Source organism: Mesorhizobium sp. M0437, assembly GCF_040321335.1.
Classification (GTDB): Bacteria; Pseudomonadota; Alphaproteobacteria; order Rhizobiales; family Rhizobiaceae; genus Mesorhizobium.
This window is the reverse complement of the sequence record NZ_JAMYRK010000054.1, coordinates 1-41,750: the sequence shown is the minus strand read 5'-3', so window position 1 is coordinate 41,750 and position 41,750 is coordinate 1. Positions and strand designations below refer to the sequence as shown.

The following is a 41,750-nucleotide window of genomic DNA, read 5'->3' as shown; positions in this document are numbered from 1 at the left end:
CCGCAGAAGCCTGGATATACGTCGCTCACATTCGCCTGCTCACCCGCAGGCTCGCAAGAAGTTGATATCAAAACACTCTTTTTGATTCAGGCTCTAACACCAGTCCGAGCACCTAAGGACTACCCGCAGGCGGGGATTCCCCGATCTCTTGCCTCTTGTCGGGAACAGGTTTCGACAGCAAACCCGTTCGACCAGATGGTAACTTGGTCACTTCCGCCTACCCCCTTGTAGCAGCTGCCGTCGACCGGCGAAGTCTTCTCTTTCAACCCAGTTGCCTGAGAGCGCCTGAAAGCCAACACCGAAGCGCAATGAAGCATGAGCTCCGTTATCATGTGATCATCAAGCTGATTGGAACTCAGAGCCTCCTTGATCCTGGAAATCTGGTCAGGGGGGCCTATGTCCTCTGCACCGACACTGACCAACGCTTGAAAATGTAGGCGTTCCTGACTCTTTGTCTTCTTGTCGTTTTTGGTACGCGACTTGGCTTTGTCAGCTTTCTGCGCTTCGGGAACTGTTTTCCTTGATTTTCCCATCGAACAACACCTTCACTGGAGGGGACTGACCAGGCCTCTGAGCCCGGTCTGAAGCTGAGTATTGAGATGCGTAGCCTCGGCCAAAGGCGTAAGGCCCGTTGGCCTTCCCTTGACCGATTTATCAAGCGGGCCGAACGTGAACACGAGTTCGTGGGTCCGGTCGCGATTTGTGCTGAAGAATGTTCCGGAGGGGTTCACACTCGCCCGAACGAGCTTCCAGGTCGGCGTGATCGAACCGGAAGTGACGATCTTGAAGGACACGGTTTGCGAAAGCACGTTTTTCTGTCCGGTGATCGGCACGCTGGATCCCGGGCTGTCAGCAACATTGAGTATCGTGGCGCCGATGCGACCTTCAAGAAGTGAGGACAGCTTCAAGTCACTGTCGACAAGGAGGGAGCCTTCCTTGTTTCCAAGGGGGTCGCGGCACCCTCTTTTAGAGGAGTCGACGGAGAAAAACTGGGGCCTGTACAAATCCGCCACAGTGAAAAAGACGTTCGTCTTTTGCAGACGGGTCGCTTCAGCGGAACCTGCTAGTCCAGCAGCCGCAGTGAATATCGATGAAGGGCCCGAAGGTGGGGTAAGAAGGACCGTCGGGTTCACCGATGTCTTTTCGACAACCGTGAGGTTGATGGCGACCTCAACGCCCCAGTTGTTGAGGAAATCGGTATAGGTCTGTTGTGTCTTTCGATATTTTGCGTCTCTTCTGTCATTCTCTATCACTTGCGTTACGGTGTAACTAAGCTCGCAGCCAACGCTTCTGATGATCGTGCTGATCATGTCGCTTTCTTTAAGCGTGTTTACGTTGGGCCATTCGCGAGTGCTCGGAACGTACGTTCCGCAGTCGGCAAGGGCAAGGCAGAAGACAGACGTCAGCACGCAGCGCCAGAAGCACATAGATACCACCCCCAATGCTCAGACTTAAAAATGTATAAGCTTTTCGGGAAGGGACATAATTGCCTCCTCGACTTACCCCCTATGCTCAGCCGTAGCCTTCTAATGATAAAATCTAAATGCCCGCTTCGGCGATAAAGAAGGTAGATGCGATTCCAATGAAATCCTTGTGCCTGAACGGCACTCGATGACGGAAAAGTTTATGAAGCCCCCTAGCCTCTTCTAGGCCATCATCACTCAAGTGTGTGATATTGGCAATATAGCTCCGCAGCGATTGTCGTTGCCGGAGTTATTTTTTCTAATTCTGGTCACAACTGTTGGCAGCGTCGCGGTTGGCCCCGAAGGCTCTGACTTTCGGATTCTTCGACTTCTGGTTGGCGCATCGGGGAAACGACGACGCCACTACTGTACCGACAAAAAACCGGCAAGATGCACATCGCGGCTTGGATAGCTTGTTTCGGCGCCTTCGAAGCGGTTCAGGAGGCGCGTTTGCCCCCGGCAGCGTTCTCATCCATGCAGCGATCGAGCAAGCCATTCTGGTGACGAGATTCCCGGGGTGAGTGCCGTCGCGTTTCGTTCTCCGTTTCCTTGCCCTACACCTAGTTTTAGTTTAACGGTCGCTGCCAAGTTCCCCACGTAAAGTAAAAGGAAGCGGGCCGACACCTCTTGGGGGCGGTGGGGAAGGAAGCTTATTGGGCCGTCGGCCTAGCGGGTTGGGGTCCGCCACCGTGAAAGATACCAGGGTTGGCTATTCCAAATAATTGCGCGATCGCGGGAGGTCTGGCTAAACCTTAGCTTTCCGCTTCGCTGGCCCCTTCTTAACCGATGCACCAGGTTTCCGACCTAATCCGATCGATTTCGCCAGTTCCGATCTCTGTGCGGCATAGTTTGGCGCAACCATCATAATCTCTGGCAAGTCCCCATTTGGACCGGTATTCGTCGGGTGTCATTCCAAGCAAGCCCAAGTGGCGCTTCATCGACTTGAATTGGCGACCGTTTTCCAGAGAAATAATGTAGTCGCGAAACACCGACCTTTTCGGATTGACCGCGGGTGTTTGAGCTGGCGCCTCGACGACCGCCGGCTTCCGAAGCGCCGAGAGGGCGGAATTCACAGAAGCAATGAGGTCAGGCAGTCCCGCAACCGGGACAGAGTTGTTCTGGGCAAAAGCGGCGACGATATCCGCAGTCAATTCAATCAATTCAGCATCACGCCGATCGGCTTCTTCAGTCAATGGTTCGAACTCCTTTGTTGCCTCGCCTTCGTATTGAGGAAAGTCCGACAGTGCAAGGAAATCAGCAGCCTAATCAGCTTTCCAAAGGCTGAAAGTCTGGACGGAGGAAGGACTTGCATCAGCTTTGTCGCCCCTTCCACAACTACTTTCCGTGAAAGTACATCTCTATCGTCCAGCTTGGGCGCCCTGCTCCAATCGCTATGTCCACGATGGATCTGAATCAGATTTTTCGCCTGGGCCCCCAGCCAGACTCTCACAGACGGAACTGTGCATGGCGGAAATGAGAGGCGAATCAATCGGATTGCAGGTGTCGGGATCGAGCCCATCCGCGCGTCCTTATATAGACTCGTCAGCAAGACGAAGCATGCGCAGCTGGCTCAAGCGATTGCTGTCCGTCCGAAAAATTCGGGCAATGATCTATCCTCTGCAATAACCGCGATACGAAGAGGTTGGGCCGCAGGGTCGAATGTCGCGCGCAGGAGCTTCCTCAGAAAACTGGTCTCGTCGTTGACGTCGCACTTCTGGACATCAACACCAGATATTGGTGTGAACATTGGGCACTCTGCGGCCCGCGCGATCCCCGGCGTCAGCAGCAAGAGTACGAAGAGGACAGCTGCCCGCAGTATCATGGTGCCTCGCCCATCTCTCCCTGATCTTTTAGCGAGCGTTCCCAGAAGAATCGCGCTTGATAAGCAGTTACAGCAAGCGTCGTTACACCGAGGAACGTCAAATCGTCCTTCCCGCTATCAGTTTAAGAATTGGAATCAGGGTTAGCGGGGCGCAGCAAAGCGGAGGCAGGAAACTCGCAACGGTAAATCTTGCGGTGCCACCGCCTTTAAAATAGACGCTCCCCAGATACCGCTCCTATGGTCCCAATCAGAACAGCTACCAGATTGATGACATCGCTGGTCGCAACGAAAGCTTCATTCGAGGGAAGCGCGAAGGGACTGACGAACGCGCCACCAGCGAGGTAACATATTTCCGAGAAATAAGATCACCGCTCCGACTGTGACGGCCTTTTGCAAGACCTTCATCGGTGAGAGCGTGAAAATCACAACCGCCAAAGCGACCGATGCGACAAAGACGACGAGCGAAATCATATTACTGCTCCTATCCACCTAAGGCCGCAGGTCCTCGAAAAGATAGAAGTTGGCCGCATCAATCTTAGGGCGACAAAAGCTGCTGTACCCTGGCTAAGGTTTGCGCAGGTTCCATGGCCGAGATGATTTCTGTCGGCTCGCCACTCGTGTGAAACGGCGTCATAAATTTGATCGGGGTTCCGTTGATTTCTGTTAACTGGCCGCTCCAAGCCAGTGAATAGAGCTTCTTCAGGTCGGCAGTGTCGTCTGCGGTCAACTTACTGTCCGCGCCGTAGTTCATGATGCTGAACTTCTTATGCGTCCCAAAAATGATGGAGGGCCAAGCGGTCTCACTGACCTGCGCGAAAAAATGCCTAAGTCCAAAAATGTGACCGATTTCGTGAACTAAGGTCTCAATCTGCTCTGTCGGGTCTTGTTCGAATATCTTGGGATAGATAGTCACGACGTGCCGCCCGCCGTCGGGGAAGAACGCGCTGGCCAGTACGCAACCGTTGACGTCGCAGTCGTCGCTGTGTTTCACCACAATCTCGAAATCCCAGGCGTCGTCTCGCTGCGCGAACTTGATTGGCACTGCATCGCCCCAAGCAAGAATGGCCTTCGCGAACAAATCCTCAACTTGAGCCTTGACTTTGGCGGGATCTGCAAACGATTGCACGGAGCTCTCACGGAACTTCCAGCGCAGCGTTGTTCCTTTTGCCCACAAAGGAATAAAGCCTTCTGAGGCGTCGACGACGATTTCTAACGGGGATTTGCCCTTTGGGGTCTTGTGCCCGCGTTCTTCGGTGTCGCAGCGGACACCCTCGCGGATGACGTGGACAAGGGGCTTGGTATTGCGCTCGGCGGCTTTATCGTCCCGGAGTTCCGGCGAAACGCTGGCTTTGGTGGACTTCGCGGGCGATAGTGTCTTTTCTTTTGTCCGTGCCATATGAAAGTTTCTCCCCATCCGTGATGAAACGCATTCGGCGATCTTGGTCTGCCGGGTTCCCGACTTGCAGCGCCCCGCTAAACCCTTTTACGCTGGGACATTCTTAAACCAGCTTGCCCGCGTCCCGGGCAAAGCCTGCCCGTGGTCTTCCATTGCTGAAGGCGCAGCGTCCGGTTCGGGGCCGTAAATAATCCTTAAGGCCGCTTGCATCGTCGGCACATCCAAGACCCGTCCCGAGTGACCAGGATGATTGTGCCCAGCGTGATGGGTTGGGGATGATGACGCACGCGCTCCCTCCCACGGCTCGTCGTTCTTCACCCAAGTCCCGTCGACCGCGAACCATTCCACACCGTCAAGGGTCATTGGCTTGACCACTCCAGGTCGTACAGCTTCGTGGGCGCGATACCAGTCGTTGATGCGGTCATCGACCCACCCGTGCAGCCGCCAAAAAATCGGATTAATATGCGATGAAAAAGTCTCGCCTAGATAGTCGTACTCGGGATCCAGCCATTTTTCATCGAAGTCCAGTGCGTCGCGGCCGTTGGGAAGCGGCAAACCGCGCTTGGCCACATCACCGGTAGGGTCGCGGGTCACCGAGGTCCACCGCATATGCATCCAATTGTGGATGGTGAACTCAATCCGTGAACCAAGCTCGCCGAGCGACAGGGAGGCGAGGTAGTCCGCGGAGGTATAAAGCGCCTCCCATGCCTGGAATCGGCCATAAAGCGTTGAGGTTTTCCTCAATTCGAACAGCCAATTCGTCGTGTCAGGGTCACCCGGCACGACCCACGCTGGCGGCAGGGAGTATCCGTCGAGATTGCCAATCTGCGACGCCTTCGTTTCGGGCGCAAACGACGAGGGGAACTGCTGCTGCGGCAGACGTCGCCAGGTCCCGACAGAGGGATCCATAGCTCGAACCTCCTTCACCATGCGCCGGTGCATGTAGAAAAAATCTTCGCCCGAACCGTTGGCAAGTCGATCGGCCGCCAGACTTGCTCGCTCTTTGGTTTTTGGGCCAGGCTGCCAACCGGTTGCGCGCAGAGCCTCCTTCTTGGGGTCGCTCAGGTTGTCCCATGTGTCGCGCGAGGCGTGCCAAAGCGCATGATGGTAGCGATGCTCTGCCGAGCTCATCATGTCGATGATGCTTTTCGCTAGGGGTATCGTTTTGCGTGGTTCAAGGAAATCCGACTTGACCGCGACAAAAGAGAACACTGAACCCGCCGGCGCTCCATTATGGGCCACGGTGCGCGTCACGGTCCCTACGATCGTTGGGCGACTGCGCGGCGCGTCCGGCCACTCGGGGGATAGGTAGCCCCGGTAGTCGTAGATCCAGCCGTCATACTCGGATTGAGGCTTGCCCTTGGCACGCCAGCTGATCACCGCAGGGTTGCCAGGTATAACGGTGCCTTCAACGAGTAAGTAGGGTTCGGTACCTACACAAAGATCTGGGCGCTCCCCCAATAAACCATAGATGTGCCCGTCCTCGCTAACTTCGAGGGATAGTTCGGCTTCCCAGACTGTCAGTTTGCCAAAATCGCCAACATTCCCCGGCACATTTAGAAAGCTACGGTACGTCCAGATGCCAGGGATATCTAGATTGATACCCATCGACGCCCCCCACCCCTTCATTTCCGCTTCCTTATATTAGCAATAAAGCTTGGCGAGTCGACTCCTATTTGTCGTAATGTCGAAGTTGGCGGGTGCACCTTGAACAATCAGCGCACTAGATTCAGTTAAGACCCCATATGAATTTGCGAATGAGCGTCATCGAGGGTTTTCTCTGATATCGACATGTATGATGAACGAGCTCAAAACGTCCGGGAGTAGCGCGAGAACAGCTGAAGCCGGCGTGTCTGCAAACGCTCAGGCGGGTGGAGGCCGTCTCGGATTCGGAAGCGGCTGTTGTGTTGCGGTCCTTGCCGACGACGACTGTCCATACCACCGTCTTCATGTTGTCATAGATGGCTTGGGTCTTGATTTTCATTGGGACTCGTTCTTTAGTTATGTTCGAGGGCTACGTTTTCTGCAGAATAAACTGCGTTCAGACCCTGCGTTTGGCGTGAGTATTGTGGCGGACCGCAAGGCTTACGGGGTCGAGCATTTATGCGCGATCGTATGCCAGGAGATGCTTAGCTGGATTGACGAGATGTCGGTCCACGAGATCGTCTAACGTTAATGTTTTTTTTCACGCAGGCGGCGATTACTGCGGCGCACCGCGGACCGCCTTCCCAAGAAACAGCCAAGCATTCGGACCTGATTTCACTGCGATGCCTATCGAAGAAGCGAATAAAACGCGTAGGCTTCAGCGTCATTCGGATCGTCCGCGGGGTCTACAACGGCTACAGAAGGTTTAAGTACGACTTGCAAGGAGTGAAGCCAGACTCGCAGTTCTTTCGGGACCGCCAGTGGGGCGACTTTGATATCTGCCTCCAAAAATTCTACCCCCTTACAACGGGAGTGGCCCTCGGGCGCAGATCTATATGGAAAATGTCAATGCATTCACCGAATATTGCGCAGCCGACCGGCGACTGACGCACACTTACGTTCCGGGATCATGGGTGGGGAAATGGCAAGGGCTGCAGCTACAAAGAGAACCTTCGACGCACTGCCTGACACGATTGACTTCCGAGATGCAATCTTTACGCCGACACTTATCCGTGTCGCACCCGAAAGTGATATCAGCGCCTATTATGGCCTTGGCATACCCGTCCTGGATCAGGGCCGAGAAGGCGCATGCACCGGCTTCGGTTTGGCGACGGTCGCAAACTATCTCCTGAGGGTCCGAGAAAGGAATCCGGCGGCCGACGAAGTAAGTGCCTGGATGCTTTACGCGATGGCCAAGCGTTATGATGAGTGGCCCGGGCAAAATTACGAGGGATCCAGTGCGAGGGGAGCCATGAAGGGATGGTTCAAGCACGGCCTTTGCGCTTATGCGCTCTGGAAGGAACGCGATCCCGATCCCACTGTTGAGGAAAAGCGGTCGGCGGACGCGCTTGCTCGTCCGCTCGGCGCTTATTTTCGCGTGAATCACAAAGACCTCGTCGGCATGCACGCGGCGATTAACGAAACCGGCATTTTGTATGCCACGGCGCGCGTTCACGACGGATGGCAGTCGGTCAAGCCGGAACAGGAGAATATTGAATATCGTCCCGGGCAGATTGGCGGGCACGCCTTTGCGATCGTAGGTTACAATCGCCGAGGCTTCTGGGTTCAAAACAGCTGGGGGGAAAAGTGGGGCGCAAAAGGGCTGGCAAACCTGTCCTACACGGACTGGCTCGCGAACGGCACAGACGTATGGGTCGCGTCACTCGGCGCACCCGTCGACCTGACCTCGTCGCTTGCTACCGCAAACATGAGAGCGGACGCTCCGCGCAGCTACCAAAGCCAGGTTTATGCAGACCTTCGTCCATACATCATCACGTCGAAGAACAATGGTGTCTTGGACGACAAGGGCACCTATGGCTTAACCCCTGCTGGGTTGAAAACTCTGATAACTGAGCGGATGCCGCGCGCCATGTCATCATGGCAAACTAGGCGTGTGCTGCTCTATGCTCACGGCGGTTTGGTCGGTCAGGACGCTGCGGTGCAAACGGTTTCAGGCAATCTCGCGCCGTTGCTTCAATCGCAGGTCTATCCTCTCTCATTCATCTGGCGCTCGGACGTTTGGACGACTTTGTCAAACATATTGAGGGACGCAATTGGGCGTCGGCGGGACGAAGGCCTCCTGGACAAAGCCAAAGATTTCATGCTCGACAGGCTAGACGACACTCTGGAGGTCGGCGCGCGAAACCTCGGAGGTAAAGCGCTGTGGGACGAGATGAAAGAAAACGCGCGGATGGCGACGGAAGAAAAACTTGGCTCGGCGAACTTGGTAACCGACCATCTCATCAAGCTCCACAAGGACGGTGAGATTGATGAGGTCCATCTCGTCGGACATAGCGCCGGATCGATATTTCATGCCCCGGTCGTTTCAAAATTCGCCAAGGCCAAAGTCCCCTTAAAAACTGTCAGTCTTTGGGCGCCTGCGTGCACAGTCGCGCTCTTCAATGAGACCTATTTGCCAGCGCTCAAGAAGGGAATGATCGAGAAATTCGATCTTTATACGCTTGACGACCCAACGGAGCAGGACGACGATTGCGCCGGCATCTATCATAAGTCGCTGCTTTATCTTGTCAGCAACGCGTTTGAAACAACACCTCACATCCCTGCTCTAAAGGACGGAGTTCCTATCCTCGGCATGGAAAGATTTGCCAAAGATGCGCTGGGGACGCTATTCGACGGAACAACCAAGCAGTGGAATTTAGCTCCGGGTCCAGCCTCTAAAGCAAGGCACCACGGCGATTTCGATAACGACGAAGCGACATTACTGTCAACGCTGCATCGAGTGCTCGATGGTTCCGTAACCAAGATAGCCAAGGATCTCGCGAAGCGTAGGCCGACTGGCTCCAACATACAGAAGCGAGAATTCAGGCAGTCCCTCGACCAAAAGCTCGGCCAGCCTTCCGCAGCGAAGTGAAACCCATGCTTCCTAAGTCCCGGTGGGCCAGTCCGTCTACGCTGATACGCCTGGATATGTTACGGAGTTCAGAGCTCACGGAGCTTACTCTCCACGAACCGCAACACTTGGTGGCCACCTGCCTGCGGCTTCCCGCTCGCTGTGATCGTCGACTATGGATCGGCAAGAAGCGGGGGGCCGCCTCGGCTTACATTGAGCTTTGCCGCTAGGCGGGTCTTTCAACCGCGAAAGAAATCCATCAGATTGGCCCGTGGTGAGCGCGCGGTCTCCGCGCCGGCAGCGCCAGAGATTACTTTCTGTAGTATGAGAGGGGTCAAGAGTCCAATTTGGAATGCCGTCAATGCCTGCGCTTGGCTTCCAAAATTCAACCAAGTAAAAGCACCCGAGACAAATATCATCAGCGCTGTGATAATCCAGTACGGTGCACTTTTTAGATACTCTGGAAACCGTGGATTTGTCTTTAGGCCATACCAATGAACAAGCTCGGCGACGAAGCCCCCAAAAAGGCCAACCAGGAAAACGCTCAGCGCAGTGGTCAACGCTACTCCGCCACTCATGTCCAATCCTCCAGTTCGACTGCCAACCAGTCCAGATATGTTTGTAGTATAGCTGCCGATCGCTTTTCCAGTCCCATCTACATGAGTTCGCGGTCTCGGCTGCGTTATTCTGTGGAGGGAGCCTTTTCCTTGGCCAATGCAATTGCCGTTCTCTCTTCCAGCGATCCGCCCACCGGTCTCCATGATGAGGATCTTACGCGCAAGTCGCTGGAGACCATGTTTCGAGACATAGGGTCCAGGGAGGGGCAGCAAGCATGCGAACTCATTCTGGTGCTCTCGGGTCATGGTGACCAGACTGGGGAAGAGACTTGGTTCTGTACCTATGACGCTCGTCCTGATGGGATTGACCTGGCGGGCAGCGATCTTGCCGATCTGGTCATGCTTGCCAGACCGGCCAAGGTATCGGCGGTACTTGACTTCTGCCATGCCGGCGGCGTCGCGCAAGATTTTCAGGCGTCCTTGTCAAAACAAATTGGCCACGAAAATGTCCTGATCCTTGCTGGCGCATCCACGCGGCAACTGGCCTACGAGCACCCTGCCCTTGGCAGGGGTTTGTTCACGATCGCGCTGCACGAGGCACTCGTCGACAAGAGACTGTTCGCGCTCGCCGGACTGCGCAAATCCACAATAGCAACGCCGTTTGGCGTATCGCTATCGAGTGACCTGTCGCGGCTTTTTGTGTTCGCAAGGGAGCGCACCGAACAGCTCGCCTATCTATTTGCGGGCGGTCGCATGCAGACGCCGGAGCTGCATGGCGCTGGCCATCTTGAGCTTTCCTGGTCTGATGCAACAATCGGTCCTCCTTCTGCACCGGAACCGCGACGAGCGCTGGCCGGCAGAATCAGACGTGTGTTTGGCTGGGGTGTAACGATCGCCGCTACAATCGGCCTGTTGCTTTACTTCCTGCAGTACCACATCGCTGTTCAGCCGAACGGCTGGATCGAGTTGCGGCCCGGCCCGGCCTGGATGTCCTCGTTGCTTCCCGTTGCGGTAGGATCGGGTGTCCAGTTGGCAGTCGCAGTCGACGATCTTGAGCCCGCTTCGCCTCGCTGGGACGAGGAGCGGATCAACGCCCGAACCGCCCTGATGCGCGGCGGCATAGGCGGGCTGGTCAATCACCCGGTAGGTGATCAAGAAAACTGGGAGTTTCGGCTGACATCCGAATTATCCAAGGAAGCTGCCCGCCGAATGGATTTCGTCTCGTCACGCATTGACATGACCAGTATCTGCGAGGCGACAAACATTCGGCGCGATCGAATCCGCGAATATCAGTTTGCACTCGAAGCTGCGTTGCTCGATCGGGCACGGTCCTGCCCCCCTACTTATTTTCTTTTGAATGGCCCCGAGATCGTCGACCTCTACGCCGTCGAAGACGTGCAGACGATCGCCGACTACGGGCTTTCGGGGCTTTCCGACCAGGCAATACGGACTTATTTGGCGGGCCTTGCCTTGGCCTATCGTGAGCTCGGGGATGAGGACACGAGGCGACGCTCACTGGAAGCGGCAGTATTGTTGATCTCCGTTCGCGCTGAACGCGGAGCGGTCAAATCGGCGGATTGGCTTGCCTTATTGCGATTCGTCGAGGAGATAGCACGAAGCCCCAAGCTTGCCGTCGCACCTAACACCGCAGTGTTTCCGCGTCTGGCCAAGTGCGGAATGAGTTGGTGTGAACTGTCGATGAAAATTGTCGAATATTTTGCCGCGGGCCCGGAAGCCTCCGGCATGGGCAGCGCGGAAGGCTTGATGATGTGGCTGATGGCGAAAGACTCTGAGAGACAGGCGGCGGAAGGGGACGCCACTCGTTCATGGTCGCTCCCGCCCCTCCTGTTGCTTGCTCGCCGCGGCGAACTCGACGAACGAGACCTCGACCTGATCATTCGGCGTTTTGGCTTGTTCGTCCTTAATGGCGAGATGTTCTATCCAGACGCCATCTGGTTGCCGAGATTTGCGCGCGTGGTTCCCCTCAGCAAAGAGTGGACCACTGCGCTGTGGAACTGTGCGCTTGACACAACAGGCAAAGACCCGCGCTGCCTCGCTCTCGATTCTGGTTTAGCTGCACGCGTGCTTGCCGCGCAGGGTCGCTTCCTCAGCACCGCGGCATTGGCCCGACTGGTCTCGCGACTCGACGATAGCATCAAGGATGAGCGCGATATCGCGGCGTATGCATCCGAAATGATCGACCTTGCATGCTGGGCGCCCATGCCCGATCGCTGGGTCTCAGGTCTGGAAAGAGGCGTCGCCTACGACGTACAGATAGCGCCGCCGCGCGCTGCCGATCCACTGACAGGCGTACAAATCATCGAAGTCACCGACGTCTCCGTAGCGCAGGCGCTGTCCGCGTCGCTGAAGAGCGATCACGGCAGCACGTCGGCGACAATCGACCTGCTCAAAAGGTACGCGTCCAACCACTTGTCCTATGCGGGCCTTGACATCGTCTATCGCGCGCTGGCGCACAAGCTGCGACAGATGGACGATCCAATCGGCCTTGACCTCGTGCGTTCGCTCCAGGACTCGAAATCGGATACACAGGCACGGGCAGTTCTCCTACGCGCCCTGTCGATCGCAACGAAGCTCGACGGGCTAAAAGACGCTCGTATCGTAGAGGGTCCCCGTTTCTGGCGTCTCGATGCGGTCCTGGCAGCGCGCAAGCAGCTTGGCGATTACCAGTTTGAACTGGATCATTTCTGCGAATAGTGGCCTGCTGCCGGTTTTTCGGACACGCTGTTAGTTCAGGGGGTCATTGATGCGTCGCCTATTTGTGCTTCTGAGCCTGTTGTTTTCGAGTCTGGCGGGCGCGGCTGCCGCGCGTGATATCAGCATTGCCACCTGGAATCTGGGTTGGCACATGGATCGCGCGACAGTCACGGACTGGATCGAAGCCTGCACCGCAACTTACGAGTTGGACCTGGCCACAAAAAGATACCGCCCATCGACACAGATCGGTGCGCGGTTCGGATGGGACATCAACGCATTCGATATAGAGGGTTGGGATGCCGCCCGCTTCCCTGTTTGCGATGTCTACGGAGCCAATAAGCAGGGATTCGGATTTGCCACCGTCCGCGTCACACTCGCCGCGTACGAGCAACGCCGCACCCAAATACAAAATTTCATCGCGAACAGCGTTCCGGCCGATATCATCGCCTTTCAGGAAGTAAGCGGCAAAGAAGCTGTTCTTGAGGTTTTGCCAAACGGCGCTGCCGATTGGCAGGTCTGCTCCTTCACGACCTTCAAGGTCCAACGTCTTGCCATCGCATGGAAGAGGTCTCTGGGCAGCCAGATCGCTTGCGCGACCGAAGACCCTCTGACGCTCAAAGATGTCAGGCCACCCAAGGATCAGCCCCGGCCAGGGCTGTCCTTGGCCATCGATATCGGCGGAACGCGTCTGCAAGTCCTCAATGTGCATCTGAAATCGAGCTGCGTCTCCCCCATCGGTGGAAACCCACTTGCTGGAGATGCGTCCGCTTGCCAGATCCTGCACGACCAGATCGTCCCCCTAGAGACCTGGATCGACCGAGAGACGGCGGTCACCGACAAGACCATCCTGCTGGGCGACTTCAATCGCAACCTCTGGCACGAGCTTGAGGACTCCCGAGCAGTGCGAAGTGATGGCAGCGACCCTACAACCCCACTCCCCGCGGGCGTGCGCGTGAGCTCCCTGTTTGAGGAAGTCATCGACGGCAAGCCTGCATCGAGCGCCTTCACGATGCTCAAGGAGCTGTGTCCTCTCAATGAGGTTGGGAAGCTTCTGTGCGGGATGGGTGAGACGCGGGCACTTGATACGCCAGAAGTCGATGTCTTGAGGTTTCACACCTATCTTGGGTGCCGAAATCCCATCGGGCTCGACCACATCTTGCTGGGACCGGGCCTTGTCCCTCGAGGTGATGCGACGCATACCTCGATTGGAAGACTCGGGGGGAGTCGTCATCCCAACAAAGACAATCCCGAGCCGCTGCTCGGCATCGCAGACCATTGCCCATTGATCGCAAGTTTTAGCTTTTAGGTCTGAGAGACTCGGCGCGTTCTTCGCTTGGCCGGTTTCATGGTCGCACAGATGAATAAGGACGTCTTATCCCCTGCGTTTAACGGGGCCCCAATCTTTGGAACCCTGCCGCGAAGGGGTGAGGAGATGGCGTTCGCCGACCCCTCGGTGTTGTATTGTTGCGTTTCACGAGTTCTACAGTAGTGTGCAACTGACTGATTTTCATGGGGCTGCGCTGGAATTCCAGGACGGTCGTCAGCGCAAGGCGGCAGTCGTGGGGGGATAGCGCATGCCGACCAACAACTGGATCCGGTTTCTTCGGAACTACGGGCCCATTCCGACCAACGACAATATGTACGACGAGACCATTCAGCGGGCTTTGGCTCGCTTGAAGATGCAGCCTATTGAGCTGCCCGCCCAGCATCTTGCGTGGCTGGTCGATAATTTCAGGTCGGACGAGTGCCAGTCCATCATCCTCACGGGCACCGCCGGCGACGGAAAGACCTATCACTGCCGACGCGTGTGGCTTGAGCTCGGAGGCACGATTGAGGACTGGAACGCCGGAGAGAAGATCCAGCGCCTCAGCTTGGGGTCTCGCCAACTCATCGTCGTCAAGGATCTGAGTGAGCTTCGCTCCGACGAGAGTAAGCCGCTGATTGAGCAGATGGCGTGGGATGTCGCAGACCCCAATTCCCCCAGGGTCTACCTGATGGCAGCCAATCATGGCCAGCTTCTCGAAAAAATGAAGACCGCCGGCAGCGACAAGACGACAAGCGCTCTGGTCGAGGTGGTCGAGAATCTCCTGGTCGTTGGCCGCAGTGGGAACTCTGCGATTAAGCTCGATTTGAGGGATCTCAGCCGGTCTGCCGCCGCCGTGATGATCGATCAGGTCATTGACGCGGTGACGCTGCACCCCGGTTGGAGCGGCTGCGGGGGTTGTCCGGCGCTAAATGGGGCAACCTGTCCGATCCGCGAGAACCGTGAACGGCTGGTCGGGACCCACGACAATCGTCTCTTCCGGCGACGGCTCGGCAATCTGGTCGAAGCTAGCGAACATAATGGTGGTCACTTTACCATCCGGCAGGTCCTATCCCTCGTCACGAACATCATTCTTGGCCATCCCGACGCACGCGACGGACTAATGGCGTGCACCGATGTCGCCGAATTGGCAGCCGCGGGAACGGCGGAGCGTGCCAGTCCCTACCGCAATGTATTCGGCGGGAATTTGAAACCAAGCCGCGCAGAAAGAACCGAACCCTTTCGCAAGCTCAACCTGTTCGGCATCGGCTCGGAAACGAGCAACAAAGTCGACAATATGCTGGTCTACGGTGCCGACGATCCGGCGTTGGTGGAAACCTACCGAGCCCTCGTGCAAACCGATCAGGTTTACGGCGAGACGCCAGCCTATAAACGGGCGCAACAGTCCTACCTCGAGGGCGACGATCCGAGCGCTGTCGCCCGGTTTCTCGGGCTCCTTCGCGGGCAGCGTCAGCGGTTGTTCTTTACCATCTCAGACGACCTGGCAGACACGTTGGACCTCTGGGACCTGACCGTCTTTCGGTACGCCGGGCTCTATCTCGAAACCAGTCGCGCGTTGGCCGAGAAACGAGCATTGCCGCGGCAGGTGATGCCCATGCTCGTGCGCGGGCTAAATCGGGTGTTCACCGGCATGCTGATCCAGAACCAGGACGAATTGGTACTTGCAAGTTCGGGAAGCCAATCGCAGTCGAGGACCAGTCCTCTGCTGGAGGAATTCGTGTCCGTCGCCCGCCGGGCTGGCGAGGAAGTGGCGTTGCTCGGTGACGGGGATGGAGGCATGAAGCTGGTGGTTCGGCTTGCGCGTGATGATCCGCCTGAAGTCACGCTGCAATTGTCGACGACCCGCTTTGAGTTCTTGGGCCGTGTGGCCGAGGGCGCATTGCCTACGAGTTTTTCGCTCGAGTGCCACGAGGACCTTCTTGCGTTTAAGGCACGGCTTCTGAGCGCCGTCGAACGGCGGCGGTTCCTTGACGGTGACGATCGCAGTGACGGGATCGTCCTCAAGTTCATCGACCTCAATTCTGATGGTCGTGCATCATCGCGTAGCGTGACGGTGAGGCTCTGATGATGGAGATCTTGAAACGCCCAATTTCCCATGAGGATCGCACTGGACCCGCGTTCTGGGTCGATGAAGCGATCTGGGGGCATCGCCTGCATGACGAACAGACGCCCTGGCTGATTCTGCTTGAATTCCTTGGCGTGCTCCGATCGGAGCACGTTGCCGGCCGCGCCTTGGCGGAAGAGGAGTTCAACGCACTGTCCTATCGTCCGCAGACGCAATTGCGACTGCGCAATCTGATCTTCAACAATCCCTATCTTCTGACCATCGGGGCCGAAAAGCTTTCCGACGATGCAGCCTGGACCAAATGGCTGGAGTTGATGGAACAGAACGCCGGCGGCCTTAAGAGCCGCGACTTCAGTTACCTCCGTGGCCGCTTCGACAGCTTCGACGACTTCGCCTCTGTGGTGGGGTTCTTGCAGTCGTCCGCCATCGAAGGCACCAGCAATAAACGCTGGAGTTCAAAGTTCGTCTTCCCCTTCGGTCCCAGCGCGCTTTACGAGGATGCCGCTGTGACGGCGTCCGGTGTTTCGACCGACAGACGTTTCTTCGCTCGAACCGGCGAAGTTCTCTACCTGATGCTTTGCCGGTCCAAGCGAGTCGCCGAGCTCAAAGAACGGCTGGTCGCAAAGCTCTTTGAGCAGCCAACCGTCTACGATCGGTTGGTCGCTGCGCTGCAAGGGGAGCCACAACTTGCCGAGCGTGATCGGCCGGGTTCATACTTGCCTTGCTCGACCCACCCGATCTTCGATCAGCTTGCCGAGGATTGGATAGCTATTTTGGATAGCCCGATTTCGGTGTTCGACGCTCTGCCGCACATCGTAACCATCACCGGGCTCAATCTTGTTCGGTACCAGCTTGACCGGGCGCGAGAACTACTGGACTCGGTGCCCATCACGATGATTTGCGAGATCGTATCGCCACGAAAGACCGTGATCCGTGACCTTGCGGCGGACTCCTTTCAGGCGAACAATGCGCTGCCGGGTCTTGCCATTGAGCATTACGTCCGCAGTGCCGAAAGTTCTCATGAGTGGCAGCTCGCCGTTACATCGGACGATGCCGTTCTCAGCGCGGCGGAGGTATTGGGACGCCAGTTCGACTGGCCGGATCCTGATTACCTACCGACCGGGATGAGCAATCCTGGCGACCTGATCGACGAGCTCGTCGGCAGAGCAAAGACCAGGCACGCGCAACATGTGGGCAAGGTTCATTCGACCTGGGCGCGGCAGATCGGGTTGAGCTCGCGTCGCTCAAGCCGCCGCGTGCGCTACGCACCGACCGACCGGCTGCTCAAGACGCTGGTTGTTTGCTGCGTGAGCGAGCGGATGGAATTCAAGGACTTCCTCGCCGCGCTGCACGACCGCTACGGTCTCGTGATCGGAGATCAACAGGCAGCGAGCATCATCGGCGCCGGAAAAGCCGATCAGGAAGACTTCTCCGACAATGCGCGGCGACTGGAGGAACGGCTGATTAGCCTCGGCCTGCTCAACCGGCTGTCGGACTCGGCCGCCTATGTGGAAAATCCGTTTCGCCGCGAGGTGCGAGCATGAACGCTCTCGATCTGATCGGCACGGCAGGGGCTGCGGCGCTGCAAGAGCGCCTGCAGGGTCTCGGGGCCGACAGCGGCACAGCTCGCTTCATGCTCGATCGCCTCACCGGGCCGCAGGTTTCCGCGATCGTCAGGCAGTTGGTTTCTGACGCTTCGATCCAGTCGCAAGTCAAGATCGCCGTGCCCCGCGCTCTCGTCGATGGCCAGGGCCTGCCCGATTCCGTGATCACCGACGAGAGGACCGTGGCGTGGCGGCATGCCGAATGCGACCGTCCCGCGCTCCTTATCGCGAATACCGACGACGATCAGGGCGCTTCATTGCACGATGTGGCGCTGATCGGCGCCAAGGAACTCAAGGAAGGACCCGCCTATTGGGTGCTTCCCGCATCCGATGGTCTTGGGCTGCCGGAAGAGCACGTCGAAGCATGGCACATAGCCCTCAAGGCCCTATCCAGTGTCGATGACTGGCCACTCGCACAACTCAGCAACTATGTTGCCATGACGCGAGACGCGATCGACAGCATGTCGCTGCCCGTGGCGGACGCACTTGGCTGGGCGCTACCTGCACTGCAATTGCCGCGCGACACAGGATATTTCCGCTCGCAGCGGCCAAAGGACCTGCAGCAGCAAAGCCGCTGGCGACGCCTTTACGACAAACTCATCACTGACCGTCGACCATTGCTTTCCAAGCAGCGGCCCAACCGCCAGCCGATCGAAGCCGACGAGCTGCGGGATCAGTTCGAGACGGTTCGAGACGAGATCGCCGCCGAGCTGCACCCGATGATCGAGGCATTCGTCGACTCGCCAGCCGGGTGGCGGGAGGCGACCGAAAAACTCGCTGAGCTCGAGTGGGAACAGGACAATATCCTTCTCATCTTCTCGGGCCTCAAGCTCAAGAAGTTGAAGCTTCCGGAAGAGACCGCTCAGTTTTTCGACTACGAGCGTCCCGATCGCCTCAACGATCCGGACAAGGCGTATCTCAGCGATCTCAAGGGTCGATCCCTCAAGGAATCGCGAGAGGACGACCGCGAGTTCTTCGAAGCTCATCGGGAGGATCTGGCGGCCAACAGGCAGTTGCGCGCCAAATGGGAGAAGTTCGTCTACGGACGCCCTATTGAGTGCAGGGATTTCCTCGATGGCTTGGTCCGCAGCATCGAGCGGCTTTTTGCTCAGCTCGGCACGCTCAAGATGCCTCGCCGGATCGAGATCCGGTCTTCACGCCGGACCAAGACGCAATGGCTGGACATGAATGCGGACGTAGCCCGCGCCTTCAGCCTCAAGTACAAGGCCCTTCGTCAGGTTCTCCCACAGGCGGTTAGCTGGGACACGCCGCACATTTTCGAGTTCGAGGTGCTGCTCGAAGCCGCAAGCAAGAGCCGGAAATTCCGCGAGAACGTCTCGACGTCGCGCGCCAACATTCAGATAAAGTTCGACCTCACTCTGACTGTGGGAAGCGGCCCGGGTGCGGAGAAAAACACGGTCCAGTTGATCTGGCGGGCCGAGCCAAACGCGATCGGCTTGGCGTTGCCCGATGACTTGGCCAGGCTCGAAAAGAATCCATTCGGCATTGCCGAAGTGTCACGCATGCTGGTCAGCAAGAAGGGAGCGATGCAGTCGGTGTCCCTCGCCGACGTAGGCACTTTGCAGCCCTCTTTTCGCCAGGATGCGGGATCGTTGGTTCCACGATCGACCAATGTTGAAGACTTAAGCAAGGCTCTGCCCAGGGCCATCAAGGCAGCCGTCGCGGGCAGTCGTATAACGCCCCCTGCCGGCGCAGACCTTGGAGAGAGGTGGACTGCCTTTGTCGTGGGCTACTCGGCTGCCATCGACGATTGGCGGACGAACGGCATGGGGGGAACACCCCAGCTCGAACAGGCCGATCTATACGCAAGGCTGCTGGATCAACTTCGTAGCTCGGCGCCAGGCGATCTAAATCGGCGGGACCTGTGGGAACCGATCCTCAGGATCGGCACGGTTCAGATTGCCGGATCGACGCCGGCTGCGATCGTAGCACCTTGGCACCCCATGCGGATGGCCGCGACGGCAGTCAAGATGCGCTCTCTCTGCGGATTGATTGACCACTTGCTTAAGGCAGAAGAGGTCAACTTCGGCGACCAGCGGCTCTTTTTTGCCGATCTCCGCTCCGAGCTCGCGCATCCCTACTACCCGGAGGCAGTACCGGGTTTCACGGGAGGCGAGGCGGTTCTTTTGACTGAGACGAGCACGCTCAACGACTACAGCTTCATGGAACGGCCGGTTCGCGATCCCTCGGAAGCCTCCACCGATGTGGATCCTGCCGAGGCTGCGCGTGAGATCCGCGGGCTGATCGGCCGTTATCTCGACCTGCAGCCGCACGAGCGCGCCAATCTGAGTATCATGCTCTACAACTGCGATGCTGCAGGCCTGCCATTGGCCACGGTCAACGCGTTGGGGTCAGTTCACGAAGACGAGGTCCACTGCAACGTCCTCGTCCGCCATCGAGACCGCTCGAAGCTCAACAAGGTCTATACCGATCTCCTCGATCAGTCGGGCAACGACCCCGACGCAATCGTCGTCAGTGAAACGTCGCTCAACTTCATGTCGAAGCTCAGAATCGGGGTGATGCTTGAGGGCAGCACGGGGCGCCGGGCGCCTGACGAGCGCAGCGTGGACGTGGCGTTCCTGCATGATGTCGTATCGCGTCAGGCCAAGGAGGCCTGGTTTTCCGTGCCTCGCAAAGATGACTCGGATCCTTCGATCGCCGACCACGTCCCGCCTCGCTGGTCGTATCGGCGGGTTGTTGGAGAAGAACAGCTCACCGCAACAAGTTATCTGGTTTCGCCTCGCCAACCTCGGGTCGGCTGGTCCTATCTCGACGCTCTGGCAGCCGTGATCCGCAAACAGTCGCATCGCGACAACGAGCATTATCTGCCCGCGCGTCAGATTTCGCTGCAGGACCATGGCCTTGAGGCCATGTTCAAGGATGTTCACGGCCTGGCCGAGTGGGTCGCCACTTATGACGACCTCCTCGACAAGCGGCAGCTCATGGCGCAGGGCATCAAGGTCATCCGATATCGGCGCGAACGGACGCACGGCCGCAACATGGTGGTGTCCTCGACCTCCGACCTGCGTGTCCTTCCGGTGCTTGTCCGTCGACGCCTCGATCAACTCAGCCTCGGGCTTAGCGACGAGCGTCTATCGGCGCTTGCCCAGAGGATGATCGCCGACGCGACGGCCATCTCCGGCGATGTCATACTGCGTGCGGCCAAGCGCGGCGTATCGGCTGGTGAATTAATAGGCCTGGTCCTCAGTCGTGCGCTTGTTGCTGAGGAGCTTCTGAAGCGTCCGGCATCGTGGTTCCTTCTCGACGATTACGCACAATGGCTGGGCCAGCGAGAGGAAGGGATTGCCGACATTCTTGCGCTCAGCGTCGACCCGGGGCCCGATGGGCACCCCAGGCTTCGCGCTGTGGTGACCGAAGCGAAGTATGTCGAGGCCAGTGGCCTGGCGGAAGCCAAACGTCATTCTAGCCAACAGTTACGACAAACGATGCGCCGGATCGAGGACGCGCTCTTCGGCGATCCAGGACGGCTTGACCGTGACCTATGGCTTTCGCGTCTTGCGGACATCCTGCTCGATGAGCCGTCGGCACTAACCGCAAGCTTTTCGCTTGAGGAGGTGAGGAACGGCATCCGCAACGGCACGGTGGAAATCGATCTAAAGGGCTATTCCCACATTTTTGTCTCGGGACCCGCAGACGCGGGTGGCTCCGCCGGCGATCAGGACGAAGTGACCGAGGTCCGGGGACTGCAGGAGATCTACACGCGCGAAGGTCTGCGGCAACTGATCAAGGCCTATGAGGCCTCTGACCGGTTGATGCCGATCAGAAGCGCCTTGGGAGATCGCAGGCCGTGGGAGACATCTGAGTTTCGCGCGCCAGCGCCACGCGTTCGGTGGACCACGAAGAGTGGCCCAGCCAGTGGTACCGGCCCCGAGCCGGACGCCTCGCCGCTGAGCCCTCCGCAAACGACACCCGCGCCCCTTCCGGCTGGGCCCAAGGGAAGTGCCGATACAGCGCCTCTTGCCGATGCCGATGAGGGTGGTCCTCATTCGGCTGCCCACGCCACTCCGCCTGATCGGGAGGAGGAGGTGGAAGGACCGATTCCCGGGGACATCGAGAGTTTTGCCGGGATGGTGACCCGACGGGCGGGGCAGGTGCAGTCTGCGGCTGACGAGGACGAACAATGGCTCGAGGCAACAGCCGGCCGGCTGCGTACGGCTCTTATGGGGTACAATCTACAGGCCAAGATCGCTGGGACGCGATTGACGCCAAACGCCGCCTTGGTGCGATTTGTCGGCAGCGATCGCCTGCGCGTTGAAGACATCGAGGCCAAGCAGTCGGCCCTTCTGACCACGCATGGCCTGAGAGTGATCTCGATCTCGCCACTGCCCGGCGAGATCGTAGTGGGCGTGGCAAGAGCAAAGCGGCAGATTGTCTCAATGTGGGATCTCTGGGAGCGCCGTGCCCTGAACCGCAACGCCGCCGGTCTCAACACGAGCTTCCTTCTCGGTCTGCGCGAGCTGGACGGAGAAATTCTCTATCTCAACTTGGGCGGCCCCTTTGCTGGCGTCTCACAACACGACCCGCACACGCTGATTGCCGGCGCGACTGGCAGCGGCAAATCGGTGCTGATCCAGGCGCTAATCCTCGACATCGCAGCGACCAATCCTAGTGCCTTGGTGCACATTCACCTGATTGATCCGAAAATGGGCGTCGACTACTCCGCTATCGAGCGGTTGCCCCATGTGAAGGGTGGGATCGTCGTTGACCAAGCGGCCGCGATCGAAATGATGGAGGGGCTCGTCGTCGAGATGGACCGGCGGTACGAGCTGTTCAGGCAAAGCGGGGCTCGCGACGTCCGATCGTTCAACATCAAGGCCGCGCCAGAAGCACGGCTGCCGATGAAGTTTCTCATCCACGACGAGTTCGCCGAATGGATGCTGACCGAGGATTACAAGGGTGCCGTCACCTCGATCGTTTCCAGGCTCGGAGTGAAGGCGCGAGCCGCCGGCATTCACCTCGTCTTTGCGGCACAACGGCCCGATGCCGGGGTCATGCCTGTTCAGCTGCGTGACAATCTGGGTAATCGGCTGATCCTCAAGGTCGCCAGCGTCGGAACGTCAGAGATCGCCCTCGGGATGAAGGGCGCCGAGAACCTGCTCGGCCTCGGGCACCTGGCCGCGCGGCTGAGCGGCGAGGCCTCGACCGTCTTTGCACAGGCACCATTCCTGTCCGATGAGGATATAGAAGACGTCGTGTCGGCGATCGCTGCTCAGGACGGCTGAGCTGGCAACACCGGAGGCGGGGCAGGACCGAACAGGAGAACGAGGGCATAAATGACACCGGCGCATGACATCGCCACCGCGACCCACAACAGAACTGAATGATCTTTACCGTTGAGGGCGGCCATTTCTTGTCCTTGTTCTTGAGCGAGACGGCGTAGTCGCCGCCGAGCTTGTTCAAATTGGGGTCAGAACAAGAGCAGCGCGAAATCGTACTCTACGGTCGAACCGAACATGAACGGTGTCTGATCTCGAATGCGGGGTCCAGTTGGGACAGAAAATGGACCCGTCGACCGGTATCGATTTCATCTAAACGCTCCCCGACTTCGGCTCGCTGGGATTCGATGCAGTCCAATAGTGCGCGACGCTACATCGGTTCGGTTCCCAAGAACCGGGCTTTCATCGCATTTAGTAGGTGCGTGGCCCGGCCGCGCGTCACGGGGGTGACTGTCTCCGCTGCCGCTGCGACGATTCAGACAAACGCGTCAATCGGCACCGTCGAAATGTGAACTGCTCGGGTAGTTCCGAGCACGGCCCGATGGTCTGCGGTCGACGCGAGCGTCACCTTCCTTACCGATCTGAATTCGGGCAACGCACCGTATTTCACGAACAGTTCAAGTTTGACATCCTGTTCGGGCCACATGTCAGTGGCGAGACCGGGTCCTTCCAAGGGCACGAAGAGCACGTTCGCTGTCCGAGCAGACCCCGGCAGCACCGCAAACTCTCCGAACGGGATGCCTGCGGAGCGATCTACCGTCTGCGAGATAGAACCTTCAGGCAAGACGACCGACGGAAGATACCGCATCTGCCTGCCTACCCCGTCAACCTTCACCCGGAACCATTCGACAACGACCACGGACAGCCCGCCGTTGACGACAGTAAGCGGGAGCACGAGATGGAACGCTCTTTCGTTCATATTGATGGGCCCCGCGAGGGTGACGGTGCTCCACAGGACCTCGCAGTTGGCCACCATCCGGTGCTCAATGGCCTGAGGGTAAGCGGCCAGTATCCAGTTGACGAGCAACCCGTCGAAAGTCTCGCGCTTGAGGGAGTCTCCCCTGATGGAACCATCGAGGATCTTAGATGAAACCGTGACGACGATCGCTTCCCTGATCGCGATCGGAGTAGGAGCGATAGTCTTGTCGGAAAGATACCGGTCCAATTTGGCAATAGCCTGGTCCATCAACGCCAATGTATCTATAGATGATGGAGGGGGAACTTCGACCCCATCAAACGGCACATCGTCAAGTGCCGCCTGTGCGAGGGGGCCAGAGAGCAGCAGTTGATACCTGTCAGCCGCCTGAGACTGCTTCAGTTCCCTACACCAGGTCACCACTGCCCCGCGGCCGATGATGTTCTTGGACGACTTCACTTGTTGGGCGAGCCGTCTTCCTTCCGGCAACTCCCACAAGATATCTACCTTATCGTTGGCAGAATCCGGCTCGACGGTGACCGCAGTCCAGTCGTTGCCGGGTTCGAGCGCATCAAGAAGACAAACTAGCGCCTGAATCGCGAAGCCACGAACTGCCTCACGCCCTCCCATCGGCCAGCTCCAGCTCGAAACTCATTCCGGAATTACTCCTCATCTGAAGCGTAGAAATCGCGGGCCACCCGACCCCAGTTCTCCCGCATCTCCTCCATGGCCGCGCTCGCCTTCGTGCTCGGCGACTCGTCTTCCATGCGGGCCCAGGCAGCAATCAGGGCCAGGACCTGCCGGGCGTATGGGTTGGGGGTGGCGTTTTCTTCGCGCAACTCCTCGAATAGCGCGGCGTGGGCCGGGTGCCGCGTATTTAGGGTCACGGTAATGAGTCCACCGACCAACGAAACATCGAACATGGAAGAGCCCGAGATGTCGGCGTGCTTGAACCTGAATTTCGAGGATTTGGTTACGTAGTCTACCGCGATTTCCCGAGCCTTTTTGGCATCGACCCCGTCGTTCGCGATGTCGGAACTGATCGCGTCCATACGCTCGGTATCGGGTGCTTTCTCGTCGCGATCGCTCTGCCCCGTATCTCCCAGGCGTTCGCGTCTCCGCTTCACCGAAGCCGTTGCCGCCTTTTCGGCGCGCGTCTCGTCCGTTTCCTCCGATTTGGCGACACGCTCGCCTTCGCGCATCTTCGCTACCTTCGCCCGCATCGCGTTCAACAGGCGATCAATCTCCTTGCTGATCCTGTACATCGGTAGGCGCGGATCTCGATCCTCTTCTAGCGAAGCCTGGAAGTCCGCCTCCGACATGGCCTCGGCTTGCGCATCCTCTTCGAGGTCGCGTCGGATGAAGCCTGTGGCGGACTGCTTGTTGTTCGTCACTCCGAACACGTCGTCCAAGGCGGGATCGAATACGACTTCTACCCCCCACCAGCGTTCCCTTGGGTCATACGAGTTCTCGAAGCTGCGATTTAGCTCGAGTTCCCTGTCCGCCCGCACCACCGAGATGCCGATGTTCTTCCGGGCATGCTGGCCGATCGGTTTCGCTCCGCCGCCCCGCCTCGCCTCGGGCTTACACACGGAGGCGCGGATCTTGACAATCGACTCGCCCCCATTGTACCCGACCGTCAATTCGACCGGCTCGCCGAACGGATCGAATGCCGGAATCTGGTCATAAGGGCTAGGTGCATTGGTCCCGCTCATCAGGAAAAGGGGATCGTTCGGACGGACGAAGCTCTGATAACCGGGGGCGTATATCCCGTCCCCCGCCTCGTAGGAGGCGAGCCGTATCCTTACCGAGCGCTTGTGGATGAAGTGGCGGTAAACACGACCGGCAATAAATTCGGTGTTTCTGAGCAACGCCCTACTCTGCTTCCAAGAGACACGGTCGAGGTCGCTCCAAACCACCAAAGTCCCGTGAGGGCCGATCTCGGCCGCGACAAGTTTGAGCCATTCCTTGGGAATAGCCGATACTTGCGGTTCGGGTACCTCGGTCATCTGTCCCCGCTCCACCTCACCGACATCGAGGTAGCTGTGATACACTGACCCTTCTTGCCAGCTCCATACGTCGACGCGGCGGCACTGCGAGATCGAGGAATTCGGGAGGCCCATGCCGAATTTGCCGATCCCCTTCTGGTCCTTTACCTGAAGGCGCGTGCCGTTACCGAACTGCAGCGCTCCCCGAAGGGTTTTTGGGTCCATACCAGCGGCATTATCGAAGACTGCCAGCCTTGACAGCCTGCGCCTGGAACCGCCTGCTGGGACTTCGTCGATGCAGATCAGCTCCACATCCGTAATCGTCCCCACGCTTTGACCGGATTGTATCGAGTTATCGATCAGTTCGGCCAACGCGTGCGCCGTGTCGCGATACCCGGAACTTCTCATCGCTGAGATGGAGAGGTTCTGCGGAATGACGGGAAAGCTCATTGTTTTTCCTCGTTTTCAAATCTATTCCACCGCGAGAGGTCTTCCACGAGCCGCAGGAATGCAGGTACGGGATCGGCGATGGCCAGGACCCGCAAGGGCTTGTCCGGCTTTTTGCGACCGCTTGCGGTTCGCCCCACCATCTCGGAAAGCACGGCTGACGAACTCGTCGGTCTGGCCAGGACTAAGCAAGTGACGTCGGGGACCACGTGCCCCGGCACGAAAACCCCATGCACGCATAGGACGGTCGTGTCCAATCGTGAGTTGAAACGCTGCATCTGGACGACTCGGTCGTTCCACGCCATCTGGCCAGTAATTGCCATCGCCTTTATCCCGAGGAACCCGAGCATTCCATTCAGGAGGTTAGCGTGGTCGGCGGTCGTGGCCTGAAGGACGACCTTTTCGTTTGCCCGGTTCAATTCTTCCATCAACTCGATGAGCATCGCATTGCGTCCGACATCGGACGCCAGAGCGTCCGCCAAATCCTGATGCAAGTCCAACTGGGCAGCATCGACGGTCAGCCCCGTCACTGGCGAGAATTTCGTCGTCACATCGAAGGGGTCTATGTCGCCAGCTGCAACGAGCAGTTGCGGAGCTTGGTCGACCATGCATATAGACCTTCCGGTCAGGGCATCCATCACGCCGGTCGCATAGCTGCTCTGGCGCAGGGTAGCTCCGGAAGCGGAATAGATCGCCGCAATGCTGAACTGCCCTCCTTTACGCATTTCCTGAAGGAGGGAGGCGCCGATAGGATGCCCGAGGTGCTCCGCGTCATTCATGACGACCACACATGCCCTCGCGCCCAGGCTTGCCAGGTTCTGGCCATCCGCGGCGACCCTGTCAAGGTCGGCGATGACAATTCCGCTCGAGAGGGTAGCTAGGTCCGGGAGCGCGTGGTTGCCGTACAGCCTGTAGGCCGTCACGTCGACAAGACCCAGATCATGCCAGACATGGGTGAGCTCCAGAAATGCCTCGTCACAGAGAGCTGGATGCGGGGCAATCCAAACGACAATGCTGTCGGCAGCCGCCGAGCGGAACAGGTCCAGCGCCGCTGCAGCGACCAGCCGAAGCTTCCCCGCGCCAGGCGGCATGTGGACAAGCACAACCTGGCTACTGTCCGCGAGACGGTTCCGCAGTTCGCGGAAGGCATTCGCCTGGTGCTCCCGGAGCTTGTTGCTGCTGGGCGCTTTGCTGGAGCTCTCCTGCTCGACCTGGTCGGACCCGTCGTACGCGAGGCCGAACCACCTGAAGAGCAGGTCGGTATAGAAGGGTCGATCGAACGCAACGGCGCGCAGGGTCAACTGTGGCGCGCCAGCGGGAAGTTCGAGCAGCTCGCACAACTCTGCCGCTTCCGAGGAGTTCATCTGCTCGAACAGCAGCTTGCGCACGTCGTCCCGTTTGAGTGCGCCCTCGGCACCGAATATGCCGACCACGAACTCGGCCAAGCCGAGGGGCGTCTTTGCCTCGGGCCGTTTGATCTCAAGGAGCTCGATCGCCGAAGCTCCGAGCAATCCGGTAAGACTCGACGTACCGCAACGTTCTAGAATTCCTACGAGCTTGGTCGCCACACTTCGTCCCCGCGGGAATCACCCGGAATGCCAGGTGCGATTGATCGCACCGTTCAAACCCAAAACCAATAGAGGGACCGTTGCAACGCTTCCAATCTCGGTTACCTTCCGCACCGCGACCTTGACTGAAGCATACCGGCCGCTCACCCCATTCGCAGCGATGAAAGCAGGACGCATTACATGCAGGAACTTTCGGAAGACCCGGACGAAATCCGGCTGTTCGGTGAAATAAGGGAGGTGTTCGAACGCTATCCGAACGCAGCCATCGACCTGCAAGAGGAAGCGATCAACATCCTGCAGGTGGTTCAGGCGCTGCGGGGAAGCAAAAACGTGTTCTTGGGAATGGCGGAGGACGAGGTCCGGGCTGGCCCATACCGGGAAGTGGTCAGGCTCGCGAAGGATTACGGGTGCCTCTCCGGCAGCGGCAAGGTGAACGTACACCATAGGTATAGGCCGCTGAAGATCGACGACGCCCGCGTCGCCCGTGAGGTGGACAGCAGGAGCTCGGCAGCAACGTCGGTGTTCTGGCTTACGCGAAACGAAGCCATTCACGAAAAATTCGTGGCAGGCGACACCTCGTTCCTTTCGGACGCGCAGCTACTGGACTATCCGCAGTGCTGCGCCGCGTGGCACTACGACTGCTATTTCGCTCGCGCGAGAGACGCCTACATCAGGCACAGCCGCTACCTATTCAAGTCGCTCGGTTTAGGGGAACAGTTTCCGCGCCGCTAACGAACGTCGATGTTTGTATCCGGAAAAGATCTACCTTATCCGAAGCAGCCGAGGACAGCTCGATTTGAACCAGATTTACCTTGACGGACATTCCACGACGCCGCTGGCGCCCGAGGCCCTGGAAGCGATGGCACCTTGGTGGCACGCGCAGGCGGGCAACCCGCATTCCCCTCATCTCCGCGGTATGATGGCGTCGTCCGCCGTCGAGGCGGCCCGCATGGATATCGCCAGGTTGGTCAATGCCGATTCGCAGGAGCTGTTCTTCACGTCGGGAGCAACCGAAGCCAACAACATCGCGGTTCGGGGTACTGCCCTTGCCGCGCTCGATGGCGGGAGCCCCCGCCGGCAGATCATTGTCTCCGCAATCGAACACAAGAGCGTACTGGCATCCGCCCATTCGCTCGAGAAGATGGGTTTCGAGATCGTCGAAGCGCCTGTCAGTCGAAACGGTGTCGTCGATCTCGACCGGCTCGAACCACTGATCGGCGAGGGGACACTTCTGGTCTCGGTCATGGCAGTCAACAACGAAGTCGGGACGATCCAGCCCGTTTCGACAGTGGTCAATCTCGCCCGGACGGCCGGCGCCCTCGTCCATGTCGACGCTGCGCAGGCGGCCGGCAAGGTACCCCTGGATTTCTCCGATTTCGACTTGGCCAGCCTGTCTTCGCATAAGTTCTACGGCCCAATGGGGATCGGCGCGCTCTTCGTTTCTTCCGCATCCCCGCTCCGGCCCTTCGCGCTACAGTTCGGCGGGGGGCAGGAAGCGGGAATTCGCCCCGGAACTGTTGCCACGCCACTGGCGGTCGGCTTCGGAGTCGCAGCTAGCCTGGCCAACGAGCGTCTACTGACCGATTCCGCCCATCAAAAGGCGATGGCTTGTACGCTGTTGGATGAGTTGGCGTCGCTCCAGACAAAGTTCATCGAGAACGTTCCCCAAAAATATCGTGTGCCGGGCAGCATCAGCATCAGGTTTCCGGGACATAACGCCATGTCACTCGTGAGCCGCGCAGGTGGACGCCTCGCGATTTCTGAGGGCTCTGCTTGTACGAGCGGTCAGATAGACGCTTCTCACGTCCTCTCCGCCATGGGATATACTTCGGAAGCGGCAGCAGAGACTGTCAGGATTTACTGCTCTCGATTCACGACCGGGATCGAAGTAGCGGAAGCTGCTCGAATTTTGTCGGACCTCGTGCGAGATTAATGATTGTCGCTGGCGACCGTCTCCAGTAGCATTCAATCATGACTGACGAGCTTCACCTCCCCATGACACAAATTCGCGTCTCGGGCCATGAGACCTTCCCGCTGCGCCTTCTTTGGCTGAAGAAGGCGTACGACGTGGCGTCGGGTCCCCACGGAGTCGACCGCAGAACATTTCACGAACAAAGCGCAATCGCCCGCTTCGGCGTAGGTAAGAATATGGCCCTTTCGATGCGCCATTGGGCTCTCGCCGCAGGCGTCATCAGCGACGACGGCGAAGCAGCCCTAACCGCAACGGATTTCGGGCATATGATTTTCGGGAACGACGGGCTCGATCCATATCTGGAACAGCATTCGACGCTATGGCTTATTCACGCCAACCTCGTCGCAATCCCGGACGTGGCCACGACGTTCTACTATGCGTTTAACAGGATCAACCAGTCGGCATTCTCGCGCGAAGACCTGGTTCAGGCGATGGCGGTGATCGTGGGATCCCGTGGAGGCCGTGCAACGGTGGAAACGCTGAAGCGGGATGTCGAGGTGTTCGTACGGAGTTACGCCGCGCGAAGCCAGGACGCCGGGGAGGACGCATCCGAGCCGCTGATGGTCGAGCTCGGCCTTCTGCGGGAGCTGAAGTCCAGCGGACAGATGGAATTCGTACGCGGCCCCAAGAATACCCTCCCGGATGGCGTATTCGCGCGTGTCCTCAAGCGTTACTGGGAACGTAACCACCAGCAGTCACCGACGCTGTCCGTGGAGCAGGCCCAGTATGGGCCAGGCTCGCCGGGCCGCGTGTTCAAGCTCGACGAGGACAGCCTTGTCGCCAGGCTCATGAGGATTTCCGATGTTACGGGCGGCAAGATGACTTGGACGGATACCGCAGGGCTCCGACAGGTTGCCCTCGTAGGCAATTTGGCCGAAATCGATGAACTGACGCTAATTGCAGCGAGTTACAAACGTCGGAGGGCGGCGTGACCAAGCTTTCCAAGGTCGTCAGGGTCGAGCGTCGCTTCGCCCTTTCGGCAAGACTGGACACCGATTTTAACGGCACGCCTCCCCTTACGGGCTATGTCCTGCAGTCGAGCGTCCGGAAGTCGCTCGAGGCGATGCTGGGCGGGATAGGGGAAGGCTCGCAGTACGCATTCACATGGACGGGGCCCTATGGCGGCGGCAAGTCCTGTGCGGCACTGCTCGTGGCCAACCTGGTTGCCGGAAGCAAGAAACAAAGGGCTCTGGCCGAGGAAATCGTCGGCAACGACTTGGCGGAGGCTTTCAGCCACTCGTTTCCAGGCCGCGGAAAATCGTGGGGCATCCTGGCGCTGACCGGCCGGCGCACGAGCCTATCAGGCGCCCTCGCGGACGCGGCTTCGGATAGGTTCGGCTGGTCTGGCGAGGATAAGGCAACCGCTGCTGCCGACGAAAAGGCGCTGGTGGACCGACTGGAAGCGGAGGCCCGGTCCAAGGGCGGCCTGCTGATCATAATCGACGAACTCGGGAAATTTCTCGAACACGCTATGGGAGGGAAAGGCGACATTCATGTCCTCCAAGACCTCGCAGAGCGGGCCGCACGGTCGGACGGTCGGTTGGTCGTCGTCGGGATACTGCACCAGTCTTTCGAACAATATGCCGGACGCCTCAACCGCAGCGCGCGTGACGAGTGGGCCAAGGTTCAGGGCCGCTTCCAGAACGTGCCGTTCGTCGCCCAGGCTGACGAAGTGGCGGCATTGCTCGCCCGCGCGATCCATTCCGAGCAGACGCCCCGGAGCGCCCTCGACCTTGCCGCGAGGACCGCGACGGCCATATCCAAACGTCGGGCGGTTGACGTACCTGTACTGGCGCAAGTACTGGCCGATGCCTGGCCGCTTCACCCCGTATCCGCCCTGCTGTTAGGCCCGCTGTCGCGGCAACGCTTCGCGCAGAACGAAAGAAGTGTCTTCGGTTTCCTCTCGTCGGCGGAACCCTACGGGTTCCAGGCACATCTCGCCCAGGCCGACGTTGAGGACAATGCGCTCTACGGACCCGACCAACTCTGGGACTACCTGGTGGCTAACTTCGGCACCGCCCTGATTGTCGGGCCCGACAGCAACCGGATGACGCTAGCCATCGAAGCGGTCGAGCGCGCCACGTTGCAGGGTGTGTTAGCCGCCTATCTGACCAAGGCCGCGGCCATCATCGAATTGTTCCGCAACGGATCGGGGCTTGCCGTCGCCGATGACGTTCTTGCCCTGTGTGCGCCGACGCACAGCCCCGACGACGTTTCCGCGACGCTGGATGACCTGGTGAACAGGGCGATCCTTATCCGCCAGGCAAGGGTTGGGGGCTACGCCCTATTCGCCGGCAGCGATTTCGATCTGGACGATGCCATCTCAAAAGCCAGTCTCAAGCTGGATGCCGACGTCCTGGCCGATCTTCCTTCCCGCCTGGGCATCGGTCCGATCGCCGCCAAGAGCCACTACTTCGCGACGGGCGCCCTCCGGCTGTTCAACGTCGTCCTGCAGTTCGCGGATGACGTTCCGTTAAACCCGGCCGCATGGGCAAAGAGGACGGCGGCGGCGCTGGCCAAAAGGCAGCGAAACTCCTCTGGCCTTCTGGTGCTCATCATGCCGGATGCACGCACGTTCGATGCCAAGCCGGAGGTGGCGGCCAAGATTCTCAGCCGCGAACTAGAGGAGGCCGGCGTTCTCGCAGCCGTGGCGGCTACCGACCGTGTCTATTTGCTGCGCGACCATGCCTCCGATCTCTATGCGATCGATCATGTCGAAGCTTCCCATCCCCGGCTGGAGGGTGACCGTATTGCCCGCCGCGAGCTGACCGCCCGTCGCGCACAGATCACCGACGCTGTCCGCGGCGAGCTGGTTGAAGCCTTCTTCGCCTCGCGGTGGTGGGCATTCGACAAGCGGGAAAGTGACTTGGACGGCAAAGGACTGACGGTAGTCGCCTCGGCCCTCTGCAACGCGTCATTCGATAGCGCTCCGGTCATACAGTCCGAACTGCTTTACCGGGACAAGCCTTCGTCCAGTGCCATGGCCGGCCTCCGCGCGGTGTTGCACGCCATGGTAGCGAAGCCGGACATCGAGGATCTCGGCATCGAGAACTACCCAGTGGAGCGGGGTCACTATCTGACGGTCCTGTCTCCGCTGGGGCTTCATCGCCGCGACGAAACGGGGGGCTGGAGGTTCCATGATCCCGACAAGCAGGGTGCGGGAGCTAAACTTGCTCCAGCTTGGAAATTGCTCAAGGAAAAGAGCGTCAACCTCGGCGAGCTGTTCGACCGATGGGCCGGTCGCCCGTTCGGCATCAAACGCGGTGTCATGCCGATGCTGGCGCTCGCCTATCTCCTGGCGAACCGAAGTCTGGTGGCAGTCTATGTTGACGGTCTTTACCAGGCCGTCATCAACGACGTCGTAGCGGATCGCCTGCTGCAGGATGCGTCGGCCGTCGAGTTCAGGCGTATTTCCCGGTCCAAGCGCGACGTGGAATTCATCCGTCAGCTCGCCACCTTGCTGTCCACGGAGGAAAAGATTCTCGAGGCTGAGGCCCTTCCCGTGGCTTCCGCCCTCTTCCAACGGTTCCACGCGCTTCCGCTTTGGACTCAGCGCACCAGGCGCCTGGACGAGCGAGTGCGGCGGGTCCGCGATGTCGTCCTCAAGGCAAACGATCCCGAGGTACTGCTGTTCTCCGAACTGGCGACTGCCCTTAAGGGCGAGACCGATCCTGCCGTGACGATCGCCGCGTCGCTGTCCAAGGCGGAGACTGCATACCCGGCCATGGTCCATGAGCTTACCCGCCAGCTAGCGGAACACCTCAGCGTGGAAAGCGACACCTTCGAGGGTATCGGTTTCCGCGCCTCTACGGCCGCCGGAGTGTCTGGCGAACTTCGCCTCGAAGCCTTCATCATGAGAATCGGCGAATTCGAGGGCGGAGCGGGCGACATGGAAGGTCTGGCAAGCCTGCTCGTTCATAAACCGCCGCGGAATTGGTCGGATCGCGAGCAGGAACAAGCCGTGTTCGAGATGGCCAAGCTCGCCCGCCGTTTCCGTGATGCCGAGGCGTTCGCGTCGGTCAAGGGCCGCGCGCCGACGGCCAGGGCAATCTCCGTGGTGATCGGGCTGGATCCCGCACAAAGGCCCTTGTTCCACGCATTCCATGTGTCGGAAGACGAGTTTGCCGAAGCAGACGGAATAGCGGAAGAGCTATTTCGGCAACTCAAGACAAGAGACCTCCGGTCGGCGGTATCGCTCACTGCGCTGGCCAAGATAGTAGAGCGGCTGTCGGCAGAACAGGAATTGGAGCAGATATGACCGTGGTTCGCGAGCGTCACATACTCGGTATATCAGGCGGGCGTGACAGTGCCGCCCTGGCAGTTCACATGCGGCAGACCCGACCGGATATCGACCTCGAATACTTCTTCACTGATACGGGCAAGGAGCTGGCCGAGGTATATTCGTTTCTCGACAAGCTGGAAGGCTTCCTGGGCAGGCCAATCACGCGCCTCAATCCGGACCGCGACTTCGATTTCTGGCTCAAGGAATACAATCACTTCCTGCCGTCGCCACAAACCCGATGGTGCACCCGGCAACTCAAGCTCCGACCGCTGGAGCAGTGGCTGCGCGACGATCTGGAGGCAGGTGTCACGATCCACTCTTACGTCGCCATCCGCGCCGACGAGCCCAGCCGAGAGGGCTACCAAGCTACTAACGGCAACATGCAGATTCACTTCCCGCTCCGGGAAGACGGAATCAACCGGGCGGGCGTGAGTGAGACTCTGGAGAGCGCCGGCCTGGGCGAGCCCGAGTACTACCGCTGGCGTACGCGCTCGGGATGCACTTTCTGTTTCTTCCAGCAAAAGATCGAGTGGGTGCGTCTGATGCGCGAGCATCCAGAGGCGTTCGCAGACGCTCGTGGATACGAGAAGACTGCCCGCGAGCATGGATCGCCGTTTACCTGGAGTCAGGGAGAAGGTCTGGACGAGCTCAGCAAGCCGGAGCGCGTCGAGGCGATCGAGAAAGAATTCGAAGTCCGCAGGGCACGGTTGCTTTCGCGTCGGCGCATCAATCCGCTTGCAGGCGATCAAGCGCCGACCGTGGATGATGTGTATGGCATCGGCGAAGCCGCTGCCGGCTGTGTGATCTGCCATAAATAGCACAGGCATAATGGCTTGGGTGACGCGAAAGACGCGAAACCTCTAAGCACTCGTTACAACCACGGCGATGAACAAGCTAAACGAGGGAATGGTCGGGTAAACGAAAGGTACCTTCGAAGCAAAGCTTGGAGCTTACACTGCCGAATATGTCGTCGCGGCGGGATTGCATAGGGGCTGAGCTGGCTGCGGCCCCGCTCGTCCGCGCCCTGATTGGATTGCGGCAGGACTATTTCAGTGGTGAAGATGGAGTCCTGCTGGCTCGATCGCCACGCCAAAGGCTGGCGAGGGATCCCGTAGCAGGCGCCAATCTGCTCCTGCGCTACTGGCACAGCGCGCTGGATGCCGGCGATGATAACCTGGATAGCCTCGACAAGCTGGTTGCTCAGAGAGAATTTGGACTCGTCAAATCCTGCCTGAGGCGGCAGCTGCCGAATGCACCGCCCGATCTGCCTGAGTCCGCGTTGCGCCAGGCCTTGGTGACACCGGCATCAGTGCTTTCGGACCAAGAACTGACTGATCTGGGCCACGCTTGTCATGACATGGTCAACCTTGGCCGCGAGCAGAAGTACGGAGTTACATGCGCTTTGTACCACAACATCCGCCTAAAAACGCACACCCTGCCGCGTATTCAAAACGACCGATAATGTTGCATTATCATTCGTCCTTTACGAGGCTAGGGGTCCATGGTAGAATTGGCCAGAAAGGTAGAATTTTGGAGTCTTTCGTGTCCCTGAACATCAAAAATCCGGCCACCGTTGCTCTCGCCGATGAACTCGCACGCCGCCAGGGTATCAGTAAGACAGCAGCCATTCATCAGGCCCTGAGCGAGCGCTTGCATCGCTTGGGCTTTGGAGAGACCGCTCAGGAGCGTCTGCTGGCAGAATTGCGCGCCATCCGAGAAAGAGTGGCACGATTGCCTGAACTGGATAGTCGCAGCGACGAGGAGATCATCGGGTATGACGAGCATGGAATCCCGAACTGATGGTGATCGACACCTCAGCTGTTGTAGCGATCCTTCGGAGCGAGCCTGAGGCAGCAAGGCTGGAACGAGCGCTGGTCTTGGACCCAATCCGTCTGGTCCCGGCAACCTGCGTGCTCGAGGCACGCATGGTGCTGGTCAGCAGGCGCGGCGAACACGCATTGGCCGAGATCGATCTTTGGCTGCGCAAAATCGAGGCCGACATCATTCCTGTCGACTCCGAATTGGTTGATCTGGCGACCCAAGGTTGGCTGACCTACGGCAAGGGCCACCACCCGGCGGCGCTGAATTTTGCCGATTGCTTCTCCTATGCTTTGGCAAAGCGTGCGGACGAACCGCTGCTTTTCATCGGCAAGGACTTCTCTCAAACGGATATCGAAGCGGCATGAGCATGACTGGCGACGCGCAACGATCATCGGCTGCTTCCGGCGATGACGACATGCCCGACATCGTCGATATCGTCATGCAGATGGGCGATGCCGACCTAGCCTCGTCCCCTCCCCTTCCAGCCATTGCCAATCCCAGCCTGCCTGCGCATCTTGAGGCGCTCGCCGGCCGCGCGCGCGATTATATCGAGGCGGCGAGTTCGGCCAACACGCGCCGCGCCTACGCAGCCGACTGGAAGCACTTTTGCGCCTGGGCGCGCCGGCAGGGTCTGGAAGTGCTCCCACCTGATCCGCAGACCGTCGGGCTCTACATCACCGCCTGCGCGTCAGGTACGGCCACTGGCGACAAAAAGCCCAACACCGTTTCAACTATCGAGCGCCGGCTTTCGTCGCTCTCCTGGAATTTTGCCCAGCGCGGCCAGCCGCTGGACCGCAAGGACCGGCATATCGCCACGGTGATGGCTGGCGTTCGCAACACCCACGCCTCCCCTCCCCGGCAGAAGGAAGCGATCCTGCCCGAGGATCTGATCGCCATGCTCGAGACCCTCGACCGCGGCACGCTGCGTGGTCTGCGCGACCGCGCCATGCTGCTTCTGGGTTTTGCCGGCGGCCTTCGCCGATCCGAAATCGTCGGGCTCGACATTGGTCGCGACCAGACCGAGGATTCTTCGGGCTGGATTGAGTTTTTTCCTGACAAGGGCGTGCTGGTGACCCTGCGCGGCAAAACCGGCTGGCGCGAGGTCGAGGTCGGCCGCGGCTCCTCCGACGCCACCTGCCCGGTGGCCGCTCTGCAGACCTGGCTAAGACTGGCGCACATTGCGCACGGACCTCTGTTCCGGCGCGTTGCTGGTCAAGGCAGAGCCGTCGGTGCCGATCGCTCTGAACGACCAGGAGGTCGCACGCCTGGTCAAGCGCGCGGCCCTGGCCGCCGGCGTGCGCGGCGATCTGTCGGAGGGCGAACGGGCCAAGAAATTCGCCGGCCACTCCCTGCGGGCCGGCCTCGCCTCGTCGGCCGAGGTCGACGAACGCTATGTGCAAAAACAGCTCGGTCACGCCTCGGCCGAGATGACTCGAAAGTATCAGCGCCGGCGCGATCGTTTCCGCGTCAATCTCACCAAGGCGTCCGGGCTCTGAAAAGCCCCCTCCCCTGCCCCGTTTTGTCCGCTGGGATGAGGCGGTCAGATCTCAGGCGATAACAATACCTCATCGAGCACAGCGAGCGCTGTATCCAGACTATCGGCGGCCGACGCTTCGTAGTCAGGCATGATCATCAACTGCGTTATGGCACGGCCCACAAATTCCGGGTTTAGCTTTTCCAACCGATCCTTGGTCCGGGAGACCTGTTCCGGGAATGCGCGCAGATTGAAGCGAACAAATGACGAGGTCTCTTATCCCCGACACGAATAGCTCGCGATCTCATCGGGATTTCCCTTACCGTCATAGGCAGCTTGAGTGGGATAAGCGCAGATCGGCTGGTGCTTGCCAGGGAATGCCTTGCTGCCAGCCGCGAGAGAGTCCGGAGCCTTGTCTTGGTTTATCCAGCCCTCGATGGCGGCCAAAGGATCAAAGTCGTCGAAGGCTTGGCCATCGCCGCAGTGGGTCATCCCCGGGATTATGAACATGCGCACGAAACGGCGAGTCGCTTCCAAATCGCCGCCGCCTGTGACCTCGACGACTTGCTTGTACCAGCGCACCAGATCGTTGGCCGAGAAGACCGGATCGGAAAGTCCCTGAAACAAGAGCAGCTTTCCACCGTGGGCAGCGAAGCTGGCGAGATACGTGCCGGTCGCATCATTGAGCTTGGCCGTATCCGCAACGCGTGCCGGATCCTTGTCGAAGTCGAACTTCAGGGGGTCAAAATTCGGCGCCGGGGGCGTCATGAAGTAGTATTGAAGCGAGCGGGCTCCCAGAACGATGTTGTTTGCATCCGACTGGGAAGTGGGGGATTTGCCCAGCTTCCACATTCTCCAGTCCGCGCCCGCAACGCCCGTATCATATGGCCAATCGCTGTAAAGCTTTTCGCCATCGGAGCTTTCCGGACCCGCGAACGCGCGGCTCATGGCCTGCACTTGACCAGCCGTGAGGCAGCTGTCCGTCTTATCGCCTTGGCAGGACAGGACCTTTGGGTCGAACCGGCACTGCTGCCAGGCGTTGATGACGCCATCCTCAATGCCATCGCGGGCATCACAGGCAGCGAGAACCGCGTTGGCGACGAGGTTCAGATCCTGCTGGGAGAAGGCGCGGGATAGAATGGGATGGCCGGCCTCATCCTTGGGAGCGATGCTCATGTACTCGCGAGTATCCCAGGCTTGGGCAATGTTGGCGGCACTGAGACGAAAACCCGGGCTACCTGCAACAATCCCGTCGAACTCGAGCGGATATCGCTGAGCCGCTATCAACGCCTCACGACCGCCATTCGAGCATCCCATGAACACCGACTTTTTCGGAGCCGCCCCATAGAACTTGGCCACCACCTGCTTCGAGACCGAAGTGACTTTGCCAATGGAGGCGTACGCAAAATCAATGCGTGCGGCTTGATCGACCCCGAAAGCCGGATCGGGGCTTGGGTGCCCGCCATCCATGCTTACAACAGCGTAGCCGCGCAAGAGCCCGGGAGCCGCGGTCGAGTTCCGGCAAGGAATGGTCCCGACGGCCGGCGCCAGGAAGCCATCAACTGCGCCGCCGCCCTGGAAAAGGAACATGTCGTTCCAGGTCGTCGGAAGACGCACCTCAAACCGGGTGCCATATGATTGACCATCGACCCCCTGGCGTTTCCCGATAACACCTCGGACAAGGCAGTGCCCGCCCACTTTTACCGCCTGAGGCGAGGCGCCGGTGAATGCAGTGAAGGGATCTGCGGGGATCTCCTGCGGCTTTTGAAGGCTAGCCTCGGTAAAGATCACGCTTGGAATTGTGAGCTTGGCGATGGACCGGCACGCCTGATCCGACGCGTTTGCCGCCAGTGCAGGCGCACATACACATATGATCGCCAAAATCAGTGCCAGGGTGCACCCGCGGTCCCGCAGCTTGAGCCCGTTAGCCAAGAACATACCCATCCTCCCTGGATGCCCCCGATAGCCCGAAAGCTGATCGCATTGGTAGCTAGTTGTGAGCTTTCAGAAGGTTATCCATCCGGTCCGAACCGGGAAAGCTGAGGTTGTCGAAGCTTCAGTGATTCCAGTGGGACCGGATGAACATCCATAAGAGTACCCGTCTGACGCCGCTCGGTCGAGAGCGAATTGTAATGCAGGTCGAGAGCGGACAGACGCCTGAGGCCGTCGCCAAAGCCGCAGGCGTCTGCCCGCGGACGGTTCGCAAATGGCTCGACCGGTATCGCGCCGAGGAAATGCCAGGATTGCGGGATCGCTCATCTCGCCCTCATCGGCTGCGCCGGCCGACGCTGGTGCGCGCGAGCGGTTGGATGGGCTTCTGACCGAAATGTTGGCCGGTAACATAAGCCGCTTCATCTTGCTTCGCAAGTTCGAGCTCGGCAACAATTCCGCGGCGGCAAACCGGCTGCTTGACCGACTGGAGTTCCTGCGCGGTGGGTCTTGATCCGCAAGTGCTCGCCGGCATCCGCAACACCGCATCGCTCGCCTGCGTCGGCAGGGTGAGCGCTATGTTCACCGATGGCTTGCGCGATATCAGCTCGGATCGACGCTGGGCGATCCTTGCCGTTTGCGCCGTGGAATGGGAGGCGGCGGTCGCCGATGCCGTGGTCGAGACCCATGACCGGATCGTAAGGAAGACCTGGCGAGAGACTAAGGAGGAAACGGGCTTGACGCTGCAGAGGCTCTATTCGGCCGACATATGCGAGCAATTCTATGAAGCGGACCGCGACGCCATTAGCCTCCTGCCGGTTTTCGTGGGTTTCGCGGGGTCGACAGAGACGGTGCGACTGAATGCCGAACACAGCGAGTTTCAGTGGGTCCCCTTCGATCAAGCGGTCAACATGGTTCCGTTTGCCGGGCAGCGGAACGTGCTCAGGCACGTCCAGAAAGAGTTCGTCGAGCAAGAGCCAAATCGCTGGCTGTTAATTCATCCGCCACGCTAGGCAGCCGGGACGACGCGAGCGGCCGATTCCCACCCCTCCGGGCCGTCAGGGAAGGTGGAAAATCGACCCAAAGCGTCCTCCAAGCGGCGAATTTCGAAGTAAGTTTTCCGCCTTGCTGGAACCCTGCACCTTCATAGAAGCGCAGAGTGGACTCCCTCCGAGATCCAGTCGCCAACAGAACCTTGTAGCAATCGGCGTTCCATGCTTTGTCGAGCGCGGCATGAAGGACGGCGCGGCCCAGCCCAGTAGCCCAGTCCGGCGATGGTTGGCATCTGTCACGACGTTTTCGATTACCCCGTAAAGACGGGCTCCCCGGGACAAGTTGGGAACGATCGCGAGTGTGCAGTACGACACGAGCAGCCCTGCCATATCGACCACGAAGACAGTGATCCGATTCGTATGATTGGAAAGTGGATAGTGACAGACCCTCAGCCTTCAAACCAACAACACACGAGCATGGCGGGTAACCGCTGCATGTCGGTTGTCCAGCCTACTGAGACAGATGGGAACCGGACAGCTCGCGACCCTTTTCGGACCTTGGTTCGAGAAAGCTCTACCGGAAGCAAGATGTTCGTTCGTAACAAAATGGACCGATCTCTGCTCTGTGGCGTGTGCGTTCAAGCCGCTCGGGGCGATACCCGCAGAAACCAGCGAGCTTACCATCGAACACCTGCTAAGCTCATTAGCAATGAAGCAACGAAGGTGGAGGCTAGGTGTTTAGTCCCGGCATTTGATGGGTGGGATCGAGTCGGAACCGTTCGGGCTCTTTTGCCCAGATTTTGCAGATGAACTCGTAGGGTGTTAGGCCCTTGAAGGTCTTAAGCCGGCGCGCGAAATTGTAAGCTAAGATGAAGTCGGCGAGATGCCGGCGCAGTTGATCGTGATCGTCATAGTGGAAGCGCTTGACGGTGGCGTCCTTGATGGTCCGATTCATCCGCTCGACCTGGCCGTTCGCCCAGGGATGGTTGTCTTTGTGAGCCGGTGCTCGATGCCATGTTCGTCGCAGATGCCGTCGAATATGTGCTGAAGGGATGCTGGTCAAGGTCGCCAACAAGGATACCGAAAGCGTCGTCTCGGCACTGATCAAACAGGCACGGAAACTCCCCGGCGAACTGTACCAGTCGTTGACCTGGGACCGAGGTAAAGAGCTCGCCGATCACCAGCGCCTGACCTTGGCCTCCGACGTCGAGGTCTACTTCTGTGATCCGCGGTCGCCGTGGCAGCGCGGCTCCAACGAAAACACCAACCGATTACTGCGCCAATATCTGCCGCGCGGAACCGATCTATCCCTGCACAGCCAGACTAAGCTCAGCGCGATCGCACGGCAGCTCAATGAGAGGCCGCGAAAGACCTTGCTTTATCAAACCCCAGCTGAAAAGTTCGCGGAGTGTGTTGCAGGGATCAGTTGAACCCACCCCGCTAAGCGGGCAGAATTTCTGCGACAGCATTTGCTGAAACCCTACTTTACAACAGTGTGGCGCTTCCGGCCGAGCGAAAGCCGGATCGGGAGGTCTTGGGACGATATCATTGTATCAATCTCGACGAAGTTGCCGTTGATCCGCACACCTCGTCCCGAGATCGCCCTTCGCGCTTCCCCTTTGGAGGAGGTCAATCCGGCGCGTACCAGCAAATCCACAAGGG

At 59.1% G+C, this 41,750-nt stretch carries 24 protein-coding genes and 6 pseudogenes; 18 read left to right on the top strand and 12 right to left on the bottom strand.

What is annotated here, in order from left to right:
- Positions 1-545: 545 nt before the first annotated feature.
- The 5 genes and pseudogenes from NKI72_RS26020 to NKI72_RS26000 form a co-directional block, all read right to left on the bottom strand.
- Entirely contained in the window at positions 546-1,310 is a 765-nt protein-coding gene (locus tag NKI72_RS26020; protein ID WP_352720295.1) for a hypothetical protein, read from the bottom strand.
- Positions 1,311-2,208: 898 nt separating this feature from the next.
- A pseudogene (locus tag NKI72_RS26015) lies at positions 2,209-2,656 on the bottom strand (Ros/MucR family transcriptional regulator).
- Positions 2,657-3,579: 923 nt separating this feature from the next.
- Complete coding sequence (locus tag NKI72_RS26010; RefSeq protein ID WP_352720297.1) at positions 3,580-3,756, bottom strand: hypothetical protein; 177 nt, start codon at positions 3,754-3,756, stop codon at positions 3,580-3,582.
- A 64-nt stretch (positions 3,757-3,820) separates the two neighbouring features.
- Positions 3,821-4,681 (bottom strand): matrixin family metalloprotease, encoded by an 861-nt coding sequence (locus tag NKI72_RS26005; RefSeq protein WP_352720298.1) that lies wholly within the window; start codon positions 4,679-4,681, stop codon positions 3,821-3,823.
- 87 nt (positions 4,682-4,768) lie between these two features.
- On the bottom strand, positions 4,769-6,289 hold the full coding sequence (locus NKI72_RS26000; RefSeq protein ID WP_352851209.1) for a hypothetical protein: 1,521 nt from the start codon (positions 6,287-6,289) through the stop codon (positions 4,769-4,771).
- A gap of 958 nt (positions 6,290-7,247) precedes the next feature.
- Here NKI72_RS26000 and NKI72_RS25995 point away from each other — a divergent pair.
- Complete coding sequence (locus tag NKI72_RS25995; protein ID WP_352720302.1) at positions 7,248-9,197, top strand: C1 family peptidase; 1,950 nt, start codon at positions 7,248-7,250, stop codon at positions 9,195-9,197.
- Positions 9,198-9,415: 218 nt separating this feature from the next.
- Here the strand turns inward: NKI72_RS25995 and NKI72_RS25990 are convergent, their stop codons facing one another.
- A complete protein-coding gene (locus NKI72_RS25990; protein WP_352642569.1) occupies positions 9,416-9,736 on the bottom strand; it encodes a hypothetical protein in 321 nt (106 codons plus the stop codon).
- A gap of 147 nt (positions 9,737-9,883) precedes the next feature.
- Here NKI72_RS25990 and NKI72_RS25985 point away from each other — a divergent pair, with 147 nt between their 5' ends.
- The 5 genes from NKI72_RS25985 (at position 9,884) to NKI72_RS25965 (ending at position 22,705) form a co-directional block, all read left to right on the top strand.
- The gene (locus NKI72_RS25985; protein WP_352851207.1) at positions 9,884-12,448 is read left to right on the top strand and encodes a caspase family protein; all 2,565 of its coding nucleotides are present in this window, start codon (positions 9,884-9,886) and stop codon (positions 12,446-12,448) included.
- Between the two features lie 49 nt (positions 12,449-12,497).
- The gene (locus NKI72_RS25980; RefSeq protein WP_352720306.1) at positions 12,498-13,754 is read left to right on the top strand and encodes an endonuclease/exonuclease/phosphatase family protein; all 1,257 of its coding nucleotides are present in this window, start codon (positions 12,498-12,500) and stop codon (positions 13,752-13,754) included.
- Between the two features lie 268 nt (positions 13,755-14,022).
- Entirely contained in the window at positions 14,023-15,837 is a 1,815-nt protein-coding gene (locus NKI72_RS25975; protein WP_352720308.1) for a hypothetical protein, read from the top strand.
- On the top strand, positions 15,837-17,381 hold the full coding sequence (locus NKI72_RS25970; RefSeq protein WP_352851206.1) for a methylation-associated defense system protein MAD7 family protein: 1,545 nt from the start codon (positions 15,837-15,839) through the stop codon (positions 17,379-17,381). The genes NKI72_RS25975 and NKI72_RS25970 overlap by 1 nt, the downstream gene beginning before the upstream one ends.
- On the top strand, positions 17,378-22,705 hold the full coding sequence (locus NKI72_RS25965; RefSeq protein WP_352851205.1) for an FtsK/SpoIIIE domain-containing protein: 5,328 nt from the start codon (positions 17,378-17,380) through the stop codon (positions 22,703-22,705). The genes NKI72_RS25970 and NKI72_RS25965 overlap by 4 nt, the downstream gene beginning before the upstream one ends.
- 469 nt (positions 22,706-23,174) lie before the next feature.
- Here the strand turns inward: NKI72_RS25965 and NKI72_RS25960 are convergent, their stop codons facing one another.
- Genes NKI72_RS25960 through NKI72_RS25950 form a run of 3 tightly spaced genes read right to left on the bottom strand, consistent with a single transcriptional unit; the run spans position 23,175 to position 27,618 of the window.
- Positions 23,175-24,245 (bottom strand): hypothetical protein, encoded by a 1,071-nt coding sequence (locus tag NKI72_RS25960; RefSeq protein ID WP_352720313.1) that lies wholly within the window; start codon positions 24,243-24,245, stop codon positions 23,175-23,177.
- Positions 24,246-24,277: 32 nt separating this feature from the next.
- Positions 24,278-26,053, bottom strand: a complete 1,776-nt coding sequence (locus NKI72_RS25955) for an ATP-binding protein (RefSeq protein ID WP_352720314.1) — start codon at positions 26,051-26,053, stop codon at positions 24,278-24,280.
- The gene (locus NKI72_RS25950; protein ID WP_352720315.1) at positions 26,050-27,618 is read right to left on the bottom strand and encodes a DEAD/DEAH box helicase; all 1,569 of its coding nucleotides are present in this window, start codon (positions 27,616-27,618) and stop codon (positions 26,050-26,052) included. Before NKI72_RS25950 ends, NKI72_RS25955 begins: the two co-directional genes overlap by 4 nt.
- A gap of 180 nt (positions 27,619-27,798) precedes the next feature.
- Between NKI72_RS25950 and NKI72_RS25945 the strand changes: the two genes are divergently transcribed.
- From NKI72_RS25945 to NKI72_RS25905, 9 genes and pseudogenes are all read left to right on the top strand, one after another.
- Positions 27,799-28,350, top strand: coding sequence for a hypothetical protein (locus NKI72_RS25945; RefSeq protein ID WP_352851204.1), 552 nt, complete (start codon positions 27,799-27,801; stop codon positions 28,348-28,350).
- 64 nt (positions 28,351-28,414) lie between these two features.
- Complete coding sequence (locus NKI72_RS25940; RefSeq protein ID WP_352720318.1) at positions 28,415-29,551, top strand: cysteine desulfurase family protein; 1,137 nt, start codon at positions 28,415-28,417, stop codon at positions 29,549-29,551.
- A 38-nt stretch (positions 29,552-29,589) separates the two neighbouring features.
- Complete coding sequence (locus NKI72_RS25935; protein ID WP_352772089.1) at positions 29,590-30,522, top strand: DUF4007 family protein; 933 nt, start codon at positions 29,590-29,592, stop codon at positions 30,520-30,522.
- Positions 30,519-33,848, top strand: a complete 3,330-nt coding sequence (locus NKI72_RS25930; RefSeq protein ID WP_352851203.1) for a hypothetical protein — start codon at positions 30,519-30,521, stop codon at positions 33,846-33,848. Before NKI72_RS25935 ends, NKI72_RS25930 begins: the two co-directional genes overlap by 4 nt.
- Complete coding sequence (locus NKI72_RS25925; RefSeq protein WP_352720324.1) at positions 33,845-34,690, top strand: phosphoadenosine phosphosulfate reductase domain-containing protein; 846 nt, start codon at positions 33,845-33,847, stop codon at positions 34,688-34,690. Before NKI72_RS25930 ends, NKI72_RS25925 begins: the two co-directional genes overlap by 4 nt.
- 125 nt (positions 34,691-34,815) lie before the next feature.
- Positions 34,816-35,334, top strand: coding sequence for a hypothetical protein (locus NKI72_RS25920; protein WP_352772093.1), 519 nt, complete (start codon positions 34,816-34,818; stop codon positions 35,332-35,334).
- A gap of 80 nt (positions 35,335-35,414) precedes the next feature.
- Positions 35,415-35,672, top strand: a complete 258-nt coding sequence (locus NKI72_RS25915; protein WP_031195575.1) for a type II toxin-antitoxin system VapB family antitoxin — start codon at positions 35,415-35,417, stop codon at positions 35,670-35,672.
- Entirely contained in the window at positions 35,672-36,058 is a 387-nt protein-coding gene (locus NKI72_RS25910; RefSeq protein ID WP_352851202.1) for a type II toxin-antitoxin system VapC family toxin, read from the top strand. Before NKI72_RS25915 ends, NKI72_RS25910 begins: the two co-directional genes overlap by 1 nt.
- A pseudogene (locus NKI72_RS25905) lies at positions 36,055-37,189 on the top strand (site-specific integrase). Before NKI72_RS25910 ends, NKI72_RS25905 begins: the two are co-directional and overlap by 4 nt.
- Positions 37,190-37,443: 254 nt before the next feature.
- Here NKI72_RS25905 and NKI72_RS25900 read toward each other — a convergent pair.
- Entirely contained in the window at positions 37,444-39,105 is a 1,662-nt protein-coding gene (locus tag NKI72_RS25900) for a tannase/feruloyl esterase family alpha/beta hydrolase (RefSeq protein WP_156937414.1), read from the bottom strand.
- A 140-nt stretch (positions 39,106-39,245) separates the two neighbouring features.
- Between NKI72_RS25900 and NKI72_RS25895 the strand changes: the two are divergent.
- A pseudogene (locus tag NKI72_RS25895) lies at positions 39,246-39,461 on the top strand (leucine zipper domain-containing protein); the annotation flags it as partial.
- Positions 39,455-39,842 (top strand): annotated as a pseudogene (locus NKI72_RS25890) (Tn3 family transposase); the annotation flags it as partial. The pseudogenes NKI72_RS25895 and NKI72_RS25890, both read left to right, overlap by 7 nt.
- A gap of 976 nt (positions 39,843-40,818) precedes the next feature.
- On the opposite strand, the pseudogene NKI72_RS25880 reads toward NKI72_RS25890, so the two are convergent.
- A pseudogene (locus NKI72_RS25880) lies at positions 40,819-41,135 on the bottom strand (integrase core domain-containing protein); the annotation flags it as partial.
- 5 nt (positions 41,136-41,140) lie between these two features.
- Between NKI72_RS25880 and NKI72_RS25875 the strand changes: the two are divergent.
- A pseudogene (locus NKI72_RS25875) lies at positions 41,141-41,518 on the top strand (IS30 family transposase); the annotation flags it as partial.
- Between the two features lie 50 nt (positions 41,519-41,568).
- Here the strand turns inward: NKI72_RS25875 and NKI72_RS25870 are convergent.
- The coding region (locus tag NKI72_RS25870; RefSeq protein ID WP_352851201.1) for a S4 domain-containing protein at positions 41,569-41,750 on the bottom strand (182 nt) is incomplete at its 5' end.

What these genes read in the sequence shown, in the direction of transcription:
- NKI72_RS26020 (WP_352720295.1), bottom strand. Translation starts at nt 1,310, where the DNA reads ATGATCAGCACGATCATCAGAAGCGTTGGCTGCGAGCTTAGTTACACC.
- NKI72_RS26010 (WP_352720297.1), bottom strand. Translation starts at nt 3,756, where the DNA reads ATGATTTCGCTCGTCGTCTTTGTCGCATCGGTCGCTTTGGCGGTTGTG.
- NKI72_RS26005 (WP_352720298.1), bottom strand. Translation starts at nt 4,681, where the DNA reads ATGGCACGGACAAAAGAAAAGACACTATCGCCCGCGAAGTCCACCAAA.
- NKI72_RS26000 (WP_352851209.1), bottom strand. Translation starts at nt 6,289, where the DNA reads ATGGGTATCAATCTAGATATCCCTGGCATCTGGACGTACCGTAGCTTT.
- NKI72_RS25995 (WP_352720302.1), top strand. Translation starts at nt 7,248, where the DNA reads ATGGCAAGGGCTGCAGCTACAAAGAGAACCTTCGACGCACTGCCTGAC.
- NKI72_RS25980 (WP_352720306.1), top strand. Translation starts at nt 12,498, where the DNA reads ATGCGTCGCCTATTTGTGCTTCTGAGCCTGTTGTTTTCGAGTCTGGCG.
- NKI72_RS25975 (WP_352720308.1), top strand. Translation starts at nt 14,023, where the DNA reads ATGCCGACCAACAACTGGATCCGGTTTCTTCGGAACTACGGGCCCATT.
- NKI72_RS25970 (WP_352851206.1), top strand. Translation starts at nt 15,837, where the DNA reads ATGATGGAGATCTTGAAACGCCCAATTTCCCATGAGGATCGCACTGGA.
- NKI72_RS25965 (WP_352851205.1), top strand. Translation starts at nt 17,378, where the DNA reads ATGAACGCTCTCGATCTGATCGGCACGGCAGGGGCTGCGGCGCTGCAA.
- NKI72_RS25960 (WP_352720313.1), bottom strand. Translation starts at nt 24,245, where the DNA reads ATGGGAGGGCGTGAGGCAGTTCGTGGCTTCGCGATTCAGGCGCTAGTT.
- NKI72_RS25955 (WP_352720314.1), bottom strand. Translation starts at nt 26,053, where the DNA reads ATGAGCTTTCCCGTCATTCCGCAGAACCTCTCCATCTCAGCGATGAGA.
- NKI72_RS25945 (WP_352851204.1), top strand. Translation starts at nt 27,799, where the DNA reads ATGCAGGAACTTTCGGAAGACCCGGACGAAATCCGGCTGTTCGGTGAA.
- NKI72_RS25935 (WP_352772089.1), top strand. Translation starts at nt 29,590, where the DNA reads ATGACTGACGAGCTTCACCTCCCCATGACACAAATTCGCGTCTCGGGC.
- NKI72_RS25925 (WP_352720324.1), top strand. Translation starts at nt 33,845, where the DNA reads ATGACCGTGGTTCGCGAGCGTCACATACTCGGTATATCAGGCGGGCGT.
- NKI72_RS25910 (WP_352851202.1), top strand. Translation starts at nt 35,672, where the DNA reads ATGGTGATCGACACCTCAGCTGTTGTAGCGATCCTTCGGAGCGAGCCT.
- NKI72_RS25900 (WP_156937414.1), bottom strand. Translation starts at nt 39,105, where the DNA reads ATGTTCTTGGCTAACGGGCTCAAGCTGCGGGACCGCGGGTGCACCCTG.